At 62.2% G+C, this 52,897-nt stretch carries 53 protein-coding genes, 2 tRNA genes and 1 other annotated feature (1 of these 56 running past the window's edge); of the genes, 25 read left to right on the top strand and 30 right to left on the bottom strand.

All coding sequences use genetic code 11. The features are described 5' to 3' along the window. Positions 1-539: 539 nt before the first annotated feature. A tRNA-Ser gene (locus tag BN1143_RS03160) sits at positions 540-627 on the bottom strand. Between the two features lie 198 nt (positions 628-825). Between BN1143_RS03160 and BN1143_RS03155 the strand changes: the two genes are divergently transcribed. Continuing rightward, complete coding sequence (locus BN1143_RS03155; protein ID WP_042049645.1) at positions 826-1,575, top strand: DsbA family protein; 750 nt, start codon at positions 826-828, stop codon at positions 1,573-1,575. Positions 1,576-1,748: 173 nt separating this feature from the next. Here BN1143_RS03155 and galE read toward each other — a convergent pair whose 3' ends face one another. The 21 genes from galE to BN1143_RS03050 form a co-directional block, all read right to left on the bottom strand. Next, complete coding sequence (gene galE / locus BN1143_RS03150) at positions 1,749-2,774, bottom strand: UDP-glucose 4-epimerase GalE (RefSeq protein WP_019841041.1); 1,026 nt, start codon at positions 2,772-2,774, stop codon at positions 1,749-1,751. An 83-nt stretch (positions 2,775-2,857) separates the two neighbouring features. Then, a complete protein-coding gene (locus BN1143_RS03145; protein ID WP_042049642.1) occupies positions 2,858-3,865 on the bottom strand; it encodes an FAD-binding oxidoreductase in 1,008 nt (335 codons plus the stop codon). 111 nt (positions 3,866-3,976) lie between these two features. Continuing rightward, positions 3,977-5,626: a hydroxylamine reductase gene (gene hcp / locus BN1143_RS03140; protein ID WP_042049647.1), complete on the bottom strand. Its 1,650-nt coding sequence runs from the start codon at positions 5,624-5,626 to the stop codon at positions 3,977-3,979. A gap of 288 nt (positions 5,627-5,914) precedes the next feature. After that, positions 5,915-6,382 carry a Dps family protein gene (locus BN1143_RS03135; protein WP_017779811.1) on the bottom strand — a complete coding sequence of 156 codons (468 nt, stop codon included), beginning with the start codon at positions 6,380-6,382 and terminating at the stop codon, positions 5,915-5,917. A gap of 125 nt (positions 6,383-6,507) precedes the next feature. Beyond that, entirely contained in the window at positions 6,508-7,065 is a 558-nt protein-coding gene (locus BN1143_RS03130) for a DUF3833 domain-containing protein (protein ID WP_042049640.1), read from the bottom strand. Beyond that, entirely contained in the window at positions 7,065-7,556 is a 492-nt protein-coding gene (locus tag BN1143_RS03125; protein WP_082038414.1) for a chalcone isomerase family protein, read from the bottom strand. The genes BN1143_RS03130 and BN1143_RS03125 overlap by 1 nt, the downstream gene beginning before the upstream one ends. Before the next feature lie 16 nt (positions 7,557-7,572). Beyond that, complete coding sequence (locus tag BN1143_RS03120) at positions 7,573-7,791, bottom strand: TIGR02450 family Trp-rich protein (protein WP_005303669.1); 219 nt, start codon at positions 7,789-7,791, stop codon at positions 7,573-7,575. Further along, entirely contained in the window at positions 7,788-8,267 is a 480-nt protein-coding gene (locus BN1143_RS03115; RefSeq protein WP_042049638.1) for a DUF2878 domain-containing protein, read from the bottom strand. Before BN1143_RS03115 ends, BN1143_RS03120 begins: the two co-directional genes overlap by 4 nt. Positions 8,268-8,269: 2 nt before the next feature. Further along, complete coding sequence (locus BN1143_RS03110; RefSeq protein ID WP_042049637.1) at positions 8,270-9,526, bottom strand: SAM-dependent methyltransferase; 1,257 nt, start codon at positions 9,524-9,526, stop codon at positions 8,270-8,272. Beyond that, complete coding sequence (locus tag BN1143_RS03105) at positions 9,526-10,308, bottom strand: DUF1365 domain-containing protein (protein ID WP_042049635.1); 783 nt, start codon at positions 10,306-10,308, stop codon at positions 9,526-9,528. Before BN1143_RS03105 ends, BN1143_RS03110 begins: the two co-directional genes overlap by 1 nt. Further along, a complete protein-coding gene (locus BN1143_RS03100) occupies positions 10,305-11,564 on the bottom strand; it encodes an NAD(P)/FAD-dependent oxidoreductase (protein ID WP_042049633.1) in 1,260 nt (419 codons plus the stop codon). Before BN1143_RS03100 ends, BN1143_RS03105 begins: the two co-directional genes overlap by 4 nt. Continuing rightward, positions 11,561-12,295, bottom strand: coding sequence for an SDR family NAD(P)-dependent oxidoreductase (locus BN1143_RS03095; protein WP_042049632.1), 735 nt, complete (start codon positions 12,293-12,295; stop codon positions 11,561-11,563). The genes BN1143_RS03100 and BN1143_RS03095 overlap by 4 nt, the downstream gene beginning before the upstream one ends. Next, positions 12,292-12,720, bottom strand: a complete 429-nt coding sequence (locus BN1143_RS03090) for a nuclear transport factor 2 family protein (RefSeq protein ID WP_042049631.1) — start codon at positions 12,718-12,720, stop codon at positions 12,292-12,294. The genes BN1143_RS03095 and BN1143_RS03090 overlap by 4 nt, the downstream gene beginning before the upstream one ends. Position 12,721: 1 nt before the next feature. Further along, a complete protein-coding gene (phrB, locus tag BN1143_RS03085) occupies positions 12,722-14,143 on the bottom strand; it encodes a deoxyribodipyrimidine photo-lyase (protein WP_042049628.1) in 1,422 nt (473 codons plus the stop codon). After that, positions 14,140-15,027: a MerR family transcriptional regulator gene (locus BN1143_RS03080; protein WP_042049626.1), complete on the bottom strand. Its 888-nt coding sequence runs from the start codon at positions 15,025-15,027 to the stop codon at positions 14,140-14,142. Before BN1143_RS03080 ends, phrB begins: the two co-directional genes overlap by 4 nt. A 63-nt stretch (positions 15,028-15,090) precedes the next feature. Continuing rightward, positions 15,091-16,035 carry a YbgA family protein gene (locus tag BN1143_RS03075; protein WP_010634839.1) on the bottom strand — a complete coding sequence of 315 codons (945 nt, stop codon included), beginning with the start codon at positions 16,033-16,035 and terminating at the stop codon, positions 15,091-15,093. 172 nt (positions 16,036-16,207) lie between these two features. After that, positions 16,208-16,837 (bottom strand): outer membrane beta-barrel protein, encoded by a 630-nt coding sequence (locus BN1143_RS03070; RefSeq protein WP_005303698.1) that lies wholly within the window; start codon positions 16,835-16,837, stop codon positions 16,208-16,210. Between the two features lie 183 nt (positions 16,838-17,020). Further along, positions 17,021-17,569 (bottom strand): DUF3157 family protein, encoded by a 549-nt coding sequence (locus tag BN1143_RS03065; RefSeq protein ID WP_010634841.1) that lies wholly within the window; start codon positions 17,567-17,569, stop codon positions 17,021-17,023. A 94-nt stretch (positions 17,570-17,663) separates the two neighbouring features. Beyond that, entirely contained in the window at positions 17,664-18,536 is an 873-nt protein-coding gene (locus tag BN1143_RS03060) for an adenine nucleotide alpha-hydrolase family protein (protein WP_017784403.1), read from the bottom strand. 45 nt (positions 18,537-18,581) lie between these two features. Then, positions 18,582-18,860, bottom strand: coding sequence for a DUF6482 family protein (locus BN1143_RS03055; protein WP_005303707.1), 279 nt, complete (start codon positions 18,858-18,860; stop codon positions 18,582-18,584). Positions 18,861-18,884: 24 nt separating this feature from the next. Next, entirely contained in the window at positions 18,885-19,484 is a 600-nt protein-coding gene (locus BN1143_RS03050; RefSeq protein ID WP_042049625.1) for an HAD family hydrolase, read from the bottom strand. A gap of 169 nt (positions 19,485-19,653) precedes the next feature. After that, positions 19,654-19,788 (top strand) — a sequence feature (Phe leader region). A 38-nt stretch (positions 19,789-19,826) separates the two neighbouring features. Between BN1143_RS03050 and pheA the strand changes: the two genes are divergently transcribed. Further along, positions 19,827-20,999: a prephenate dehydratase gene (gene pheA / locus BN1143_RS03045; protein ID WP_017763932.1), complete on the top strand. Its 1,173-nt coding sequence runs from the start codon at positions 19,827-19,829 to the stop codon at positions 20,997-20,999. Positions 21,000-21,105: 106 nt separating this feature from the next. On the opposite strand, the gene BN1143_RS03040 is transcribed toward pheA, so the two are convergent. Together BN1143_RS03040 and BN1143_RS03035 are read right to left on the bottom strand one after the other, a co-directional pair. After that, positions 21,106-21,534, bottom strand: a complete 429-nt coding sequence (locus tag BN1143_RS03040; protein ID WP_005303718.1) for an LPP20 family lipoprotein — start codon at positions 21,532-21,534, stop codon at positions 21,106-21,108. 15 nt (positions 21,535-21,549) lie between these two features. After that, positions 21,550-22,170, bottom strand: a complete 621-nt coding sequence (locus BN1143_RS03035) for a FlgO family outer membrane protein (RefSeq protein WP_005303721.1) — start codon at positions 22,168-22,170, stop codon at positions 21,550-21,552. 195 nt (positions 22,171-22,365) lie between these two features. On the opposite strand from BN1143_RS03035, the gene BN1143_RS03030 reads away from it, so the two are divergent. From BN1143_RS03030 to BN1143_RS03000, 7 genes are all read left to right on the top strand, one after another. After that, complete coding sequence (locus tag BN1143_RS03030; protein WP_025202107.1) at positions 22,366-23,520, top strand: flagellar assembly protein FlgT; 1,155 nt, start codon at positions 22,366-22,368, stop codon at positions 23,518-23,520. A 50-nt stretch (positions 23,521-23,570) separates the two neighbouring features. Further along, positions 23,571-23,647 (top strand) — tRNA-Arg (locus BN1143_RS03025). 39 nt (positions 23,648-23,686) lie between these two features. Further along, the gene (locus tag BN1143_RS22720) at positions 23,687-23,929 is read left to right on the top strand and encodes a hypothetical protein (RefSeq protein ID WP_042049624.1); all 243 of its coding nucleotides are present in this window, start codon (positions 23,687-23,689) and stop codon (positions 23,927-23,929) included. Between the two features lie 93 nt (positions 23,930-24,022). After that, complete coding sequence (locus BN1143_RS03015) at positions 24,023-24,919, top strand: DMT family transporter (protein WP_042049622.1); 897 nt, start codon at positions 24,023-24,025, stop codon at positions 24,917-24,919. Between the two features lie 118 nt (positions 24,920-25,037). After that, positions 25,038-26,975, top strand: a complete 1,938-nt coding sequence (locus BN1143_RS03010) for a methyl-accepting chemotaxis protein (protein WP_042049621.1) — start codon at positions 25,038-25,040, stop codon at positions 26,973-26,975. Positions 26,976-27,483: 508 nt separating this feature from the next. After that, positions 27,484-28,929 (top strand): OprD family outer membrane porin, encoded by a 1,446-nt coding sequence (locus tag BN1143_RS03005; protein WP_017782051.1) that lies wholly within the window; start codon positions 27,484-27,486, stop codon positions 28,927-28,929. Between the two features lie 119 nt (positions 28,930-29,048). Next, a complete protein-coding gene (locus BN1143_RS03000) occupies positions 29,049-29,876 on the top strand; it encodes an SDR family oxidoreductase (RefSeq protein WP_042049620.1) in 828 nt (275 codons plus the stop codon). A 145-nt stretch (positions 29,877-30,021) separates the two neighbouring features. On the opposite strand, the gene BN1143_RS02995 is transcribed toward BN1143_RS03000, so the two are convergent. After that, the gene (locus tag BN1143_RS02995) at positions 30,022-30,354 is read right to left on the bottom strand and encodes a DUF1904 family protein (protein ID WP_005303745.1); all 333 of its coding nucleotides are present in this window, start codon (positions 30,352-30,354) and stop codon (positions 30,022-30,024) included. Positions 30,355-30,441: 87 nt separating this feature from the next. On the opposite strand from BN1143_RS02995, the gene BN1143_RS02990 reads away from it, so the two are divergent. The 4 genes from BN1143_RS02990 to BN1143_RS02980 all read left to right on the top strand — a co-directional run bounded on the left by BN1143_RS02990 (position 30,442) and on the right by BN1143_RS02980 (position 33,965). Beyond that, positions 30,442-31,335, top strand: coding sequence for a TraB/GumN family protein (locus tag BN1143_RS02990; protein ID WP_042049618.1), 894 nt, complete (start codon positions 30,442-30,444; stop codon positions 31,333-31,335). 167 nt (positions 31,336-31,502) lie between these two features. After that, entirely contained in the window at positions 31,503-31,652 is a 150-nt protein-coding gene (locus BN1143_RS21695; RefSeq protein WP_010634864.1) for a DUF3149 domain-containing protein, read from the top strand. Positions 31,653-31,805: 153 nt separating this feature from the next. Then, positions 31,806-32,384 (top strand): DNA endonuclease SmrA, encoded by a 579-nt coding sequence (gene smrA / locus BN1143_RS02985; RefSeq protein ID WP_082038412.1) that lies wholly within the window; start codon positions 31,806-31,808, stop codon positions 32,382-32,384. Between the two features lie 102 nt (positions 32,385-32,486). Further along, entirely contained in the window at positions 32,487-33,965 is a 1,479-nt protein-coding gene (locus BN1143_RS02980) for a carboxypeptidase M32 (RefSeq protein ID WP_042049616.1), read from the top strand. Between the two features lie 71 nt (positions 33,966-34,036). On the opposite strand, the gene BN1143_RS02975 is transcribed toward BN1143_RS02980, so the two are convergent. Then, positions 34,037-34,438, bottom strand: a complete 402-nt coding sequence (locus BN1143_RS02975) for a VOC family protein (RefSeq protein WP_017787743.1) — start codon at positions 34,436-34,438, stop codon at positions 34,037-34,039. Between the two features lie 201 nt (positions 34,439-34,639). Between BN1143_RS02975 and BN1143_RS02970 the strand changes: the two genes are divergently transcribed. From BN1143_RS02970 to BN1143_RS02960, 3 genes are all read left to right on the top strand, one after another. Beyond that, positions 34,640-36,214, top strand: a complete 1,575-nt coding sequence (locus BN1143_RS02970; protein WP_042049615.1) for an AlkA N-terminal domain-containing protein — start codon at positions 34,640-34,642, stop codon at positions 36,212-36,214. Further along, on the top strand, positions 36,211-36,690 hold the full coding sequence (locus BN1143_RS02965) for a methylated-DNA--[protein]-cysteine S-methyltransferase (RefSeq protein WP_042049614.1): 480 nt from the start codon (positions 36,211-36,213) through the stop codon (positions 36,688-36,690). Before BN1143_RS02970 ends, BN1143_RS02965 begins: the two co-directional genes overlap by 4 nt. A 125-nt stretch (positions 36,691-36,815) precedes the next feature. Then, on the top strand, positions 36,816-37,604 hold the full coding sequence (locus tag BN1143_RS02960) for an SIR2 family NAD-dependent protein deacylase (RefSeq protein WP_017784384.1): 789 nt from the start codon (positions 36,816-36,818) through the stop codon (positions 37,602-37,604). Positions 37,605-37,782: 178 nt separating this feature from the next. Here BN1143_RS02960 and BN1143_RS02955 read toward each other — a convergent pair whose 3' ends face one another. From BN1143_RS02955 to BN1143_RS02940, 4 genes are all read right to left on the bottom strand, one after another. Then, positions 37,783-38,154, bottom strand: a complete 372-nt coding sequence (locus BN1143_RS02955) for an ASCH domain-containing protein (protein WP_042049612.1) — start codon at positions 38,152-38,154, stop codon at positions 37,783-37,785. A gap of 104 nt (positions 38,155-38,258) precedes the next feature. After that, entirely contained in the window at positions 38,259-40,118 is a 1,860-nt protein-coding gene (locus BN1143_RS02950) for a peptidase U32 family protein (RefSeq protein WP_042049611.1), read from the bottom strand. 102 nt (positions 40,119-40,220) lie between these two features. After that, entirely contained in the window at positions 40,221-40,829 is a 609-nt protein-coding gene (locus BN1143_RS02945) for a LysE family translocator (RefSeq protein ID WP_042049610.1), read from the bottom strand. 128 nt (positions 40,830-40,957) lie between these two features. Then, entirely contained in the window at positions 40,958-41,899 is a 942-nt protein-coding gene (locus tag BN1143_RS02940; RefSeq protein ID WP_042049609.1) for a LysR family transcriptional regulator, read from the bottom strand. 202 nt (positions 41,900-42,101) lie between these two features. Here BN1143_RS02940 and BN1143_RS02935 point away from each other — a divergent pair, with 202 nt between their 5' ends. From BN1143_RS02935 to BN1143_RS02895, 9 genes are all read left to right on the top strand, one after another. Then, positions 42,102-43,190 carry a ketoacyl-ACP synthase III gene (locus tag BN1143_RS02935; protein ID WP_042049608.1) on the top strand — a complete coding sequence of 363 codons (1,089 nt, stop codon included), beginning with the start codon at positions 42,102-42,104 and terminating at the stop codon, positions 43,188-43,190. Positions 43,191-43,488: 298 nt separating this feature from the next. Further along, positions 43,489-44,703, top strand: a complete 1,215-nt coding sequence (locus BN1143_RS02930) for a methyl-accepting chemotaxis protein (RefSeq protein WP_042049607.1) — start codon at positions 43,489-43,491, stop codon at positions 44,701-44,703. Positions 44,704-44,712: 9 nt separating this feature from the next. After that, positions 44,713-45,081 (top strand): response regulator, encoded by a 369-nt coding sequence (locus BN1143_RS02925; protein WP_005303778.1) that lies wholly within the window; start codon positions 44,713-44,715, stop codon positions 45,079-45,081. Between the two features lie 14 nt (positions 45,082-45,095). After that, the gene (locus tag BN1143_RS02920) at positions 45,096-45,422 is read left to right on the top strand and encodes an STAS domain-containing protein (RefSeq protein WP_042049606.1); all 327 of its coding nucleotides are present in this window, start codon (positions 45,096-45,098) and stop codon (positions 45,420-45,422) included. Between the two features lie 26 nt (positions 45,423-45,448). Continuing rightward, a complete protein-coding gene (locus BN1143_RS02915) occupies positions 45,449-47,662 on the top strand; it encodes a chemotaxis protein CheA (RefSeq protein ID WP_042049605.1) in 2,214 nt (737 codons plus the stop codon). 15 nt (positions 47,663-47,677) lie between these two features. Further along, entirely contained in the window at positions 47,678-49,600 is a 1,923-nt protein-coding gene (locus BN1143_RS02910) for a HAMP domain-containing methyl-accepting chemotaxis protein (protein ID WP_042049604.1), read from the top strand. Between the two features lie 12 nt (positions 49,601-49,612). After that, positions 49,613-50,185, top strand: a complete 573-nt coding sequence (locus tag BN1143_RS02905) for a chemotaxis protein CheW (protein ID WP_017763910.1) — start codon at positions 49,613-49,615, stop codon at positions 50,183-50,185. Positions 50,186-50,250: 65 nt separating this feature from the next. Then, positions 50,251-52,422 carry a methyl-accepting chemotaxis protein gene (locus tag BN1143_RS02900; RefSeq protein ID WP_042049603.1) on the top strand — a complete coding sequence of 724 codons (2,172 nt, stop codon included), beginning with the start codon at positions 50,251-50,253 and terminating at the stop codon, positions 52,420-52,422. Positions 52,423-52,478: 56 nt separating this feature from the next. After that, positions 52,479-52,897 carry the 5' portion of a CheR family methyltransferase gene (locus BN1143_RS02895; protein WP_017779178.1) on the top strand. 385 nt of this gene lie beyond the right edge of the window, so only the first 419 of its 804 coding nucleotides appear in the window; it begins with the start codon at positions 52,479-52,481; its stop codon lies off the right edge, out of view.

Raw genomic sequence — 52,897 nt, 5'->3', positions numbered from 1 at the left:
TCTTCCAGCAAGCTACGCTGGCGCTGCTCGACATCATTCTGATCCAGCGGTGAGGACATTGGCCCAGCGGCATTAGCACACTGGATGCATAGCAAAAAAAAGACGGCAGTGCGCAAGCACCAACGCAGACGAAGGCAACAACCCATTATTATTGAATCTTTTAGTTATTTTTACTACTACCTTGCCGACCAACAACTGCATGCAACAGGGCAGCTTAAACAGCGGTGACAAGACCTGAACGGTCGCGAATTATACAGCAAAGGCCTCACGTGCGACACATATTGTCGCAAAAATGTGCACTGTACTGCGGAGAATAGGTGTATATCCATATTAATTATGAGGTTAGCTCTTCGATGAAGAGCCTTATCAGACTTTCAAGATGTCATTAATTAGCTCGTGAAAGGCCAGAAGCGCTGGATGACGGTTAGCAAGAGGGCTAAATAAAGAGAAAAGCTGTGGGCAATGAAGAGAAAAACAAGAAGTTGGAGTGTAGATAGCAAAAAGGCCATCCTTTCGGATGGCCTTTTTGGCTGAATAAATGGCGGAGGAGGTGGGATTTGAACCCACGGATGGTCGCCCATCGCCGGTTTTCAAGACCGGTGCATTCAGCCGCTCTGCCACCCCTCCGCGACAGTGCGGCGAATATTACCCATGGCGATCGCCCTTGTAAATCCCCTCACCGCTCGTTTGCCGATTTATTGGGCTAAATGACGTACAAAGCCGCCGATTTGAGCATAACCAGCGCTTTTTCAACCAGATAACTTGACTTGAAAACAGACTCACCCACTATAGTCAGCATCCCGAAATCCCCAGCAAGATGGACTTATGAAAATCAAACATGCCCTGCTTTGTGCCCTGACGGGTGCCACCCTGCTTGCGACGCCGGTTCAGGCGAGCGAACTGACCAAGAGCGACGTGGAACAGATAGTGCGCGACTATCTGGTCAAGAACCCGGAGATCCTGGTCGAGATGTCCAACGCCCTGCGCGCCAAGCAGGAGAGCCAGCAGGCCGAGAGCGACAAGACCTTGATCAAGGCACATGCCAAGCAGCTCTATAGCAACCAGGACCCGGAAACCGGCAATCCCAAGGGCAGCCTGACCGTGGTCGAATTCTTCGACTACAACTGCGGCTACTGCAAACGCGCCCACCCGCTGATCAAGCAGCTGCTGGCAGAAGACAAGGACATTCGCTACATCTACAAGCAGTTCCCGATCCTGAGCGAGACTTCCTACTTCGCCGCCCGTGCCGCCCTGGCGGTACAGCTGGGTCAGCCCGACAAGTACCAGGCCTTCCACGAGAAGCTGTACGCCCATCAGGGCCCGCTGGCCGACGAGGCACAGGTGAAGCAGCTGGCGGAAGCAGCTGGCGTCAACTGGAGCAAGGTTGAAGCCAAGATCAAGGATGGCAGCATCGATCAGAATCTAGGCACCAACCGGGCGCTGGCCGAAGCCATGAGCATCTCTGGCACCCCGGCCTTCATCATCGGCGATCAGATCCTGCGCGGTGCCCCCCGTGATCTGACCAGCCTGAAAGGCTTCATCAAGGATGTGCGCGCCGGCAAGAGCATTCAGTAATCCCGCTCAGGCACATAAAAAACGCCCCGGCATGCCGGGGCGTTTTGCTATTCAGGCTGCAAACCATCAGGTCTGATGGGCCGTCGCGAGAAGCTGTCAGCAAGGCGAAGAGCTGCGCAGGGACCCGAGTTTATATGAATAAATGAGGTTCCCGAGCAGCACATGACCCTTGATCACGGCTTCGCAGCAGGGCCATAACCGTTCGGGTTCTGGCTTTGCCAGCGCCAGGTATCCACCATCATCCGCTCCAGACCGCGCTCGGCCTGCCAGCCCAGCTCAGCACGGGCCTTGTGCGGCTCGGCCCAGCACTCGGCGATATCGCCGGGACGACGGGGCTTGATCTGGTAGGGAATGGTACGGCCGCTGGCCGCCTCAAACGCCTTGATCATCTCCAGCACCGAATAGCCCTGACCGGTCCCCAGGTTGTAGGTGAAGACCCCGTTATCCGACGCGATGCGCGCCAGCGCTTTGAGGTGACCAATGGCGAGATCCACCACATGGATATAATCGCGCACCCCAGTACCGTCCGGAGTCGGGTAGTCGTTGCCAAACACCCCCAGCTCCTTGAGCTTGCCCACCCCCACCTGGCTGATATAGGGCAGCAGGTTGTTGGGAATACCGTTGGGATCTTCCCCGATAAGGCCGCTCTCATGGGCGCCGACCGGGTTGAAGTAGCGCAGCAGCACGATGGCCCAGCGGGAATCGGATTTGGCGAGATCCCGCAGGATCTCCTCCACCATCAGCTTGGAGCGGCCATAAGGGTTGGTCGCGCTGGTGGGAAAATCTTCCCGCAGCGGCACAGACGCCGGATCGCCGTAGACGGTGGCCGAGGAGCTGAATACCAGCCGGAACACACCGGCTTTTGCCATCTCTTCGCACAACACCAGGGTGCCGGTGATGTTGTTCTGGTAGTAGGTGAGCGGGATCTGGCTCGACTCGCCGACCGCCTTGAGCCCGGCGAAATGGATCACCGACTCGATCTGGTGGGCGGCAAACAGCTGCTGCAGGCAGGCCCGGTCCAGCACATCCCCTTCGACGAAAATGACCGGCTTGCCGGTGATCCGCTCCACCCGCTTGAGAGACTCTGGGGAGGAGTTGGAGAGGTTGTCCAGCACCACGACCTGTTGCCCGGCGTTCAATAACTCAACCAGGGTATGGGAGCCGATATAGCCGGCGCCCCCTGTGACCAGAATTGTCATTTTTTATCCCGCGTTCGACTGAAACTGGGGGGAGTTTACCCGCCCAACCTCAGCAGGAAAAGCATGAGATACCAATGAAGCCATCAATAATCGATGCTGATATCCCCGCTGGCGGTGCAGGAGCAGGCCAATGCCACCCCACTCTCCAGATCCTGCGGACTGAGAGTCATCACGCTCTGGCGCTCGATCTCGCCCTCCGTGATGCAGCGACAGGCGCCGCACATCCCGGCGCGGCAGGCTGCCATCATGGTCTCCCCCTCCCCCTCCAGCGCCGCCAGCAGGGTCTGCCCCGGCAGTATCTTCACCTTCTTGCCGCTCTTTTTGAGGGTCAGCCAGAAGTGGTCGCTGCCGGCCGCAACTGGCGCCGTGCTCGATGTAGCCGCAGGCAGGCCGAACGACTCCTGGTGCAACTGCGCTGCCGGCAGTCCCAGCTCCGCCAGCATGGTGCAAACCGCTGTCATATAGGGAGCTGGCCCACACAGATAGACGTGGCGACTCAAGAGATCCGGTGCCAATTCCTTCAACATCTCCGGCGTGAGCCGGCCAACCCAGGGGTGTCCGGCCGGAGCCCCTTCCAATATCAGGGCATAGCGAACACCGGCATGGACTTCAGCCAGCGCAGCCAAGTCGTCTGCGAAGATCACATCCTCTGGCGAGCGGGCACTGTGAATAAAGCGGATATCGGCGTCCGGTCGCTTGGTCAGCTCGTCCCGCAGCATGGCCCACATGGGGGTGATGCCGGAACCGGCGCTCAAGAGCAGCGGCCGCTCGCAGGGCAAGGCCGTCAGGTTGAAGTCGCCGAAGGGGCCATCCACCCGGATCTCGTCCCCCACTTGCAGGGTTTGATGCAGATGATGGGAGACCAGTCCTACATCCTTGATGGTGACCTGCCAGCAGCCATCCTGCGGGCTGGAGGAGAGGGTATAGGCACGGTAGTGGGGCTTGCCGTCAATCTCGGTGTGCAGCGTCACGCACTGGCCGGCCAGCACGGCGGGCAGGCTGCCCGTCTGCGGCACGAACTGCCAGCTCGCTACATCGTGGGTATCCGCCCGGCGGCCGATGCACCTGAGGGTGAGAGAGGTAGAGGTCATCGCAAGGCTCCTCTTGTTGAAAAATGTTGGAAAGGGGTCGTTAAAAAAAGGCGAGCCATCAGGCTCGCCAAAGGCTTACAACATGCTGAGCGTGTAAGGCTGTCTCTTTGTTCAGGCCGCCAGGATCTCGGCGAGATCGGCTTCGGCCGTAGTGGTACCCTTGAGGCCAAACTGCTCCTCCAGCACCTTGAGCAGAGCCGGGGTGAGGAAGGCCGGGGCGGTCGGGCCGGTGCGGATGTCCTTCACGCCCAGCGCCAGCAGGGTGAGCAGAATGACGATGGCTTTTTGCTCGAACCAGGAGAGCACCAGGGTCAGCGGCAGATCGTTGACGCCGCACTCGAACGCTTCGGAGAGCGCCAGCGCCAGCTGGATGGCAGAGTAGGCATCATTGCACTGACCCACGTCCAGCAGACGGGGAATGCCGCCGATGTCGCCGAAATCGAGCTTGTTGAACTTGTACTTGCCGCAGCCCAGGGTTAGCAGCAGGCTGTCCTGCGGGATCGCCTTGGCAAACTCGGTGTAGTAGGCGCGCTCGGCACGGTCACCGTCACAGCCACCGACCAGGAAGAAGTGGCTGATTTCGCCGGCCTTGACCTTGTCGATCACCGCAGGGGCAGCCTGCATCAGGGCGTTGCGGGCAAAGCCGATGGTGATGAAGTGCTCCAGCTCAACGTGCTTGAAGCCTTCCAGCGCTTGCGCCTTGGCAACGACGGCGGAGAAATCTTCCCCTTCCAGATGGGTCACGCCCGGCCAGCCGACGATGGAGCGGGTGAAGATGCGATCCGAGTAGTTGCCCACGTTCGGGTCGATGATGCAGTTGGAGGTCATCACCACGGCGCCCGGGAAGTTGGCAAACTCCTTCTGCTGGTTCTGCCAGGCGGAGCCGTAGTTGCCCACCAGGTGCGGGTACTGCTTGAAGAAGGGGTAGGCCAGCGCCGGCAGCATCTCGCCATGGGTGTAGACGTTGATGCCGGTGCCCTTGGTCTGCTCCAGGATGAGCTTGAGATCCACCATGTCGTGACCGGAGACCAGGATGCACTTGCCCGGAACCGGAGTGACGCGAACCTGGGTAGGCTCGGGGTGGCCGAAGGCGGTGGTTTCACCGAGATCCAGCATCTCCATGATCTTGAAGTTCAGCAGGCCAATGTCCATGGCGCACTTGAACAGCGGATCCAGATCGCTCGGATCCGTACCGAGCCAGCTCATGATGCGATGAAATTCGGCGGCTACCCCGGCATCCTGCTGCTCCAGCACCCGGGCGTGCTCCATGTAGGCGGCGGCGCCCTTGAGGCCGTAGAGGCAGAGCAGGCGCAGCCCCATGATGTCTTCGTTGACCTCGTTCTTGCCGCGGTTGACCGCGGTCTGCGGTGCCTGGGCCAGCTGTTCCAGCAGCTCGCTACCCGGCTCGAAACGGGAGGCAGCAGGCAGTGTGTCGGCCTGCACCGCCAGCGGTGCCAGCTTGGCAGCCAGCTGCTGGCGATAGGCCAGCGCCTGATTGACATAGGCCACGATGCGGGCGGAATCGAAGTTGACGTTGGTGAGGGTGGCGAAGAAGGCCTTGGGCACGAAGGCGTCGATCTCGCTGTCGACGATGCCGTGCTCGCGAGCGGCCAGCGCCCAGGCACTGAGCCCTTGCAGGGTATAGATCAGCACATCCTGCAGATCCGAGGTTTCTGCCGTCTTGCCACACATACCTTGTGCATAGGCGCAGCCGTTGCCTGCCGGGGTACGAATTGTCTGTTCACATTGCACACAAAACATCATGCCTCTCCTAATTGGACATTTCAGTTGTTTGTTTTGTGGCGATTCTATTCCCCTCGTGGAAAACTTAATAGGCATTCAATTTGCCAATTCAATTTTCATTGATGCAGATCAAAAACAAAAAAGCCGCCCAAACAGGGCGGCAAGCGGGTGGATAAAAGGAGAGACAACTCAGGTTTGCAACAGAACACGGTAAGGGAACGGGTTGGGCTGGCGTCTGGTCTGGCAGATCCAGCCCTTCACTTCATCAAGCCGGCATACTTCGTATGCATCCGGCCTGGTTGGCTATCAGGCCAGGTAAGCTCGCAGCATCCAGACCAGTTTCTCCTGCTGCTGCACATAGTCGGAGAGAATGGACGCAGTCCCTTCATCACCGGCATCGGCGGCCTGCCCCAGGATACGGCGCTGGGCCACCAGCAGTTCGCGGAAACTCTCCAGCAGGGATTCGACGCAGGCACGACCGTCGTGCAGCCCCTTCTGCTCGGCAATGGCGGAAACGTTCAGGTAGTCGCTGAAGCTGTGTAGCGGCACGCCATCCAGGGTCAGGATGCGCTCGGCCAGCGCATCGACCTTCAGCAGCAGGTCGTTGTAAATCTCTTCGAACTTCAGGTGCAGCTCGAAAAACTGGTTGCCGCGGATGTTCCAGTGGAAGCCGCGAACGTTCATGTAAAGGATCTGGTAGCTGGCCAGCAACTTGTTCAGCTCAGCGGCCAACGCTTGTGATTGAACGGTATCAAGACCAATCGGACTCTTCATGTTTCACCTCCAGATTTGACGACCTGGTCATCTTAGAACTCATCAGACTCAAAAGGTAATAGTTAAGATCTAACTGATTGATAGCGAGCGACTATCGTCCGCGTTGCCGACCTAGCGGGGCGCACTCATTCAGGCTGCCGCTCGATGTAGAGGATCACCTCCCCCAGCTGGATGCCGAACTTGCTGATGGCGGCCCGGTTGAGCAGGCGATTTTCATCCAGCAGATACATCCAGTCATCAAAACTCACCCGCACCACGCTGCCGTCAGGCAGCGCCAGATCGAGCTGATAGCGCCAGTTGAGGGCAAAGCCGGCCGTCTTGCCTACCGCCTCCCCCACCACGTCGGCCGCCGTGCCGCGCCAGTGACCATCCGCCCCCTTGCTCAAAAACCAGGTGCGGGTCTGCTGGCGCCCGTCGTCAAAATAGAACTGCTCGAACAGCTCCCCCTTGCCCCCCTGCCAGTGCCCGCGCATCTCCACCCGAAAACGGCTGGTCACCTCGCCGCTGCGATCGGTCACCAGACCATGCGCCGTCAGCTTGCCATCGAAGAAGCGAGCGAGATCCCACTCGGGGCCCCGATCGCGATACTCCTCCAGACTGCTGCCACAGCCGGCCAGCAGCAGAAGAGGCAATAACAGCAGGTAGCGCCAGATGCAGATGTATTTCATGAATCCCTTTTGCATCAGAACTCTCCTCGCAGGCTACGGGTAAGCGCCGGATCACGGCTCCCTTCTGCCAGCCAGATGGCGAGGAAGGCCGCCGAAAACTGCGGATCGGCGAGGGTGCCGAGCGGCTTGTCCCGCCACCAGAAATGGCCCGCACCACCCTTGTCGACATAGAAGGTGAGCCGGTCACCCGCCTGGACATCGGGCCAGAGCGCGGCGAGCCTGCCAAGCCACTCCTGGCGCTGCTGCTGGCTGCCAAGCCCCAGTCGCTGCCACTCAGCGGCGGTGGCGCTCAAGAGATCTTGCCGTTCGATGGCTCTGGCGTAGGTGAGGCTGAGCGCCTGAGGATAGTGACCCGGCAGATAGCGGCCGTTCTCGCTGTAGAGGGTGGCGTCATAGAGCTTGAACCAGAGCCAACTCATCTCGCCGCGCCCGACCGGGTGCAGCTGCTGCCAGGGGGTGATCGGGGCTTGCCCGGTCTGGGCGAAAGGGGTCAGCGGTAGGCTCAAGCCTGCCAGCAGCAGGCTAATTCCACCCCATGTGCCAATGGGCAGGATCTTCGAGTTCATGCCAGTCCATCTCCTGTTCCAGCAGCGTGTTGATGTCCTGCATCACCACCTGCTGCAGCTGCCCCTGCGCATCGCGCTGACAGGCCACCACCAGATAGAAACGCTCGGTCAGCTCGTGCTGGCTCTCTTTGGTCCATTTGGAAAACAACAAGGTGTCGGTCGAAAAGGTGTTCATCTCGCTTCACCCTCCAGCTTGACCGTTACCCACAGGAGTACGGGTAACCACCACATCCAGATCACCGCCAGCAGTGCCGCACTGATCCCGATGCCCCAAGGTAAGTGTACTGCCCCCATGGCGGCGCCCGCCACATAGGAGGAGGCCCCCCCAACCATGCCGAACAGCCCCTGCTGCCAGCGCGGCAAGGGCCGCAGCCAGCGCAGACCGTGAGAGAGAGTCAGGGCAAAGCCGCACCAGAGCAGCACCAGCCAGAGCGGAAAACCGGCGTTGAAATCAAACAGCCCGAGCTGCCAGAGCAGGGCATCAAGCAGGCTGCCGGCCAGGGCAAGCGGGATGAGCCGCCAGTCGTGCCAGCGGCGCGGAGAGCAGAGAAAATGAAGCAGCAGCATTGCCAGCAGCGGGCCCGGCTGCTGCCACTTCACTGCCAGCAACCAGTAGAGGTTGAACCCCAGCAGATGGGCCCACTGCCACATGATCAGCGACCGCCGACGGGCAGATCCCCACTCCAGCCGAGTGGGCCAGGTTTGGCCGCTTCCAGCTGCACCAGGCTGATGGTGCGCTCCCAGAAGCCCCCTTCGCAGTAGGCGAAATAGAAGTGCCACAACCGAATGAAGTCCTGGCTGTAGCCGAGAGCGGGCAGCTCGGGGGCCAGCGCCAGGAAGCGCTCGCACCAATCAGCCAGCGTGCGGGCGTAGTGGTGGCCGTGATCGTGCAGCCGCACCAGTTGCATGTCGGTCTCGCGCGCCAGCAGCCCCGCCATCTGGGAGACGCTTGGCAGGCAGCCGCCGGGGAAGATGTAGCGCTGGATGAAATCAACCCCGCGCAGATACTGGGCGTGGCGCTGATCGGCGATGGTGATGGCCTGAATGAGCAGGCGGCCACCGGGTTTGAGCAGCCGCGACAGCTGGCGGAAATAATCGGGCAGGAAGGCGTGCCCCACCGCCTCGATCATCTCGATGGAGACCAGCTTGTCGTAAGTGCCCTCCAGCTTGCGGTAGTCCTCCAGCAGCAAGGTGATGCGATCCCCCAGCCCCTCCCGCGCAATCCACTCCTTGGCGTAGTCGTGCTGGGCCCGGGAGATGGTGGTGGTAGTCACCCGGCAGCCGTAGTGACGGGCCGCATAGACTGCGAGGCCACCCCAGCCGGTGCCGATCTCCAGCAGATGATCGTCTGGCTCCAGTGCCAGCCGCTCGCAGATGGTGCGCAGTTTGGCTTGCTGTCCCTCTTCGAGAGTGGCCTCGGCGCTCGGATAGATGGCGCTCGAGTACTGCATGTGGCTGTCGAGAAAACCCTCATAGAGGCTGTTGCCAAGATCGTAGTGGGCAGCGATGTTGGAGCGCGACCCGGTCAGGGTATTGCGGTTAAGCCAGTGACGCACCTTGTTGAACGGGAAGCTGAGCCAGCCGAGGCGCCGCTCCAGGCTGTCGAGTAGCGGCAGGTTGCGGGCCAGCAGCCGCACCAGCGCCACCGGATCCGGGCTGGTCCAGAGCCCCTCCACCCAGGTTTCTCCGGCAGCGATGCTGCCCCCCAGCAGCAGGCGGCGATAGAAGGCCGGATCCTGTACCACCAGCTCGGCGTGCAGATCGGTGCCCGCCACACCAAAGCTGTGGCGCTCGCCGCCATCCCGCAGCAGCAGCTGGCCATGTTCGAGGCGCCCCAGCAGATTGAGCAGCAGTTGCCTGGCCCCCTTGTCGATGAAAGAGGCAGAGAGGGTTGATTGCACAAGTTCCATTAGCGGCTCTCCGGATGGGTGAAAATGGGAGTTCGTTTGATAAAAAGACGCAGGGCCTGCCAGTAGATCCCGAGCAGCACCTTCATGGTCATCCAGGGCCAGCGGGCCAGCAGCGCCGCCAGCCCCTTGCGCGACAGCGGCGCCCGGCGCAGCGCCAGGGTGGCGTCAAACAGCTTGGCTTCACCGGATACGGGGTGGCTCTCGATGTGGATCAGTGTCTCCTGCGCGGGCGGGCGAATGCGCCAGTGGTAGCGCATCGCCAGCCCCATGAAGGGGGAAACGTGAAAATCCTTGTCGTGGGGGGCCAGCGCCGCCAGATCCAGCAGGTAGTAGTGACGTTCGTTCCAGGGGGTGTTCGACACCTCCGCCAACAGATAGCGCGCCTCTCCCTGCCGATAGCAGAAGTAGAAGTTGACCGGGCTGAAGTAGAAACCGAGGCAACGCACGTTGCCAAGCAGCAGCACCCGCCCCTCGGGTTCGGCATCGCCACCCAGTTCGCTCACCCTTTCCCACACCGCCTGCTTGAGAGGCCCATCGCTGCCGCGCAGGTAGTCGTCACGGCGAAACGAGAGCAACCCTGCTCGCTCCACCCCGAACCAGCGCCCGCGATCGAGTTGTGGCAGCTCGTCGAGATCCAGTCCCAGCATGAAGAGGTTGTAGGAGAAGGCATGGGCGCGCGGTGCGAAGCGACGATGGCGCACCGCCCCCTGCCAGATGGCGCTGAGGGTGCCGGTCATGGCCTCGGCACTCGCCTCCTGGCCTGCCAGAACTGCACCCTTCATAGCTCGGCCCCGAACCGTCTGGCTACGTCCAGGGCGCTGCGCACCCCGTCTTCGTGAAAGCCGTTGTACCAGTAGGCGCCGCAGAAGTGGGTGTGTTGCTGGCCGCAGATCTCGGCCCGCCGCTGCTGGGCGGCGATGGAGGCCTGATTGAACACCGGATGGTGATAGACGAAGCGGCGCAGCACCTTGCTCTCGTCTACCTTGCCTTGCGGATTGAGGCTGACACAGAAGGGCTCTGGCGAGCTCACCCCCTGCAAGATGTTCATGTTGTAGCTCACCAACGGCCGCGCCCCGTCATCCTCCCCCAGCTGATAGTTCCAGCTGGCCCATGCCTTGCGCCGCACCGGCAGGCAGGAGGCATCGGTGTGCAACCAGACATCGTTGGCCTGATAGGGCATGGCGCCGAGAATGGCCTGCTCCCGCTCGCCCGGGTCCGCCAGCAATGCCAGCGCCTGATCGCTGTGACAGGCGAGGATCACCTCGTCAAACCGCTCCTCGCCATGGCGGCTCTGGATCAGCACCCCGTCCGCCTGACGCCGGATCCCCTGCACCGGGCAGGCCAGGCGTATGTGTGCCTGCCAACCCGCCGTCAGCGGGCCTATGTATTCCCGCGAGCCACCCGGGATCACATACCACTGGGGGCGATTGGCCACCTCAAGCAAGCCGTGGTTGGCAAAAAAGCGCAGAAAGAAGCTCAAGGGGAAGGCGCGCATATCGGCCAGGGTTGATGACCAGATCGCCGCCCCCATCGGCAGGATATAGTGACGGGCGAAGTAGTCGCTGAACTCACCTACCTGCAGAAAATCCCCCAGGGTCAGCTCGAGGCCGGCCCCCTGCTGTTGCCCATCGGCCAGCCAGGCCCGCGCCTCCCGGTTGAAGCGCAGGATCTCGGCGACAAAGCCGTAAAAGCGCGGACTCAGCAGGTTGCTGCGCTGGGCGAACAGGGTATCCAGGTTGTGGCCGTTGTACTCCAGCCCCTGCGGGCTTTTCACCGAGAAGCTCATCTCGGCTGGCTGGCGCGCCACCCCGATCCGTTCAAGCAGCCTCAGGAAGTTGGGGTAGGTGCGATTGTTGAAGACGATGAAGCCGGTATCGATGGCATAGCGGCGCCCCGCCTGCTCCACATCGACCGTGGCGGTGTGGCCACCCAGGGTCGGCGCCGCCTCGAACAGGGTGATGTCGTGCAGCTTGTGGAGCAGGAAACCGGCGGTCAGGCCTGAAATACCGGAGCCGACGATGGCGATCTTTTTCTTCATGAAGGGCGTCCTTTCGATACGAATGTGCGGCCAAGGCGCAGCCAGAGCCCCGTCGGCAGCGCACCGAGCAGGCGCAGCGACCAGATGAAGCGGCGGGGAAAGTGGATCTGGTGGCGACCGGCGGCAAGCCCCGCCATGATGGCGCGGGAAGCCTCTTCCACCGTCACCAGGCAGGGCATGGGAAAATCATTTTTGGCGGTGAGCGGGGTCTGGACAAAGCCGGGGCGGATCAGGGTCACCCCAATCCCTTTGCCGGCCAAATCGAGGCGCAGGGTATCCGCCAGATAGTCGAGGGCCGCCTTGGAGGCGCCATAGGCTTCGGCCCTGGGCAGCGGCAGCCAGCTCACCGAGGAGCTGACGATGGCAAGGCGCCCGCCCGCACCCAGCAGCGGCAAGAAAGCGGCCAGGGCGTGGCCGGTGGCAATGAGGTTGGTCTCGATGACCCGGGCAAACAGGGCGCCGTCAAACCCCTCGTCCACCGCCATGTACTCGCAGTTGCCGGCATTGAGGATCACCAGGTCAACCCGCGGCAAGCCGGCGGCCGCCTCGCTCACGGCGTTTGTATCGCGCCCGTCAAACTGCAGCGGCGTGATGCCGTGGCGCCCCAGTGCCAGCAGCCGCTCGCCATCGCGCCCGCAACCCCACACCTGCCAGCCTGCGCGCCGATAATCGAGCGCCAGCTGAAAGCCGATGCCGGAGGTGGCGCCGGTGATCAGCACCCGGCCGCTCATGCGCCCAGCCTCATCTTGATGGTGCGCACCACGGACCCAAGCAGCGGCAACTGCTCGTAGAGCATGGCGCCCATATCGAAGTAGTCGCGATGCAGGCACACCTTGCCCGTCTCGTCGAACTCGAGGCGAGTGGCCCCCTCCACCGTCACCGGGGCGCCGCCGCGCAGCCTGGGATGGGAGAAGGTCATGGTCCAGCCGAGCCAGGCCTGGCGCCCCTGCAGTAGCTGGCTGGTGATGACAAAACGGCAGTAGGCGAGGCGCTGATAGAGGGCGGCAAAATAGTCGGTGAGCGCCGCCAACCCCTCGATGCGGTGAGCAGGGTCGGTAAAGACCACCTCGTTTGCGTAGACCTCGGGCAAACGGTGCAGCTCGTCTCTGCTTAGCTGCTGATAGAGGGCCACAAAGCGGGCCAGCGACTCATCCATGCTATTTCTCCAGGGCGCGAAACATCTCGATGGCTCTCACCCGGGCAACGGCGTGATCCACCATGGGGGCCGGATAATCGTGCCGCCCCTTGAGCCGCAACCAGTCGTGGGGCTGGTGCAGATAGGCGGCAGGCAGATCAGCCAGCTCAGAGACCCAGATACGAATGAACTCCCCTTGCGGATCAAACCGTTGTCCCTGGGTGGTGGGGTTGAAGACCCGGAAATAGGGCGCCGCATCGGCGCCGGTGCCCGCCGCCCACTGCCAGCCGCCGTTGTTGGCCGCCAGGTCGCCGTCGATGAGCTGACTCATGAAGTAATCCTCCCCGAGCCGCCAGTGAATGTGCAGATCCTTGGTGAGAAAGCTCGCCACTATCATCCGCAGCCGGTTGTGCATCCAGCCGGTGGCGTTGAGGCAGCGCATCGCCGCATCGACGATGGGGTAGCCGGTACGTCCCTCACACCAGGCGGCGAAGGCGTCCGGATCCCAGCTCCATGGCAGGGCCGATGTTTCCGGCTTGAAGGGCCGATTCATGGAGAGGGTCGGGATCAGCACCAGCAGGTGGCGATAGAACTCGCGCCAGATGAGCTCATTGAGCCAGACAAAACCGGGCTGGGCCTTGGACTGGGGCCGGTAGCCAAGCCTCTGCTGGAGCGCCGCCACACACTGGCGCGGGCTGATGATGCCGGCCGCCAGATAGGGGGAAAGCACGGAGGTACCCGCGATGGCAGGGAAATCCCGGGTCTCGCCATAATCGAGCACCGCCTGCTCCAGAAAGTCATTCAGACGGCGGCTGGCCTCGGCCTCCCCCACCGGCCAGCGGGGGTCTGCCGTCAGCTCGCCAAGATCGGCATCGACGAAGTCCCGCTCGGCCAACGGCTGCCACGGCAGCGGCTCGCCACGAGCAGTGGGCGCGCGATGAATGACGAAACCATCCTCGTCGAGAGCCTTGAGCCAAGCACGGCTGAAGGGGGTGAAAACCTTGAACATCTCGCCAGAGCCGGTCAACACCCGACCGGGCGGCAATACGCAGCAGCCGTTGAACCAGTGACAATCAATCCCCTGTTCTGCCAGCGCGGTAGTGACGGCCTGATCCCGGCGCAGCTCGTCGATCTCGATGGCCTGATTGGCGTAGAGCTGGGTTACCCCCAGCTCGCGGCAAAGATCTGCCAGCACCGCCGGCACCTCGGCAAAAGTCTCCACTCGCAGCAGATGCAGCGGGATGCTGAGCGCAGCCAGCTCGCGGCCCAGCGCATCGACCTGGGCCAGTAGAAAACGCTGACGGACGGGGGCCAGCTTGTGCTGCCGCCACTGGGTGGGGGAGAGGATATAGAGCGCGGCGACCGGTTCATCATTGGCGCAACCGTGACGCAAGGCCGGGTTGTCGGCCAGGCGCAGATCATTGCGAAACCAGACCAGCTTCATGATTTTTTCCTCCCGCGTCCGCTGGCACCTGCCGCCGCAGGCATGTCTGCCATCACCTCGGCAAGGTTCGCCTGCCAGCCGTGAGCTTGCAGCCACTCACCATCGTAGAGGCGTCCCAGCTCGCCAAAGAAACGGGTAGCGGCGGGCCAGCCGGCAGCCAGAACCGGCTTGCCAAGGCCGGCCCCCAGCAGCACCAGCCAGGGGGTCACGGCACGCCCCTCCAGCAGGCTGGCATGGCGCGGCTCCACCGCCCCCAGCAGTTGCACCTCATGGCCCTGACCGATCAGCTCGTAGGCGGCCCAGACCAGGTCGAGCGGGCCCACCTGTCCCCAGCTCGCCAGGGTGACCGGCACGCCCTTCTCCTGCTCGATGAGGTGGCGGGCGAAGCGGGTATGGAGCCAGCCCAGCCACACCTGTTGCAGCAGCTCGCCATCGGGCCGCTCGCGCCACAGCCCGAGCAGCCGTTCCACCAAGGGTTGCAGTACCCGGCTGCGCACCAGTTCGAACGGGTAGCTCGCCAGCAGATCGTTGAGCTCAGCCTCCGCCTTGCGCTGGTTGAAGGAGAGCAGCGCCTGACTGAACTGCTCCAGGGTCTGCTGCCAGTGCTCGCTCACCGGCTGGGCCTGGGGTTCGCTCAGGAGCCCCTTCACCTGCCCGATACTCACCCCCCGCTCCAGCCAGCTCAGGATCTCGCCGATCTGGCGAATGTCCTGTTCGCTGTAGAGGCGGTGGCCCTTGTCGGTGCGGGCCGGTTGCACCAGCCCGTAGCGACGCTGCCAGGCGCGCAGGGTCACGGCGTTGACGCCGGTGAGGCGAGAAACCTCGCGAATGGGGTAGATCCCCTCCTCCGGCGAAGGAGAAGCGGCGTGCGGTAAATCAGACATAACGGCATCCAGCAAAGGTTGAGGGAGAGGCCCCGGCCATCAGTCGGGACCTGCACAGGATATTCAGAGCCCGTAGCGCAGTTTCAGCGTGTCGGGGTGCGGATTGAGGTACACCTGCTCGGCGAGATAGGGGTTGGGGTATTCGCGCAGGTAGTGGCGGATCAGGGTGAGCGGCACCAGCAGCGGAAAGACGCCGGTACGGTACTTGTCGATGGTGTCGCACAGCTCCTGCTTCTGGGCCGGGGTCAGCACCCGCTTGAAGTAGCCCTGCAGGTGCATCAGCACATTGGTGTGGCTGCGCCGGTTGGCCCGCAGGGTCAGCGCCGCCATCAGCCCCTTGATGTAGCTGTCGGCCACCTGCTGCAGGTCGGCCCTGGCCAGGTTGCCGAGCAGCTTGCCGAGCGCACGGTAGTGGGTGGTGGCGTGGGAGAGCACCAGGTACTTGTAGCGGGAGTGGAAGCGGATCAGCGCAGAGGCGGTGATGCCGCGCGCGCAGAGCTGCTGCCAGTCGTGGTAGGCGAAGACCCGCAGCACGAAGTTTTCCCGCAGGATGGGATCGCACAGGCGGCCATCCTCCTCCACCGGCAGCAGGGGATTGGCCTCCATCAGCGCCTTGGCAAACAGGCCGACCCCCTCCTTGGCACTCCCCTCGTTGTTGGCGCCATAGATCCGCACCCGCTCCATGCCGCAGCTGGGGGATTTGGCGCAGAGGATATAGCCGGAGATGAAGTCGAGCTGGCGCGCCTTCTGCTCGCTGAAGGCGATGAGCTGGTCAGTGACGTCGAAGCTGCCGTTGCTCGCCTCGGCACGGATCTCGCCGTGGCGCTTCACCAGCCGGATGGCGGCGCGGGGCGCCCCGAGGCCAATAGCCATCTCGGGACAGACAGGGTGATAGTCAAAGTGGGCACCGAGATCCCGCTCGCAGAAGCTGGAACGCTTGTGACCCCCGTCGAACCGAACCTCCTGCCCCAGCAGGCAGGCGCTGATACCAACCTTGATCTTGTACATATCATCACTCCTTGTATAAGTCTGAATCAGTTATAGCAGTTATACAAAAAAACGGAAGTTGTATAACTATTGCGGACTGATACGGCGCAAGGGTGAAGGGTGGATCAACCGGAAATGAAAAAACCCATGACCGAAGTCATGGGTAAAAATGAAGACACTACAGGAAGGATGATTAGAAGCTGTACTTCACACCCAGGCTGGTGATGGAACCCTGTTGCAGATCCCACTTGCGATAGGTGTAGTCGGCGGTGAGGGCCAGGTTCTGGCTCACCTTGTAGGCGGCGCCCACTTTGAAATCGTGCATGTCGTCGGTCATGTTGGCGTAGCGGTAAGCGGTGGAGAGCTCGACGGCGCCGATGTCGTAGCGCAGGCCGGCCTCACCGTACATGCTGCCGCTGTTCTTGCGGGTGATGACGTCCCAACCGCTGTCTTTGACGTTGGCAGCCACCTGACGCTCCATGGTGTAGCCCATCAGGCCCGCTTCCCCATACAGGTTCAGACCTGTGCTGAGCGGGGTGTAGACACCCAGACCCAGGCTGGAGATGCCCATGCTGTCGTTGCCATCGTTGCGGGAGGTGTACTCGCTGCCCAGACGACCGTAGAAGTTGGAGCCGAAGCTCTTGGAGAGATCCAGGTTCAGACCGCCGAAGTCGCGGTTATTGCTATCTTTGCCGCCAATGTAGTCGGACTTGGTGTGCGCCCAGGTCAGGCCACCTTTGGCGTAGCTGAAGGCATCCTCAGCCAGAGCGGAAGTAGAAGCGAAACCGGCCAGAACCAGAACAGAAAGTGCAACTTTTTTCATTTTGATGACTCCATCGTTGAGCTAGTTGAGACCTAGCTGGAATGGGGTCATTGTGCAGAGGACGGGGAGAAATGCCGAGCGGCAAGCTGTTGCCAAACCATGTCAGATGTAAGCAACTGTTGCTGGCGGTTACCGGGTTAACAATCAAGACAGGCTCCACAAAGGAGCCTGTTGCATGAGGGATCAGCGGAACTCCACTTCCTCAATCTCGACCCGCACCAGAGGTTTGCCGGTGAGACCGGCCGGGCGCGGCACCTCCAGCACCATGGAGGGGCGCTGCTGCCCCTTGCGCAGATAGGACTCCGGCAGACGGTTCTCGCCGACCCAGAAGCGGGCCTCCTGCTTGACCAGCTGGGCCCCCTGCTCGCTGAACAGGGTGATGCTGCCGCGCACCCGCACCACGTTGCGGGTGCCTGTGTTGCTCACCATGAATTGCAGTTGCAGGGGATCCGAGCCTTCCAGCTTGGCGAGCTTGACGCCGATCCCGTCCTTGACGGCCTGGGCCAGCAGATCCGGGTTGTTCATCGCCTGCTCGGTCAGCACCGGCACGGCTACCGTGCCCTGCACCGCGCTGCCGTCGGCGGCGGGCTTGAGCAGCAGGTATTCCCAGGTGAAGTCATCGTTGAGCTGCACTTGGCGACCATCCGGCAGGGTCACCTGGGTGAGCGGGGCGGCCTGTGCCAGCAGGGGCGACAAGCAGAGGGCAACCAGCAGACGGGACAAGGGTTTCATAGGGTGGTGACTCGCGTCGATGGAAAAGGGCGTCAGTATAAAGAGTCCGCCGCACCTTGCCTATGACCGCTCTCACGTTCCTGCCCTCGGCTGCCTAGACCACCAGCTCCTGCCGCTCCTCCGCCGGCATCATGTCCAGGGTCACCAGATCGAACGCCGTGCTCTTGAGGGCGGTGAGGATATCCGGCTGCAGATCGAACGCCCGGGCCCGCAACCGGGCCGGCAGCCGTACCCGGGCCAGGGTGGTGGCCCGATCGCCCAGGGTATGGAAAAACACCTGTGCCTCCTCCAGCCCCATGTCGGCCAGCATCTGCTCCGCCATGTCCACCATCCGCAGATGACGGCGATCCACCAGCTCGGGATCGGAGAAGCGGTGGCTCAGGCAGCCATGGGCGCTCTTGCCCCAGCGTCCCAGCTGACGCTTGTTGAAGCCGTAGCGAAAGTCCCTGTGGGTCATGCCCTGTTTGGCGAACAGCCAGAGGGTGTTGTCCGGCAGGCTGCCGAAGCGACGCAGATACTCCCGCAGCTCCTCGACCGGCGCGGGCAGCAGCATGGGCAGGTGGCTCCAGTCGGTTTCCAGCGCGGTGAGGTGACAGATGTAACGCACCGGATCGATCACCTCGTTGAGGTGGCGCAGGTGATCGCAGAAGATCATCTCATCGGTCTTGATGACCCGCTGCTCGATGCCGTAACGCTGGCAGTAACGCTTGGCGCGGGCCACTTCCTTGCGGCTGCGGGTCGGGCTGTCCAGAGTGATGGCGCGGATCCGGATGCCGCTGGCGCGGCACAGATCCATGCTGTAGCAGGACTCCAGTCGACCGGAGAAGGAGACCGCCAGTTCGCCGTAGCCAGCCAGGGTCTCGATAAGTGACTGCTCCCTGGTCTGAAAGGTCTGATCGTATCCTCGATTCAGCACAACGATATTGGCATCCATAACAACGGCACCGGATGATGAATTGGGCGCCATTGTGCAGCAATAATCCTGAATAAACCCTTAAAGAGTGCGGATAAACTAGAATTTAATGATTATTTCATACCAATTATCATCATATTCATCCAGTTGCGTGTCATAAATCCGCAGTTTCGCCTGATGAACCTGGTGCATGCGCAGAAAACCCTCGGCCTGCTCGAGGGAGGCGAACGTCAGCCTGCCCCCCTCGCTGTCGGTGAGGCACTGCATCTCCCCATCCACCTCGACACAGAGCTGATAACCGCTGCCATCCAGACAGGCGATCAGCAGCCCCGCATCCGGATAGTGACTGAGCCAATTGCGAAACCTGCCGTGTTCCATAACTTACCCCGCGTTCCCGCCCGCTCAGGCCGGCAGGTAACCCTGTGCCACCAGCTGCTGGCGACAACTGTATGCATCGGTAAACACCAGGCCACCGATCCCCTGCGTCTGTGCAGCGACCACGTTGGCCGGGCTGTCATCGATGAACAGGCACTGCTCAGCCCGCAGATCGAACGACACCAGCAGATAGCGGTAGATATCCGGCTCCGGCTTCATCATCCGTACCCTTGCCGACACCACCTTGCCGCTGAAGAAGCGCCAGAAATCCTGATGTTGCTCCAGCCAGTCGATGCTGGCGTGGCCCATGTTGGAGAGTGCGTAGAGGGTGTGCCCCTCCCCGTGCAGTGCCTCTATCAGGCTCAGCATAGCGGGATCCGGCACAAGGGATGGCGGCACCGCCTGCAAAATGGCCAGATTCTCCGCCGTCGACAGGCCGGTTCGCGCCTGCGCCTGACGGGCCATGGTGTGTAGCGACAGGGTCCCCCGGTCCACTTCCAGCCAGTCGCCATGGTTGAACAGTTGCTCCGCCAGCTGCTCCGCCCCGTGCGGCCCCCGTACCGAGCGCACGATACCGACCGGATCCCAGCTCACCACCACTCGTCCCAGATCGAAAATAATCGCCATTCTCACCTCCAGATCTCTGCTTCATTACGACGGCAAGCGGGTCCATTCGACACACACCTGCCTCCGCAGGCTCACGCCCCTACCCTGCCCCGTTCGCCACCCACGGGCAAGTTTTACTTGCATCGCACGGTCAAATCCCTTAATGCTTATGGCGTTACCTCAAGGACACACTCATGCACGCACCATTCTTTTTTGCTTTCTCGTTTATCCGGCCCTCATGAGGGAAGGCCAGTCGTCACGTGAAGCACTCGCGTAAACAGAAAGCAAAGACGAATCGAGCCTCCCCTAGCGGAGGTTTTTTTTTGCAGCCACCACAATCGATTACTTGGATAGGGAACCATCATGGCAACGCTCGACGAGATCAGACAAGACATCACCCAGTTGGATCAGGAGCTGCTCGCCCTGCTGGCCAAACGCAAGACCCTCAGCATCGAGGTCGCCCGCGCCAAGCAGGCCAACCCGCGCCCGATCCGCGATCCCCAGCGCGAGCAGGATCTGCTGGTCGCCCTGATCCAGAAAGGGCGCGGACTGGGGCTGGATGCCCAGTACATCACCCGCATCTATCACACCATCATCGAAGACTCGGTGCTCTCCCAGCAGGCCTATCTGCAGAGCCTGCTCAACCCGGAGCAGCAGGAGCCGATGACCAGCGTCGCCTATCTGGGGCCGCGCGGTTCCTACTCCAGCCTCGCCGCCCGCAAGTACCTGGCCCGCTACAAGGATCAGGTGATCGAGGTGAACTGCCAGAATTTCCGCGAGGTGCTGGATGCGGTGGAGTCGGGCCGTGCCGCCTTCGGCGTGCTGCCCATAGAGAACACCAGCTCGGGCTCCATCAACGAAGTCTATGACGTGATGCAGCACACCAGCCTCTCCATCGTCGGTGAGCTCACCTACCCCATCGAGCACTGCATCCTCACCGCCGTGCCCACCGAGCTGTCCCGCATCAAGACCTTCTACGCCCACCCGCAGGTGTTCCAGCAGTGCTCCCACTATCTGAGCAAGCTGGAAGGGGCGCGCCACGAGATCTGCGACTCCTCCTCCAGCGCCATGATGAAGGTGAAGGAACTGGCAAGCCCGGAGGCGGCGGCCATCGGCAGCGCGGCCGGCGGCGAGCTGTATGGGCTGGACGTGCTGGCCGAACAGCTGGCCAACCAGAAGGAGAACTACAGCCGCTTCATCGTGGTGGCGCGCAAGCCCATCGACGTGGCGCCGCAGATCCCGGCCAAGACCACCCTCATCATGTCCACCTCCCAGAAGCCGGGCTCGCTGGTGGAGGCACTGCTGGTGCTGCGCAACAACGAGATCAACATGACCAAGCTGGAATCCCGGCCGGTGCAGGGCAACCCGTGGGAGGAGATGTTCTACCTGGATGTCTCCGCCAACCTCAACACCCCGTCCATGCAGGCCGCGCTGATGGAGCTGACCAAGATCACCCGCTACATCAAGGTGCTGGGCTGCTACCCGAGCGAAGACGTCAAGCCGACCACTGTGCCGCCGGTGCTGATGGGCGGCTGATCCGCCAAGGTTGGGTCGGCCCGGGTATCTGCCGGCCGACACCGCCCATGAAAAAGGCGACCTTGCGGGGTCGCCTTTTTGTCGTCCATTCGCCGTGGGCACGCCGTCAGAACTGGCCTGCCATCAGCTGGTTGATGTTGTAGAGGGCGCGAGTATCGAGCTCCATCTCGGTGGCATAGGTGTTGCCGCGGGGATAGGAGGCCACCACCCTGGCGCCGCGCACCATGCCCGCCACCGACACGTCCAGCGAGTTGGAGGTCTGGGTCAGGTCCTTGTAGCTGCTCTGGCCGCGCACCTGCTGGCCGTTGAGCTGCTCGGCCAGCTCGCGGTAGGCATCCATCTTGGAGGCGCGGATGGCCTGCAGCATCTTCTCGGACTGGGAGGGGCCGGGCTGGATGTCGATCACCGCGTAGCCGACCGCCTTGAGCACCGGGAAATCATCCGGCTTGTTGTTGCCGCCGTAGTTGACCACCCGATTGCCGCCGCTGCACGCCGTCAGCAGCAGGGCCAGCAGGCATCCGAACAGGATTCTCATTGCGTCTACTCCTTGTCAGGGCGTCAGGTTGACCAGATGGCCGCCGGGGCGTGCCTGGCTGTCACGCATCAGGTAACCGCGGTTGATCGAGGCCCGGCCAAACGAATTGTTGGCACCGAACAGGTATTTCTGCGGGATCATGCTCTGGGCCGTGGTCTCCACCATCTTGGTACGCAGGTCGATGATGCGGGCGTTGACCAGGATCCCCTTGCTGTTGCGGCTGAAGGTGCCGACCAGGATGCGGGAGATGGGCAGTCGGGGGGAGAGATCCTTGTAGTTGCGGCTCAGCACGAAATCCCCCTGCGGCGTCACCTTGATGCTGCCGGTCAGCTTGAAGTCCACCACCACTTCCCCGCGCCGGTTCAGCTCGTAGATGAAACTCTCCTCAATCTGCTGGCCCATCCAGTTGGTGTCCTGCAGGGTATCGAGATCGACGAAAGAGGCGACCGCGATGGGCTCGGTCAGGGTAGTGAGCGACTTGCGCTCCATCAGCTGATCGGTCATGCGCGCCACCAGCCAGTTGAGTTCCATCCCCTGCGCCGCCTGGCGCGGATCACCCAGATCCCGGTTGATGGGGTCGGTGCCGCAACCGGCCAATGCCAGAGCGAGCGCCAACGCCGTAATGAGTTTGTTCATGGATACCTTTCCTGTATCTGCACCTGATTTGTTATCGGTTCGACCGGCCAAAGCTTGAGCCGGGAATGAGGCATGGATCTTGCTAAATATTCGCAGTGTACTGTGCAACCGGCACGGCTCTGTGATCTGTATCGGCCGGCGACCTCACTTCGACAGGGGTGAATCGCGCCGACCCGCATATTCAAGGTGTTTGTCATGAAATTACCGCTGCTGTTAACCCTGCTGCTGGCCAGTCTGTCGGCCCGGGCCGAGATCATCGAGGCGCAGGGCAGTGCCGCCATCCTGGGTGGGGACGAGGTCTACGCCCGCGAGCAGGCGACCCGCGATGCCCTGCGGCAGGCCCTGCTGGCGAGCGGCGCCGCCGTCTCCAGCATCCAGCGCCTGGAAAACGGCAGCCTGCGCTCCGAGCAGATCCAGATCCGCTCCGGTGGCGACATTCGCCAGTACCGGCTCAAGCGGGAAGAGGTGCGCAACGGCCGCATGTACATCACAGTGATGGCCGACATCCAGGCCGAGCGCCAGATCTGCCAGACCCAGCACTACGCCAAGGATTTGACGCTGGTGCGACTGCGGCTGCGCTACCCCGAGCAGGCGAGCTACGGCGCCCTCGACGACATGCCCGCCAACCTGTCACGCCGCATGTTCGAGGCGCTGGCCAGCGCGCCGCAAGGGGTGGCCGTGCGCCAGTGGCTGGACGAAAACCTGCGCATCGACCCGCTCCACCTGCAACAGGGGGATCGCAGCGCCCTCGAGGAGATCAAGGCGCTGAGCCTGCGCACCGACAGCCAGTACCTGGTGCTCGGCAGCATCGACGATCTCTCCCTCGAGCCGCAGGGCAACCAGCTGACCAGCTGGTATGAAGACCCCATCCGCAACTTTCGCATGCAGCTCTATCTGTTCGACGGCATCAACGGCAGCCTGCTCGGCCGCAAGGAGTATCAAGGCCGGGCCAACTGGACCTTCGCCAAGCGGGATCAGGTGGGCAGCAGCAGCGGCCAGTTCTGGCAGTCTAGCTACGGCCAGGAGGTTAACTACCAGTTGCAGGAGGCGGTGCAGGATCTGGTGGCCCAGCTCAGCTGCGCCCCGGTTACCGCCCGGGTGGTCAGCCAGAACGAGCGCGGTCCCTACATCAATCTCGGCCGCCGCAACGGCGTCCGGCTCGGGGATCAGTTCCGCATCCAGCACGATGCCGATTTCATCGACCCCTACGGCAAGGCACGCATGCTGCGCAACCCAGCCGACGGCCTGTTCGAAGTAGTGCAGGTATTCGAGGATGGCGCCATCATCAGCAGCCAGAACAAATATTCGCCGTTTAACATCCAGATCGGCGATTTGGCCGTATTGGAATAAAAATCAAGGGTTTAAAAGGGAGCCGCTTCTTGTATAATGCCGGCCACAAGGTTCCCGTAGCTCAGCAGGATAGAGCGGTCCCCTCCTAAGGGACAGGCCACTGGTTCGACTCCAGTCGGGAACGCCATACAAAACAAGGGGTTGGCATCGTCATGGTGCCAACCCCTTGCTCGTTTTTGGCCCAGGCCGCCGTTCGGCCGATGGCGGTTGCGTCGGCAGCCCGCCGCAACCTAACCTGCCCGAACTAACCTGCCAGCCCCATGGCGTGGCCCTACTGAACCTGCTGTTTGGTTCTGGCGGCACCTGGCTGGATCCCTTGCTGCCCCTGCTGGTGCTGGCGCTCATCATCTGGGGCGTGCGTCGCCAGCAGCTGCCCGCCATCAGCAGCGCGGTGACCGACAGCAAATAATCGCACTCCATACCACCGAGGTATGGCCACCAGGGAGGGCCGGTCTGCTAGACTGACCCTCTTTTTGTTCATTCATCTGCAAAGGAGTGTCGGATGTCTGCTGCTTCGAGGTGGGACAAGTCCACCGGGCTGGCGCTGCTGACCATAGTGCTGTGGGCCTCGCTGGCGGCGCTCACCTCCCGGGTCACCAGCGTGTCGCCGCTGGTGCTGGTGGGGCTGGTGCTGTTTTTCTGCGGGGCGGGCGCCCTGCCGTTCTGGCGTCAGTGGCGGGCTCGTCCGGTCAACTGGCTGGTGACCATCAGCGCCCTGCTGCTCTACCACCTGCTGCTGTTCATGAGCTTTCGCCACGCCCCCGTGCTGGAGGCGAACCTCATCAACTACCTCTGGCCGCTGTTCATCATTCTGTTCACCCCATTGCTGCTGCCGGGTCACCCGCTGCACGGCCGTCACCTGCTGGCCGGCGCCCTGGGTCTGGCCGGCTCGGTACTGGTGATGGTGAACGGCGAGCTGCAGCTGCAACAGTCCTATCTGCCGGGCTATCTGCTGGCGCTAGGGGCCGCCATCGTCTGGGGTGCCTACTCGGTGCTCTCGCGCCGGCTGCCGCCGGCCCCGGCGGTGATGACGGCGGCGGCCTGCCTGCCCGCCGGGTTGCTGGCGCTGCTGCTGGCCTGGCTGCTGGAGGGACCGCTGCCGGTGGCTCAAATTCCGGCCGGTGACTGGGGCCTCATCATCGGGTTGGCACTCGGCCCCATGGGGGCGGCGTTCGTCACCTGGTATCTGGCGCTGCGGGACGGGGATCCGCGCCGGATCGGAGCGCTGGCCTATCTGACGCCGCTGCTGAGCACCCTGCTGCTGGTACTGCTCAACGGCGAGCAGCTGACCCCCCGCCACCTGCTGGCCGGCGCCCTTATCATGGGCGGCGCCCTGCTAGGCATGCTGGGCAAACCCCCGGCCCGCCACCAGCAGGAGGCCCCCGCCCTGCGGCCGTAAGCCAGCCCTCTCGACAGTCAGTCCGGGCCGCCGGGTTGACTGTCATAAAAGCGCCATCTCTGCTGCTTAAGCTCACGCCGACGCCCATCGCCGTGGTTCAACAAGCAGGAATGCTGCCGTGAAAATTGCCCATTACGCCTCCCTCTCTTCTCTCGCTCTGCTGCTGGTCGCCGCCGTGCAGGTCGCTGCCCTCTGGCACGGCTGGCAACAGCTCAACCAGGCCGAGCTGGCCCAGCACCAGCACGAACGGCTGCAGCAGCGGCTCACCGGTACCCTGCAGGGCACCCTGCGCGACTACCTCGCCAGCGGCGATCCGCTGCGGCTGACCGAGGCCGAAGGGGTGCGCAAACAGGCGCTCGCCCAGCTCTCCCAACAGGATGAGGCGCTCACCACCTCGCTGCGCACCCTGCTCGAGCAGATGGGAGCGCGCATCGACAGCGACTATCTGGCGGCGGGCAAGCTCTCCGGCAACAGCCAGTGGCTGCTGCAAAATGCCGAGAACGAGCTGACCGATCAGGCCAGGGCGCTGCTGCGATACGGTCAGCAAGGGGCGACGGGGAGCGATCCGGCCAGCGCCGAGCACTATCGCCAGCTGGCCGGCGACCTGCTGGCGGCCCTGCCCGGGCTCGCTCACCTGCGCCAGAACTACATGGAGCAGGCCAGCCCCAAGCTGCTGGAAGGATTGCGGTTCGAGCTGGCGGCCCTGCAAAAACAGGCCGAGCAGCTGGCGGCTCTGCCGAGCCTGGCGCTTTTCGAGGCGCCTCCCGCCGACGAGTTCCCCCTGGGGGAGCCGGAGCGCAAGGAGCTGGGGGATCTTCCCAAGGCCGAGCTGATCTCCCTGCTCAAGCGCTACCCGCAGGAGCTGGAAAACAGCCGCAAGGCGCTGCAACAACAGCAGCAGGCGCGCCAGGCGGTGCAGCAGGACATTGACCAGATGCTGCAGGCCACCGGCCAGATGGGCAGCGAACTGGCCGCCGCCCGCCAGGCGGTGAACCAGCGGCTGGCCGTCATCCTCGGCAGCCTGGCACTCTGTCTGGTGCTGGTGGCCCTGCTGTTTGCGCTGGTGCAGCGCCGCTGGCTGGTCAGGCCGCTGCTGCGCCTGCGCGCGGCCTTTCTGCAGCTCGACGAGACCGGGCAGGCCGAGACCCTGCCAGAGGGGCGCGAGCGCAACGAGCTGACCGACATCGTCGCCAGCTACAACCGCCTCATCCTGCGCCTGCAACAGGATCAGCAGCAGAAAGAGGGCCAGCTGTCGGCGGTGTCGCAAAGCCTGCAGGGGATGGTCAACCAGGTGCAGGAGATCCATCACAGCACCCGCACCACGGAGCAGGCGGTGGACGAGAGCGATCTGATGATGAGCGAGCTGAACCAGCTGGCCGGCGAGGTACACCAGGTGGCCGCCGAGATAGCGCAGCACGCCCAGCACAACGAGCACTCCATGAGCCAGAGCGAGCAGCTGGTGGGGGGCATGTTGCAGGCCACCGCCCAGACCGGGCTCGCCATCGACGAGAGCGGTGGCGCCCTGGCTCAGCTCAAGCGTTCGGTGGAAGATGTGACCGCCATCGTCGACGTGATTGGCCACATCTCCCAGCAGACCAATCTGCTTGCGCTCAACGCGGCCATCGAGGCGGCCCGGGCCGGGGAACAGGGGCGCGGTTTTGCGGTGGTGGCCGACGAGGTGCGCCACCTCTCCGCCGATACCCAGCGCTCCCTTGGCCAGATCACCGAGATCCTGACCAGACTGACCCAGGCGGGGGATCAGCTCGGCACCGTGCTGGCGCGGATCACCGCAGAGGCCGCCGCCCAGCGTCAACAGGCGGAGCAGCTGCGCCAGACCACCCAGGCGGTGCGGGAGATGGCGCGCAGTACGGCGGTCATCGCCCTGCAGGGGGCCGACAACGCCAAGAGCCAGGAGCACAAGCTGGCCAGTTTTGCCGATCTCATCGGCCGCATCAGCCAGCACGCCCGCCAGGGCAGCCGTCTCTCGGTGCAGGTGTCGGAGCACATTCACCACCAGGCCAGCCAGATCCCGCGCATCCTCGGCCACCAGGCCTGAGCCGTGCCGGTTCAGCCGGCGCCCCCAACCCGGCCCCTGCCATCGCGCAGGGGTTTATCTTTTTTTGTGGCACAAAATTATCTGTTATCCGCAGGTTAACGAGGAAAGATCCCTCTGCACAGTGCGATCCGTCCGGATCGGCCGGCAATTTCATCTGAAAACGTTGTCATCGCCGTTATGAGCGGGCTGGGAGTGTCCACAACGAGCGTCATGATTATTTGCACTCGGTCATATTTTTGAAACTTGGTGGGAACTTTCCATTGATATTTCGCACCGCGAACGTACTCTTGAGCTGTCCGATAGCCAAGTATCGGAACACAAAAAAACAAAATATGTGATGAACAGAACTGCACCCACCGCAGATGTGCCAAGACGTCGCGGCCGCAGCCGACATACTCGAACTTTTTGCCCTTCGGGGTCTTGATTGCAATGCCAATACCGAGCGGCGGGCACCTGCCTGACTGCCGGACAAAAAAAGCTAAGTCCATAAAATCAGGAGCAATACAAAATGGAAAAAGTGATCTTCAAACGTGCCGCATTGAGCGCAGCCGTCGTTGCTGCCATGCTCGCCCCCGGTATGGTGTTGGCTGCCGACGAAGCAGGTCCCACCTATGCAGCCGCCGCCAGCAAATTCTATGAAGAAGGCAAACTCAACGGTGGTCTCTTCTACTTCCAGCGTGATCGTCAGCGTATCGACGGCGACCCCACTGCCAAGAACAAAGAAGGCAAGTACCAGTCCAACCTGAGCCACGCCACCACCCAGGCCTCCCTAAACTTCAACTCCGGCTACGCTTGGGACGTGGTGGGTATCGATGTGGGCGGTTTCGGTGCCTATGACCTGGCCGTGACCGAGAACCACCCGGTCAACCAGGAGAACGAATTCTCCTTCGCCGGCAACAAATGGGGCGAAAACTACAAGGACGGTTCCCCGGAAGGCGGCTTCAGCCTGGCCAACGCCTCGCTGAAATTCAAGGCGCTGGACGGTGCCCTCACCGCCAAGGGCGGTCTGACCCAGCTCTACGTACCGGGCGTGATCGGCGTGAACTGGTCCTATCAGCCGGGTACCTACCGTGGTGGCCAGATTGAAGGCAACTTCGGCGGCCTCTACCTGACCTACGCCATCGCCGACGAGTACAAATCCCCCTGGTACAAGGAGACCCAGAAGTTCTCCCGCGCCAAGGCATGGATGGATCCGTTCGCCGATGAAAACGTCATCGACTACATCCAGGGCGTAGCGGCGCGTTACACCTTCGAAAACGGCACCTCCATTACCGGTTCTTACGGTAACTCCGAAAACTACATGGACAGCTACCACTTCAAGCTGGCCCACAAGTTTGACGTGCTGGGCGGTCTCTCCACCAGCTACCAGTTCTACGGCTCCGACACCGAGACCTATCAGAAGGGCGGTGCCGACATAGAGACTTACGACGGCCTGGCATGGCAGCAAGCGCTGACCGCCGCCTGGGGCATGGGCCCGTACGGCTTCCGTCTGGAAGGTCTGTGGACCAAGGCCGAGGGTAACGAAGGCAACTACCTGCCCCGTCTGACCCGTGGCTACGGCAACTCCCAGGGCGCGAACGAAATCTGGTGGGATTCCCGCTCCGACTGGAACGCCAACAACGAAAAAGCGCTGTTCTTCGGCGTGACCCGCTCCCTGGATGACCTGGTGGGTGCACCTGGCTGGTCCGTCGGTGTCTCCGGTGCCTACGGCTGGGATATCCAGAAAGGCGACGGTACCAAGGCCACCAACGGTGAAGATACCGAATGGGCAGCCAACTTCGACGTCATGTACACAGTGCAGGATGGCAAGCTGAAGGGCACCCTGTTCAAGCTGCACTACACCGATTACAACAACGACATCAGCCAGAGCGGCGGTTGGACCGAATACCCCAACATCTTCGCCTCCGAGAAAGACGTCAAGTTCCACATCATCATGCCGTTCACCATCCTGTAAGCAGGTGGTTGAAGTTAGCAAACCGGGCCGATTGGCCCGGTTTTCTTTTTTCTGATCAGCGGGTTAACATGCAAGGCCGCAGGCGCTTCTGCCTGCCCCGTCACCACAAGGATGCGCCCATGTCCCGCTTCGTTCTGATCACCGGCTGCTCCAGCGGCATCGGCCTGGCCGCCGCCAAGGCGCTCGGCCAGCACGGCTACACCGTCATCGCCTCCGCCCGCAAGGCCGAGGACGTGACGCAGCTGCGCCAGCTGGGTTTGCTGGCCGTCGAGCTGGATCTGGCCAACGAGGCCAGCATAGAGCGAGGCGCGGCCGAGGCACAGGCACTGGCCGGTGGCCGCCTGTATGGCCTGTTCAACAACGGCGCCTACGGCCAGCCCGGCGCGCTGGAGGATCTGCCCACCCAGGCGCTGCGCGAGCAGTTCGACACCAACCTGTTCGGTTGGCACCACCTCATTCGCCAGCTGCTGCCGGCCATGCTGGCGGCCGGCGAGGGGCGCATCGTGCAGAACAGCTCGGTGCTGGGACTGGTGGCCATGAAGTATCGCGGCGCCTACAACGCCAGCAAGTTCGCGCTGGAAGGATATACCGATACCCTGCGCCTGGAGCTGGCCGGCAGCGGCGTGCAGATCAGCCTGATCGAGCCCGGCCCTATCGATACCCGCTTTCGAGCCAATGCCCGCGCCGCCTTCCTGCGCCACATAGATCCCGCCACCAGCCGCCATCAGGCCGCCTACCAGCAGACCCTGAGCCGGCTGGAGCGCGAAGGGGGGGCCCGCGGTTTTACCCTGCCAAGCGAAGCCTGCATCGCACCGCTGCTGCACGCACTCGGCAGCCCGCGCCCCAAACACCGCTACCCGGTCACCTTCTCGACCCGGCTGTTCGGGGTGCTGCGCCGCCTGTTGCCAAGCCGCCTGCTCGACCGGATCCTCGCCAAGTCGGCCTGACGGCAACCGCTTCGCCCCCCCGGCACGCCCGCACACTACTGGCAACCAGAGGCGACGACGAGCATCGTCGCCTCTCGTCTCATCTCCACCAACCGGCATCAGAGTGGCTTGAATCAGCCAAGCCGCCATCCCTGGCCGTCTCCGCTCAGTAGTGCTGGCCGTTGCTGTAATAGCAGCTCTTGACGATGGGCAGCACCTGCACCACCACATAGGTCTGCTCCCCCAGCACAGCTTTCAGGTGGCGGGTGATCAGCGCCGCGGCCGCGTCCTGCAACTCCTGCGGGCGTTCGAACCAGACCAGCTCGACAAACGGAAAGCCGGCCTCGCGCTCCCCCTCGCGCACCCAGTGACTGTCGATGCACTCCAGGGTGACGAACTCAGGTTTGCCCCCGGTGAGGGCGCAGAGATCCGCCAGCAGAGGGGTGCTTATCTGCTTGAGGGTGTCGACGGAGACGGCCCGAAAACGAAGGTGGGGCATGGGAAAACCTCTTGGCTGTGACAAATGAGGACTTATCATAGGGGTTATTGTAACGAAGAGAAGCCATCCGCTGACATAAGGTGCCCAATGAGACTCTATCGCCTGCTGCTCCCCTTCCTGCTCTGCTTGCTGCTGCCGCTGAGCGCCTTTGCCGACCCCGCCTTCTATAAGGTCAGCAAGGGCGATCAGCAGCACTGGCTGCTGGGCTCCATCCACGCGGGCAAACCCTCGCTCTATCCGCTGCCCGACCCCATCGAGCGGGCCTGGCTGCAGAGCCGCGCCCTGGTGCTGGAGGTCGACCTGACCCACATCAGCCAGCAGCAGTGGCAGGAGATGGGGGCCATCACCCGGCTGGTGGACGGCAAGACCCTCAAGGAGCACATACCGCTCGACCTCTACCGGCGCACCATCATCGCCGCCGGCCAGAACGGCCTGACCGAGAACATGCTGGCCCCGCTGCGCCCCTGGTTCGCCGCCATCACCCTCACCCAGGCGGCACTGGAGCGCACCGATTTTCGCAGCGCACTCGGGGTGGATCAGCACTTCGCCAAACAGGCCACCGACGGCGGCAAGCCCATCATCGGCTTCGAGACCCTGCTCGAGCAGCTCGGCTACCTCGCCAGCGTCGGTGACAACCAGACCCTGATGCTGGAGAGCACCCTGGACGAGCTGCCCGAGCTCGAGCGCGGCTTTCGCGAGGTGATGAAGGCGTGGGAAGAGGGGGACGAGGCGACCCTCATCAACCTGCTCAAGTCGGAGATGGCGCCGCCCAAGCTGCAGGCCTGGCTGGAGCAGACCCTGCTGGCGGAGCGCAACCACAACTGGCTGAAGAAGTGGTCCACCCTGCCGAACGAGAGTTTCATCGTGGTAGGGGCGCTGCATCTTTACGGCGACCAGGGGCTGCTCGCCCTGCTGGAACAGCAGGGCTGGCGCATCACCCCGCTCACCGAGCCAGGCCCGCGCAAGCCTGCCCGCCAATAGGCGCCGACGGGGCCACACCGGCCCCGTCAGGGTCTTGAACTGGGAGGAGGCTCACAGATCCGCCTGCCGATTAAATAACCACAAGGGGACTTGATCGAGATCATCTCTTTGCTCCCAAAGAGGTATCTATCATGCCTGTCATCAATGGGATGACAGGAGTGCACGAGATGGATTTTTGGATGAACCTGATGTTCGGCAACAGCGTGGGACTGATGTCCATGTTGGTGATTATCGGTACCTTCCTGCTGATCAGTTCCTACGCGGCCTATTTCATCTACAAGGTGATGAACGCCAAGCCGCCGAAAGAGGGCCAATAAGCCTGCGTCAGGCGATCCCCGATCGCCTGATCCCGCCCTCGCCTCCCCTTTGCTCAGGGTCTGAGCAGACCCGCGCCACTGCCGCGCCCGCCACTTTCAGATCCGCCCCCGCCCGCTATAATGGCCGCTCATTCCACCTGCGGGGAGCCTGCCGTGTCTCAAAACGACGAACTCTCACTGTTTCGCAATGAAGTGGCCGATGTGCGCCCCATTCGCAACGACCATGTCCGCCTCCAGACGGCCAGCAGCCCGACCGACGCCCAGCTGGCGCGGCGCCAGGCCGCCACCGCCGAACAACTCGCCCTGGATCACCTCAGCATGGAGGCGGTCGAGATACTCGACCCCCACGCCATCGTCGGCTTCAAGCGCGACGGGGTGCAGGAGGGGGTCTACAAGAAGCTGCGACTCGGCAAATACGAGCTGCAGGCGAGCCTGGATCTGCACCAGAAGACCCTGAACGAAGCGCGCCAGAGCCTGGTGCAGTTCATTGCGGATTGCGAACTGCGCGACATCCGCTGCCTGCTGATCCTGCACGGCAAGGGGGAGCGCAGTACGCCGCGCGCCCTGCTCAAAAGCTATGTCAGCGCCTGGCTGCCGCAACTGCCGGCGGTGATGGCCATGCACAGCGCCGAGCGTCGCCACGGCGGCGGCGGTGCCCTCTACGTGCTGCTGCGCAAGAGCGAGCGCAAGAAGGCGGAGAACCGCGAACGCCACCAGAAGCGGCTCGGCTGAGCGGCGGCTCGCACCGGCCGGTAAGCGGTGGTAGCATCGAACGGCCCCGAGCACGCCAGGTACGGGGTGTACGCCATCAGGGACGATAACAAGGACAATCCCATGTCATATCAGAAACTTGAACAACATCAGCAACAGCTGCACCGGCTCTCCCACCTCTCGGCCATCTGTGGCTGGGATCAGGCCGCCATGATGCCGGAGGGGGGCAACGAAGCCCGCGCCGAGGCCATGGCCGAACTGGGACTGCTGATCCACCACAAGCGCACCGCCCCCGAGCTGGGCGACTGGATTGCCAAGGCCGAGAGCGAGCCGCTGGACGAGATCCAGCGCGCCAACCTGCGCGAAATCAAGCGCCACTGGCAGGATGCGAGCCTGCTGCCCGGGGATCTCGTGGAGGCGCTGTCGCTCGCCGGCAGCAAGTGCGAGCACGCCTGGCGCCGCCAGCGCAAGGAGAACGACTGGGCCGGCTTTGCCCCGAACCTCGCAGAAGTGGTGAAACTGTCGCGGGAGGTCGCCTCCTTGCGTGCCGAGGCGCTCGGGGTGCGCCCCTACGACGCCATGCTGGCGCTCTATGAGCCGGGCATGACTAGCGCCCGGCTCGACGAGATCTTCGGCGATCTGACCGGCTGGCTGCCCTCCCTCATCCAACAAGTGAGTGAGCAGCAAAAGAGCGAAACCATCCTGATCCCGCAAGGCCCCTTCCCCATCGCCGCCCAGCAGGCGCTCGGCCAACAGGTGATGGGGCTGCTCGGCTTCGATTTTGCCCATGGCAGGCTCGATGTGAGCAGCCACCCGTTCTGCGGCGGGGTGCCGACCGACGTGCGCATCACCACCCGCTACAACGAGCAGGAGTTCGTCTCCAGCCTGATGGGTATCGTCCATGAAACCGGTCACGCCCGTTACGAGCAAGGCTTGCCGCGCCAGTTGCTGGGCCAGCCGGTGGCCGAGGCGCGCTCCATGGGCATTCACGAGAGCCAGAGCCTGTTCTGCGAGATGCAGCTCGGCCATGATCCCGCCTTCCTCACGCTGCTGGCGCCGCACATTCGCGCCCACTTCGGCGAGCAAGCGGCGTTGGCGCCGGCGAACCTGGTCAAGCTCTACAATCGGGTCGAGCCCGGCTTTATCCGGGTCGATGCGGACGAGGTGACCTACCCGGCCCACGTCATCCTGCGCTACGAGCTGGAGCGCGATCTGATGGAAGGTCGCATCGAGGTGGCAGACATTCCCGCGCTGTGGGACGCCAAGATGCAGCAGTGGCTGGGGCTCTCCACAAAGGGCAACTACCAGAATGGCTGCATGCAGGACATTCACTGGACCGACGGCTCGTTCGGCTACTTCCCGAGCTACACGCTCGGCGCCATGTACGCGGCACAGCTGCGCTTCGCGCTCGAGCGAGAGCTCGGCAACATGGGCGAGCTGATCGCGGCGGGCCGCCTGCCGGAGATCTTCGCCTGGCTGGGTCGCCACATCTGGTCCCTGGGCAGCCGCTACAGCACCGACGAGCTGGTCAGCCGCGCCACTGGCGAGGCGCTGAATCCGCACTGGCTGCGCCGCCATCTGGAACAGCGCTATCTGAAATAAGGGGCCGGCGCGCCCGCCAGCAGATAACAAACGGGGCCTCGCGGCCCCGTTTTTCATGGCGGCGTGGCGCGTCAGCGCCCGTCCGGCACGCCGGTGAACTCGCGCAGTTGCAGGATGTTGCCCTCGGGGTCAAACGCATTGCGCACCACGAAGCCTGGGCCTGACCACTGCTGCGGCAGCAGGCCGCCACCGAGATCGGCCGCCTTTGCCTCCGCCCAGGCGAGGCTCGGCACGGTAAAGAACAGCTTGATGGCGCCCTGCTCGCGCAGCTGCGGCGGCGTGGTGATGACCACCTGCTCGGCATAGGGAGCGGGGATTGCGTGCAGCAACAGCTGGATGTCAGCATTTTCCTGCACGATCAGCTCGTCACTCTGGCTGCGGATCTCCATCTGCAGCAGGGTGCGATAAAAGTGGCTCAGCAGGCCGGGATCCCTGGCATAGATCAGGGCGCCGGCACGTGCGGGTCCTGGCATGGCTCTCTCCTCCTTGGATGTTGTCACCCCAGATTCGCACACTTGCCCCCTCAAACCGATCTGTTTTTCATACCGTGCACGCGGCATCGGCTTTATTTCAATTGCTGTCCGTTTCTGGCTAGTCATCGCCTTCGTTCCTGCTTAGTCTCTCACTCATCCGGGCCGCCGTGCCCACCCCGTTTTCGGCGCAAGGAGCCACCGATGCCAACAGATCACGTCATGACGATGCCGCCGGCCCCAGAGGATGAGTCAGGCCTGCCGCTCAGCGCCGAGCAGTGCCATGCCGCCCGCCTGGCCCGCGATGCACGTTTCGACGGTCGCTTCTTTACCGGCGTGCTCTCCACCGGCATCTACTGCCGGCCTGTCTGTCCGGCGCGGCCACCGCACGAGCACAACGTGCGCTACTTCCAAAGCGCCGCCGCAGCGGAGCAGCACGGCCTGCGCCCCTGCCTGCGCTGCCGGCCTGAGCTCGCACCCGCCGCCCCCGGCGATCTGCCGCCGACACTGGCGCGCCTGCTGGCCCGGATCGATCGCGGTGAGCTGGCGGAAGGCTCGCTCACCATCCTGGCGGAACAGGCCGGCATCAGTGAGCGCACGCTGCGCCGCCAGTTCGAGCAGCACCTCGGCGCTTCGCCAAAACAGGTGGAGCAGACGCGCCGGCTGCTGCTCGCCAAGCGGCTGTTGACCGAAACCCGGCTGCCCATCACCGACATCGCGTTTGCGGCGGGCTTTGCCAGCATTCGCCGCTTCAACGACGCCTGGCAGCAGGCATACGGGCTGGCGCCGCGGGCGCTGCGGGCGCTGCGTCGTCAGAGCGAGCCAACCGGCGACGCCGCCGCCCTGACGCAGGCTGCGCCACAGAGCGAGGAGGGGGCGATGCTCACGCTGCAACTGCCCTACCGCCCCCCGTACGACGTGGCGGCCATGCTGGCGTTCTACCGGCTGCGCGCCATTCCGGGGCTGGAACGGGTAGATGGCGAGGTGTATGAACGCCTGCACCGGGTCGGCGATCGGCTCGCACGGGTGCGCATCAGCCAGGGCAAGGGGCACAGCCTGCAGCTCAGCGTCCATGATCTGCCGCCCGCCGCGCTGCCTGATCTGCTGTATCGGGTGCGCCGGATGTGGGATCTCGATGCCGACATGCAGCGCATCGGTGCGCGGCTCGGGCAGGATCCGCTGCTGGCACGCCTGCAGGCACGCTGGCCGGGGGTTCGGCTGCCCGCCGGCTGGGACGAGTACGAGGTGATGCTGCGCGCCATCGTCGGCCAGCAGGTGTCGGTCAAGGGGGCCATCACCATACTGGGGCGGCTGGTGGCACGCACCGAGGCGCAATTCGGGGTGGCGCAGTTGCCCACCCCTGCCCAGCTGTGCGAGCTGAACCTGGACGGTATCGGCATGCCCGGCAGCCGGATCAGAACGCTGCAGGGGCTGGCACAGGCGCTGGCCAGCGGCGAGTTGAACTTGACCTGCGCCAGCGATGAACAACTGCTGGCACTACCCGGCATCGGCCCCTGGACGGTGGCTTACTGGCGGCTGCGCTGTGGGCTGGACCCGGATGCCTTCCCCGCCTCGGATCTGGTGCTACTGAAGGCGCTGGGGGGCGGCACCAAGTTGCCGGTGAAAGCGGTATTGGCCCACAGCGAAAGGTGGCGGCCCTGGCGCGGCTACGCGGCGAGCTGGCTGTGGCATGCCATGAGCGAGCAGCCAGCACTGTTGACCGAGTCAGCACCAGGCCGCACAGCAAGCGACAACCAAGCAGAGGAGACAACCCCATGATCCGCTATGACATCTTGCCCAGCCGCTGCGGCGATCTGCTGGTGGCCATCGACGAGCACGGCCTGTTGCATGTGGACTTTGTGGCGGGGCTGCGCGCACTGCCCGACATGCACGACTGGCAACAGGACAAGACAGCGCTGGCCCCTTTTCTCGCGCAATTTGAGGCCTATTTTGCCGGCAGCCTGCAACGCTTCACCCTGCCGCTAGCACCAAGAGGCACGGCGTTTCAGCAAGCGGTCTGGCAGGCGCTGTGCGACATCCCCTACGGCGAGACCCGCAGCTACAGCGACATCGCCCGCGCCATCGGCAAGCCCAATGCGGTGCGGGCGGTGGGGGCCGCCAACGGCCGCAACCCGCTCTCGATCATCATTCCGTGCCATCGGGTGATCGGCCAGAACGGCAGCCTGACCGGCTATGCGGGGGGACTGGAGATTAAAAAGACGTTGCTGCAACTGGAGAATATCAGTGAAAGATAATGTAATGCCTATAAGCCATAGACACTATCTATCATAAAATAATATCCACCGCAGATTTACGATTTCATCGATTTTTCTAACCCGAGTATAGTGGCAGAACCATATTTATTAAGGGGAGATTAAATATGGAGCAGCTACTATCGGCCTTTAGACAAGGCAATGTCATTCTTTTTGTAGGGGCCGGGGTATCGATGAACCTTGGTCTTCCATCATGGTCAACCCTGCTCGACAAAATAGCCAAGGATCTGGGCTATGAGCCTGAAATATACAAGTCTTTTGGCGATCACTATGCGCTGGCAGAATATTATCGTTTACAAAAAGGCAGCATAGGCCCTTTAAGAAGCTGGATGGACAGAGTTTGGCATTCGCCTGACATTGATATTTCAACGTCCAAAGTCCATGAATACATTGCCAAAGCTAACTTTCCGATAATATACACCACCAACTATGACCGCTGGATAGAGCATGCCCTCGCATATTATGGCAAGTCATTTACCAAAATCGCATCGGTATCAGACTTTACCAGGATCAAAAGTGACAAGGTACAAGTTGTAAAATTCCATGGTGATTTTGATGATGACAAATCCATTGTCATTGATGAGACCAGCTATTTTGAGCGGCTTGAATTCGAAACGCCACTGGATATAAAACTGCGTTCGGATGTGCTGGGTAAATCAGTGTTGTTTATCGGATATAGCTTGGCCGATATCAACCTGAGGCTTTTATTTTACAAGCTTTCCAAATTATGGAAAGCCAACCGGGCGGGTGATGCCCAGCCGAAATCGTATATTTTCTCGGCCAGGTCGAATCCGGTACAAGAGGCCGTCCTTGAGCAATGGGGGATCAGCATGATCTCATCTGAAAAAGAGAATCCAGGAGAGGCATTAGAGGCGTTTCTGAATAAATTCCAATAATTGAAAATCTTGAAGGCACCTCCCTGCACTGGCAATCCAGTAAGGGGCGCCATCCCTGTACATGCCGCTCGCACTGCGCAGCATCGAAGGGGCTGTGCGGCCACCTCACCACCTCCGATAACACTCTCCATGGGGATCAACCCACAAGCCGATGCCTGTTCCTCTGACCAGCCCTGTTTTAGCCGCAATGTGCGCCCAGAACGCCCGAGCCGTCTACCTCATACAACTTCCTCTGCGCCGGCACCACGGGCCCATCGACCACAGGACGCACGTTGGACAGCCGCCATGCAAAGTAACCCGGCTCCCAGCCCCCCGAGCAGGCGGCCAACACCTCATCGGGTTGCCACTCATGGGCCTCCTCGACGTCAACCAGGGCGACCGCTCGACCAGCCGGATCCACAAGATGATCGGCGCTGAGGTATCGGCCATTTTCAACGATCAGCAGGTCGCGAATGGGCAGTGAGGGAGGCAACCACGAGCGAACCTCGAGCGTCTTCTTGCCCGAAGCAATATTGGCGCCATGGGGCGCCACGATGGAGAGTGCGAGCATAGGTCCTTCCTTGCAGCTTGCTGGGGATCCCTGGCACAGGATGATAACTCAATCCCAAATGGGCCACACTGCCCGAGCCATGGAACCTGGCGGCATCGTGCTCCTCAGCGTTTCAAACTCCCCATCACATGCATTTCACAGCGGTGACAATCAAAGCGCAGGCGGAAGGTCTCCTTGCCCATCTTGAGTTCCAGCGGCTCGGCCTTGAGGCCGGGCACCTCGTTCGGGCAGAGGTTCTGGCTGTAACGGATGCAGTGTTTGGTGATCATCAGCACCACTTCCCGCTCCTCCTTGTTCGCCTCATAGGCGGGGGCGATGCGCTCCACCCCGTGCTCGCGGAAGAACTGCTCGGCCGCGCTGTTCAGCACGTTGCCAAGGTAGGAGAGACGGTGCTGGGGATAGTGGATATCCCGCAGCGCGATGCGCCGCTCGGGACGCTGGTAGCCGGCCAGACGGGCAGCCTCCAGCGCGGCGATGCCATCCCGGCGCAAGCCGTTGAGCATAGATGCGGCTATGAATAGCGGGTGAGTAAACGCCAACTCAACCTTGCGCGCCACGAACAGGGTATTGCCGAGTTTGCCAAGCTGATCGCGCGCCTGTTGCAGCGCCCGCTCCGGGTTGTCGGCTGGCTGTTTGTCACAGGGGAGCGTGACGGCGGCGCTGATGCCCTGCTCATCGGTAAGCGTGAGGCGCATTCCCTCATCACACTCTGCCAGCACCATATCGACCCGGATGCGGCGATCGGCGCTCGCCTTCTCCAGCACCTTGCTGAATGCCTGATCGTGGTTGCGGTAGATTTCCGTGCCTACCTTCAGCCCCGGCATGCGCTCTGACAGGAGTAACTGCTTACCTTCGACTTTGTTCAGGCGCATCCCCACCAGCTCGTTGTTCGGCTTGAAGAAGCCGAGACCATCGCCGTTGTTGAGGGTGACCTGCTTGCCGTCGATCTCGATGCCATCCCTGGTGATACTGGTGACCCGGCCCAGCGGCTCGCCCACATATTTCGGGCTCTTGGTGGAGTCGATCCCGGGTTGGCGACCATGGAGGAAGTAATCGGTGCTGCCGCGGTTGAAGCTCTTCTTCGGATCCGGCGTGAAGCTGTAGCTGCAACGGCCGGCCGAGGAGGCCACCAGATCGCTGCGGCGCTCCAGAATGGCGTCGAGCTTCTGGCGATACCAGGCGGTGACGTTCTTGACGTAATCGAGCCCCTTGAGACGCCCCTCAATCTTGAAGGAGCGGATCCCCACCTCGATCAGCGCCTCCAGGTTGTCGGTCTGATCCATGTCTTTGAGGGAGAGCAGGTGGCTGTCAGCCACCAGCACTTCACCGTCCGGCTTTTGCAACGAGCAGGGCAGGCGGCAGAGCTGGGCACATTCGCCACGGTTGGCGCTGCGGCCGGTGCGGGCATGGCTGATGTTGCACTGACCGCTGTAGGAGACGCAGAGCGCGCCGTGGATAAAGAACTCCAGCTGCACATTGGTGGCCGCACTGATCTCGCGGATCTGCGCAAGGGACAGCTCGCGCGCCAGCACCACCTGGGAGAAGCCCACATCCTGCAGAAACTTCACCTTCTCCGGGGTGCGGTTATCGGTCTGGGTACTGGCATGCAGCGCGATGGGGGGCAGGTCGAGCGCCAGCAGCCCCATGTCCTGCACGATCAGCGCATCGGCCCCCGCTTCATAGATTTGGTGGGTCAGCCGCCGGGCCTGCTCCAGCTCGTGATCGTGCAGCAGGGTGTTGAAGGCAACGAAGACCTGGGCGCCGAAGCGGTGGGCATGGCGCGCCAGCGCTTCGATATCCTCTATGCTGTTGCCCGCCGCACTGCGGGCGCCAAAGGCGGGGCCGCCCATGTAGACGGCGTCGGCACCGTGATTGATGGCTTCGATGCCGTAGGCGAGGTTCTTGGCCGGAGCCAGCAGCTCCAACCGGTTGTGGTGGCTTAACGGGTGCTTGTTCTGGTGCATGGTCTCGGAGTCAGGGCGGACAGCAAATGGGCGCCACTCTAGGGCATTGCCACCCTCCCCGCCTTGATCCCGCTTAAGATCACCGCAAAATACAGGATTGGATCAGAGCACCACCTTCAGGGCCAGCCCCAGCAGCACCAGACCGCTCACCTTGTCGATGACGAAGGACTTGGCCTTGAGCCAGGCCAGCACGGGACCACGAGAGAGCACCAGCGCCACCAGCACGTACCAGACGGCGTCGATCCCGCCGGCGGTGAGCATCATGATGCCCCCCTCGCGCCAGCCGGTATCGGCATGCACAAACTGGCTGAACAGGGCGATGAAGAAGACCGCGAGCTGGGGATTTAGAAAGGCCACCATAAAGCCTTCGAAGGCGCCTTGCCGACCGCGCAGCTGGTGTACCTCTTCACTCGCCTCCTCCTTGGCGGGCTTGGCCAGCAGCGCCTTGACCCCGAGCCAGGCGAGAAACGCCGCACCGCCGTAGCGAATAACGTCAAACAGCAGCGGAGTCTGGGTGATCAGGATGGCGAGGCCCAAAGCCGTTATCAGCGCATAGATGCCGACTCCGAAGCCGTGGCCAAGGGCGGTGGCCACGCCGTGCCCCTGCCCTCCCTGCACCGTGTTGCGGATGATCAGTGCCAGGCTCGGCCCCGGGCTGATGGCGCCCATCACGCAGATTGCGGCCAGAGCTAGCCAACTCGTCAGTTCCATGGTGTTCCTTGTCTCAAGCGGAATATGAATGTCTGCGCTCAGGGTAAAGGGCCCCTGGTTATGCCAGAAGTGAAAGTTGGGAATAGAACCCATAGCCAATGGCTATAGGCCAACACAAGCGTCTGTTGCTAGCGGGGCGGGTTCAACACCTTGCGGCTCGCCGCCACCGTGCGCTGCAGGTGCTCGCGCAGGAAGGGATAGGCCAGTTCGCGAAACCACTTGTGGGCCGGATCCTGATGGTGGCGCTGGTGCCACAGCAGATGATACTGCTGGGTGCGGCTGGCAAACGGCAGATCACAAAAGTGCAGGGCGTGCTCGCAGGAGAGCTGCCAGGCGATGTGGGCCGGGGTGGTCAGCAGGCAGTCGGTACGCAGCAACACCTCCACCGCAGCCTGAAAGAAGGGCACCCGGGCAAACCAGCGCCGACTCAGCCCCTGGGGTGCCAGCACCTGTTCCACCGGGCTGTCCTTGTCGCCCCCGCCGCTCACCTGCAAATGGGGCCAGGCGAGATAGTCATCGAGACTGAGCGAGCGCCCCGCCAACGGATGGTGGCTACCCATCAACACCACCAGCCGATCTTCCCCCTGATGCAGGCCGCGGATCTGATCCGGCACCAGTTCGGTGATGGTGGAGACCATGTCCAGCTCGGATTGCCACAGCTGCGGCAGCAGACGCTTGTCCCACAGGCTGTACTCCAGCGCCGCCAGCGGCGCCTCCCTGGCCAGCGCCGCGCAGATGTCCGGCAGGATATGCTGGGCCACGTAATCGGAAGAGGCGAGCCGGAACACCCGCTCGCAGCGGCTCGGGTCAAAACCGGGAGCCTCGTAGAGTCGCTCCAGCGCACCTAGGGAGTCCGCCAGCTGGGCGGCCAGCGCCTCGGCCCGTGGTGTCAGCAGCCAGCGCTGCCCCTCCCGCACCAACAGCTCGTCGCCAAACTCGCTGCGCAGCTGGCCAAGCTGCTTGCTGATGGAAGGCTGGCTCAGGTGCAGCAGCTCAGCCGCCCGGCTGATGTTGCGGGTCTCCAGCAGCACCTTGAGGGTCGGCAGCAGGTTGAGATTGGCTTTATGCAAAGGGGCGGTTCCATCCAGTGGCAAAGCCCTATCTTAGGGCAGCCAAGCCCTGTGGTTTAAGCGAAATTTCCCGCCTGCCCCCGCAACCAGGCGTGACCCTGCTGCCAGATAACCATGACCACAAGATGACAGTGGTTGCCCCGTGCGGCATAATTGCGCGATTTTCCGCCCGCGGGCGATCCACTTGAGAAGCGGTAACAAGATGAAATACGCCAATATCACAGGCTGGGGCAAATGCTTGCCTCCCTCCGTACTGACCAACGACGACCTCAGCACCATCATGGATACGTCGGATGAGTGGATCTACCCGCGCACCGGCATCAAGGCTCGCCGCATCTCCCACGTCAGCACCTCCGATCTGGCCACCCTGGCCGGGCGTCGTGCGCTGGCCTGCGCCGGGCTGGAAGCCTGCGACCTCGACGGCATCATCCTGGCCACCGCCACGCCGGACAACCTGCTGCCGAGCGCAGCCTCCGCGGTGCAGAAGAAGCTGGGCGCCACCAATGCCGCCGTGTTCGACCTCAACGCCGCCTGCACCGGTTTCGTCTACTCCCTCTCGGTCGCCACCTCGCTGGTACAAACCGGCATGATGAAGAAAGTGCTGGTGATCGGCGCCGAGCGACTCACCTATCTGCTGGACTGGGCCCGTCGCGATACCGCCGTGCTGTTTGGCGACGGCGCCGGCGCCGTGGTGATCGAGGCGAGCGAGCAGGAGAGCGGTCTCATCGCCAACAAGCTGGGCTGTGACAGCGAGGCCCGCGAGATCCTGCACGTGCCGAACTTCGGTACCGACCGGGTGCGTTTTGCCGACATCGACGGCCTCTTCACCTTCAACTTCGAAGGCCAGGAGATCTTCAAGCGGGCCGTACGCGGCATGGGCGAAGCCACCAACACGGTACTGGCACAGGCCGGCATCGCACCGGAGCAGATCGATCTGATCGTGCCGCACCAGGCCAACATCCGCATCATCGAGACCCTCGCCAAGCGCATGAACGCGCCGATGGAGAAGGTGATGGTCAACATCGAGCACTATGGCAACACCTCCGCCGCCACCGTGCCCATCGCCCTGTGCGAGGCACTGGAGCAAGGCCGCGTCCAGCCGAACAGCTATCTGCTGACCGCCGCCTTCGGTGCCGGCCTGACCTGGGGCGCCGCCATCATCAAGTGGGGCGATCGCGTTACCCCCATCAAGGCGTGCGAGGCCGAACTGCCACCGTGCGACAAGAGCGCGCTCGAACTCATCGCCCATGCCGTGGAAGGGTGCCAAAAAGCCCACGCCAACGAGGCATAAGCCGCCCGCACAACGCCGAGAGCCTGCCATATGCAGGCTCTTTTTCGTTCTCCCCTCCTTCCTTATTGTGCAGATACGCCATTCCCCGCCAGCAAGGGGCTGCAAGCCGCCAAACGCCCCCTCCATATTCCATTTTTCTCAGTAACACCAAGCAAGAAAGAGCAATTTGTAACCAGGCGATTTTTTTGCGCTAACCTTACTGAGTTATTGATAATTAGCGGGTTGCGCTTGGCTCATTCGGTCTGACTGAAATGGCGGCTCACCCTCTTCACATTCAAGAGCAGGGGCGAGTTTGCGTATGACAGACAACACACGGGCACACACCTTAGCCTTCTGGGAGCCGGTCAGCTGGGCTTGCGGCCTTGGCCTGGGCCTGTTCAGCACCCTGCTGTTGCTGCTCGCGGGCAGCCCCATCCCTTACCTGCTGGCCAACCTGGCGGCTGCACTGGCCGCCACCCTTTGGATCGCCCGCCACTACCACGCCAAACCCGCCGACAAAGAGAGTGAGGCGAAGCAGACCCACCCATTTGCCGATAACGGACTCAACCACTCCATCATCGGGCTCGAGCAGGTATGTGAAAAAGCGGTGCCTATCTGGTCGCAACAGATTGAAAACTCTCGCCAGCAAACCGAAGGAGCCATGATCGACCTCACCCAGCGCTTCGCCGGCCTGACCACCAAACTGGAAGAGGCGGTCGCCGCCTCCCACAATGCCGCCGGTGATCTGGGTGGTGAACAATCGGCCGGCATGGCCGCCGTGCTGGCCCAGAGTCAGGCCCAGCTCAATCAGGTCATTACCATCATGCACTCCACCCAGGCCAACCGCGATGCCATGCTGGCTGAGATCAAGACGCTCACCGCCTACACCATAGAGCTCAATACCATGGCGCTCGACGTGGCCAAGATAGCCTCCCAGACCAACCTGCTGGCCCTCAACGCCGCCATCGAAGCGGCCCGGGCCGGTGAGGCTGGTCGTGGCTTCGCCGTGGTGGCTGACGAGGTGCGCACCCTGTCGCGCCTCTCCAGCGAGACCGCCCAGAAAATGACCGACAAGGTCGACACAATCAATGCCGGTATCGGCCGCGCCTTCCAGATTGCCGAGAGCGCGGCCGGGCGCGACCAGGTTGCCGTCAGCGATGCCGAGCACGCCATCGAGCAGGTACTGGAACGCTTTCGGATGGCCACCACCAGCCTGGCAGAATCTGCAGCCCTGTTGCAGAGCGAGAGCAGCGGGATCCATCGCGAGATCTCCGATGTCATCGTTTCGTTACAGTTCCAGGATAGGGTCAGTCAAATCCTCAGCCATGTGCGTCAAAACATGGACAGCCTCAACGACCACCTGGTCTCGTCACGCAACAGAACACACCAGTCAGGCCCTATCCGGATCGATGCGGAGAGCTGGTTGGCGGACATGGAGCTCTCATACGCCACCGATGAACAACGCAACATTCATCATGGTCGCCAGCACCAGGCGGCAACCCCATCCAGCAATGCTGATGTCACTTTTTTCTAGGAGAGAGATATGCCCAAAACAGTCCTGATCGTGGATGACTCGGCCACCATACGCCAGGTCGTCGGCATGACGCTCAAGGGAGCCGGTTACGAGGTGATGGAGGCAAGTGACGGCAAGGATGCCCTCAAAAAGCTCGACGGCAAGAAGATCAACCTCATCATCAGTGACGTCAACATGCCGAACATGGACGGCATCAGTTTCGTCAAGGAGGCCAAGAAGCTGGCCAGCTACAAGTTCACTCCGGTGATCATGCTGACGACAGAGTCCCAGGACAGCAAGAAGCAGGAGGGACAGGCCGCGGGAGCCAAGGCCTGGGTGGTCAAGCCGTTCCAGCCGGATCAGATGCTGGCTGCCGTGGCCAAGCTCATCATGCCCTGAGCCGGGAGGCGTTCATGCCGCTGCAAATCGAAACGGGTGAGCACAAGAGTGTCGTGACCATCTCGGGCGAGATGACCATCTACACGGCAGCCGAGCTGAAACAGGCGCTCACACCCCTACTCTATCGCCAGCAGGAGCTGGAACTGGATCTCTCCCAGATCAGCGAAATGGACAGCGCCGGTTTGCAGCTGCTGCTGGCAGCCAAGAAGACGGCGCAGCAGGGAGGCTATCCACTGCATCTGGTCATGCACAGCCATGCCGTGCTTGATGCCCTTGAGTTGTGCCAGCTGGCGGCCTTTTTCGGTGATCCCACCCTCATTCCCCACGCCGATCACGCCTAACCGGTTCTGCGGACAAGGAGTCATTCGTGAGCATCAATCTTGATCAGGCCCTGCAAACCTATATCGCCGAGGCGCGCGAGCTGCTGGAGGAGATGGAGTCCGCGCTGCTAACCCTGGAGAACGACCCGGACAATGGCGAGCTCATCGGTGCCATCTTCCGGGCGGCGCACACCATCAAGGGTTCCGCCGGCCTGTTCGGCCTGCAACCCATCGTCAGTTTCACGCACATCGTCGAGGATCTGCTCGATCAGGTGCGCAACCAGCAACTGGCGATAAGTGCCCCCCTCATCAGGGATCTGCTGGAGAGTCGGGATCACATCGAACGCCTGGTCAGCCTGGTGGCTGAACAGGGGGAAGCCCTTGGTGCGGATGAACAGGCTCAGGATGAGCAGTTACGGCGCAATCTGGCCCGTCACCAAAGCGGCAACCAGACCACGCTGCCGGAGCGGACCCAGCCTGCCGATGCCGATCCGGTCAGCAAGGAGGAGGGTCATGTCAGCGCTACCTCCCTGTGGCACATCTCCCTGCGCTTTGGTCCTGACGTGCTGCGCAACGGCATGGATCCCACCTCTTTCCTGCGCTACCTCGGTACCATGGGTACCCTCTGCGCCATCGAGACCATTCACCATGCCCTGCCGGAGTGGGAACAGTTCGATCCGGAGAGCTGTTACCTCGGCTACGAGATCGATCTGGACTCCCAGGCCGACAAGAGTGCCCTGAGCGACGTGTTCGAATTCGTGCGAGACGACTGTCTCATCAGCATCTTGCCGCCCCACAGCAAGATCGCCGAGTACATAGCGCTCATCAACGCCCTGCCGGAAGACAACGAGATGCTGGGGCAACTGCTGGTCAAAACAGGCGCACTGACGGCCAGCGAGCTTGCGCTCGGCCTGCAAGCCCAGCATGAGCAGCCGCAGGCCGACACCAACAAGCTGGGGGAGATCCTGATCGCCCAAGGTGCCGTCAATGAAGTGGTGGTGGACGCCGCGCTCAAGAAACAGAATCAGAGCAAGGAGAACAAGAACAAGGAAGGGCGTTATGTCCGGGTCCACGCCGACAAGCTGGATGAGTTGATCAATCTGGTGGGAGAACTGGTCGTGGCCAGCTCCGGCGCCAACCTGCTGGCCCAGCGTTCACGGGACAGCCTGCTGCAGGAGGCCAATTCCACCATTGCCATGCTGGTCGAGGAGATCCGCGATGGTGCCCTGCGCCTGCGCATGGTGCCCATCGGCGATACCTTCAACCGCTTCCAGCGGGTGGTGCGGGATGTCAGCCACGAGCTGAACAAGGACATAGCGCTGGTGATCACCGGCGGCGACACCGAGCTGGACAAGTCTGTGGTGGAGAAGATCGGCGATCCCTTGATGCATCTGGTGCGCAATGCCATGGATCACGGCATAGAAGCGGCCGAGAAACGGCTGGCGGCCGGCAAGCCGGCACGGGGCACCCTGACCCTCAACGCCTATCACGACTCCGGCAGCATTGTCATCGAGATCCAGGACGATGGTGCCGGCCTCAACAAGGCCAGGATCCTGCAAAAAGCGCAGGAGCGGGGGCTGGCAGCAGCCAATGCCACCCTGTCGGATCAGGAGATCTACCAGCTCATCTTCGAGCCCGGCTTCTCCACCGCGGAGGCCATCACCAATCTCTCCGGACGCGGTGTGGGCATGGATGTGGTCAAACGCAACATCCAGGCCCTGCGTGGCAGCGTCGAGCTGGACAGCAAGCCCGGACTCGGCACCCGGGTACAGATCCGGCTGCCGCTGACCCTGGCCATCATCGATGGCTTTCTGGTGCGCGTCAGCACCACTTACTACGTCATTCCCCTCGACATGGTGATCGAATGCGTGGAGCTGACCCAGAGCGCGCTGGACGATACCCAGGGGCGCAACTACATCAATCTGCGTGGTGAAGTGCTGCCATTCGTCCGGTTGCAGCACTACTTCGATGTCGAGGGAACCCGTGGCCGCCGGGAAAATATCGTGGTCGTCAGCCATGGCGGCAAGAAGTCAGGATTGGTGGTCGACGAGCTGCTGGGGGAGTTCCAGACCGTCATCAAACCGCTCGGCAAGCTGTTCCAGCGCCTGCAGGGGATCAGCGGCTCCACCATTCTGGGTGGCGGCGAGGTAGCCCTCATTCTGGATATTCCCTCTCTGATCCAGCATGCCATCGACCAGGAGCTGGGCCAGCTGAGCCAGTACGCCATTCCACGTCTGCAATCCCAACCAAGAGTCAATTAACATCAGGAGCCTGACATGTTCAAAAACTCCACCATCAAGATACGACTCACCATACTGCTCTGCCTGCTCTGTGTGCTGCTGTTTGGCGTAGGTGTGCTCGGGCTCTACAACATGCATAGCAGCAACAAGGGGCTGCAACGGGTCTACAACGACCGGGTGGTGCCGCTCAAGCAGCTCAAAACCATCTCGGACAACTACGCCGTCGCCATCATAGACAATGTCAACAAGGCCAATGCCGGTCTCGTCAGCGCCGAGGAGGCGTTGCAGCAGATCCAGCATGCCCAGCAGCAGATAAAACTGGAGTGGCAACACTATCAGGCCACCAAGCTGACCGCAGCCGAACAGAAGCTGTCGGCAGAGGCCAACAGCCTGTTTAATACCGCGGATCGAGACATCACCAGGCTGGAGGCCTTTCTCTCAAATCAGCATGGTGTCATTGCGGATACGCTCAATGAGTTTGACGGCAAGCTATATAGCTCCATCGACCCCATCGGCAGCAAGATAACCGAGCTGGTCAGCCTGCAGCTCGACGTTGCCAAATCAGAATACGAACAGGCCCAGGCCTGGTATGACGTCATGCTGCTTACCATGATGGCTGTGGTCGCCGCCGGCATGGTGGCTGCAGCCTGGTTTGGCATCGTCCTCATTCGCAGCATCATCTCCCCCATCAACCAGGCCCTGCAGGTTGCCAACCACCTGGCGGACGGCAATCTCGACGTCACCATCGACATCGGAGCCCACGATGAAGCCGGCCAGCTGTTGCTGGCCATGCAGAACATGGTCAACAAGCTGACGTCCCTCATTATCGACATAGAAACGCTGGTGACCGCCGCCGTCGAACAGGGGGATTTCAGCTACAAGATTGAACTGGACGGACGGCAGGGTTACATCAAGCGCCTCTCCGAACTGCTCAATCGTCTCTCCAACGTGACCGACACCAGCCTCAACGACGTGATGCGCATTGCCACCGCCCTGTCGCAGGGTGACCTCACCCAGAAGATTGAGCAGCCCTATCCGGGAATTTTCGGTCAGACCAAGGATGGTCTCAACAGCACCATCGCCGCACTGACCGCCATCATCGAGGAAGTACGCAACGCCGCCGACAACCTGACCAACGCCTCCAATCAGGTCAGCACCACGGCCCAGTCCCTCAGCCAGGCCACCAGTGAGCAAGCGGCCAGCGTGGAAGAGACCAGCGCCTCCATCGAACAGATGAGCGCCAGCATCAACCAGAACACGGACAACGCCAAGGTGACCGACAACATGGCGAGCAGCGCCGTACTGGAGGCCACCGAAGGGGGCCGTTCGGTACAACAGACGGTTGCCGCGATGCAGCAGATCGCCCGCAAGGTCAGCATCATCGACGACATTGCCTACCAGACCAATCTGCTGGCGCTCAATGCCGCCATTGAGGCGGCCAGGGCCGGTGAACATGGCAAAGGCTTTGCTGTGGTCGCCGCCGAGGTCCGCAAGCTGGCCGAACGCAGCCAGATCGCGGCGCAGGAGATAGGCGAACTCTCGTCAAGCAGCGTCGATACCGCCGAGAAGGCGGGCAGTCTGCTCGACAAGATAGTGCCCTCCATTCGCAAGACCTCGGATCTGGTGCAGGAGATCAACGCCGCCTCCGGGGAACAGGCCAGCGCCGCCAACCAGATAAGCCTGGCCATGAGCCAGCTCAATCAGGTGACCCAGCAAAATGCTGCCAGCAGCGAGGAGCTGGCCGCCACCGCGGAGGAGATGAGCTCCCAGGCCAACGAGCTGCAGCAGACCATGGACTTTTTCTCCCTGCAAGGCAGCGGCCGCTCACCCAGACAGGTCGAAAATCTGCACAAGGGGGTGCCTCCCAGAGGCAAGTTTGTGATGCCGGCCCAGCCCCCGTTGCATGGCAATGTGGCTGCGCAACCGCAGGTTGACGAAACCGATTTTGTCCGCTTTTAACCGGAGAGCCTCATGAGCATGTCTACCGAAGTGGTCGCCCAGCCTGGCACGCTGGTACATGACAATCAGGGTGATGCCCAGTACCTGACTTTTCTCATCAACGGCGAGATGTTTGCCATCAACATTCTCGGGGTCAAGGAGATCATCGAATACGGCAACATCACCCCCATCCCCATGATGCCGAGTTTTATCCGGGGTGTGATCAACCTGAGGGGAGCCGTCGTCTCTGTGGTGGATCTCAACGCCCGTTTTGGCAATGCCCCCTCCAGCATCACTCGCCGCAGTTGCATCGTGATCATCGAGAACGTGCACCCGGACGACCCGGAACACGGCAATCAGGACATAGGCGTGGTGGTGGACTCCGTCTCCGAGGTACTGACCATCCCCTGCAACGAGATTGAGCCGCCACCAAGCTTCGGGGCCCGTATCCGGGCCGACTTCATCAGCGGCATGGGCAAGGTCAACGGCAAGTTCGTCATTCTCATCAATACCGAGAAGGTGCTCTCCATCGACGAGATGGCCCAGCTCAGCGAGCTGACTCAACAGCAGGAACGGCTGCTGGAACAAAAACCACAAACGCCATGACAACAACATAAATCAGCGTTTCGCTCCACCACACAGCAATGACATGTCGCACAAGGATAAGGCCCATGACTCAATCACTCTTTGGCAATCTGTTTGGCAACGGCAATGCTCATGCCTTGCTGCAGGAACAACTGCGCCAGTTGACTGGTGCAACCCGCACCCTGGCTCAGGGGCTCCAGCAAGGCAAACAGTCCGCCCAGCTAGAGCTGGACACGCTCACCGGCCCTCTCAAGGAGCTCTGCCAGGAGTTCAATGCCGTACTGGGGCTGCTGGGAGATCGCCTTGGCAGTGCGCTCGCCGCCCGCGAGGCCAACCAGGCGCTCTACGAAGAAAACCTGCGAGTGCGCAAGGCGCTGGATGGTGCCTCGACCAATGTGATGATCGCCGATACCAATTTGAACATCGTCTACATGAATGAAGCCGTGCTGGCCATGCTGGGACTGGCAGAGTCGGATATTCGCAAGGATCTGCCGAGCTTCGACGTCAGGCACCTGATGGGCAAGAACATCGATACTTTCCACAAGGAGCCCTCCCACCAGCGCAACATGCTGGCCAAGCTGGACAAGACCTACCGCACCCAGATCACGGTCGGAGGTCGCACCTTCTCCCTGATCGCCAACCCCGTTTTCAATGACGGTGGCGAGCGGCTCGGCTCCGTGGTGGAGTGGGCCGACCGCACCAAGGAGATCGCCATCGAGAATGAAGTGAAAGCCGCCAATGCCGCCGCCAAGCAGGCGGCCGCCGAAAGTCTGCGAGTCAAGAAGGCGCTCGACGGGGCCAGCACCAACGTGATGATCGCCGATACCGATCTCAACATCATCTACATGAACGAAGCGGTCAGGGAAATGCTGGGCCAGGCCGAAACCGACATCCGCAAGGAGCTGCACCACTTCAACTCGGCCAATCTGATGGGCGCCAACATCGACAGCTTTCACAAGAATCCGGGCCATCAACGCAGCATGCTGGCCAAGCTGAACAACACTTATCGTACCCAGATCATGCTGGGGGGACGCACTTTCGCCCTCATCGCCAACCCGGTATTCGGCGACGATGGCGAGCGGCTGGGCTCCGTGGTCGAGTGGTCGGATCGCACCAAGGAGGTCGCCATCGAGCGGGAGATGTCGGAAATCGTCCAGTCCGTCATCAATGGCGAACTGCACCGCCGCATGGATCTCACCGGCAAGAGCGGCTTCTTCCAGAACCTTGGGGAGGGGATAAACCGTATCGCCGAGGTGATCGACACCAGTCTCAACGACGTGATCAGGGTGGTTCAATCACTGGCGCGCGGGGATCTGACCCAACACATAGAGGCCGATTATCCCGGTGTATTCGGCACGACCAAGGACTCCCTCAACCAGACCATCGTCTCGCTTACCAACATTGTAACCGAAGTGCTGGGGGCATCCGACAACCTCTCCAGCGCCGCCGAGCAGGTCAGCGCCACCGCCCAGTCCATCAGCCAGTCCAGCAGCGAGCAGGCTTCCAGCATGGAGGAGACCAGCGCCTCCATCGAGCAGATGAGCGCCAGCATCAACCAGAACACCGACAACGCCCAGGTTACCGATGGCATGGCCAGCAAGGCGGCCAAGGAGGCGGTGGAAGGCGGCGAGGCGGTCAAGCTCACGGTCGATGCCATGAAGCAGATTGCCAAGCGCATCGGCATCATAGATGACATCGCCTACCAGACCAATCTGCTGGCCCTCAACGCCGCCATCGAGGCGGCCCGGGCTGGCGATCACGGCAAGGGTTTCGCCGTGGTGGCCGCCGAGGTTCGCAAGCTGGCGGAGCGCAGCCAGGTAGCGGCCCAGGAGATTGGCGAGCTGGCCTCAAGCAGCGTCGACATGGCGGAGAAAGCGGGACGCCTGCTCGATCAGATGGTGCCCTCCATCAACAAGACCTCGGATCTGGTGCAGGAGATCAGCGCCGCCTCCGCCGAGCAGTCAACCGGCGTCAGCCAGATCAACATCGCCATGAACCAGTTGAGCCAGGTGACCCAGCAGAACGCATCCTGCAGCGAAGAGCTGGCCGCCACTGCCGAGGAGATGAGCAGCCAGGCCGAACAGCTGCAACTGGCGATGGAGTTCTTCACCCTCGAGCGGCACAAGCTCAATGCCGGCCAGAAGGTGGCAGCCACCCGTACCGGCCCCCGTGGCCGCTTCATGCTCGAGAACAGTGCCGCAGAGGGTAATGGCAACCTGCCCCGGCCCCACAATGACGGCGACTTTGTTCGCTTCTAACCCGGATGCGGGTGAGTGGAACTCACCCGCATCCCGTTTGTTTCGGGAGTCCTTCCTTGTATCAGACCCAGTTGCATGATGATGAATTTGCGCAGTTTCAACGCTGGATCCACCAGACGGCGGGGATCGATCTGTCACCGGCCAAGAAGGCCCTGGTCGCCAGCCGATTGTCAAAACGGCTCTGTTACTATGAGCTGGAGAGCTATGGCGACTATTTCAGCCTGATCATGCACAACCGCGGCAGTGAACTGCAGATTGCGCTCGATCTGCTCACCACCAACGAGACCTACTTTTTTCGCGAACCCAAGCACTTCGAATTTCTCGGTAACAAGGTACTGCGCCAGTTGCCAAAAGAGCGGATGGTTCGGATCTGGAGCGCAGCCAGCTCTTCCGGCGAAGAGCCCTACAGCCTGGCCATGACCCTGGCCGACCATCTGGAGCTGGGTAACTGGGAAGTGATCGCCTCGGATATCTC

This window comes from Aeromonas dhakensis (assembly GCF_000820305.1).
GTDB classification, from domain to species: Bacteria; Pseudomonadota; Gammaproteobacteria; order Enterobacterales; family Aeromonadaceae; genus Aeromonas; species Aeromonas dhakensis.
This window is presented reverse-complemented; position numbering and strand designations above follow the sequence as displayed.

What these genes read in the sequence shown, in the direction of transcription:
- BN1143_RS03155 (WP_042049645.1), top strand. Translation starts at nt 826, where the DNA reads ATGAAAATCAAACATGCCCTGCTTTGTGCCCTGACGGGTGCCACCCTG.
- galE (WP_019841041.1), bottom strand. Translation starts at nt 2,774, where the DNA reads ATGACAATTCTGGTCACAGGGGGCGCCGGCTATATCGGCTCCCATACC.
- BN1143_RS03145 (WP_042049642.1), bottom strand. Translation starts at nt 3,865, where the DNA reads ATGACCTCTACCTCTCTCACCCTCAGGTGCATCGGCCGCCGGGCGGAT.
- hcp (WP_042049647.1), bottom strand. Translation starts at nt 5,626, where the DNA reads ATGTTTTGTGTGCAATGTGAACAGACAATTCGTACCCCGGCAGGCAAC.
- BN1143_RS03135 (WP_017779811.1), bottom strand. Translation starts at nt 6,382, where the DNA reads ATGAAGAGTCCGATTGGTCTTGATACCGTTCAATCACAAGCGTTGGCC.
- BN1143_RS03130 (WP_042049640.1), bottom strand. Translation starts at nt 7,065, where the DNA reads ATGCAAAAGGGATTCATGAAATACATCTGCATCTGGCGCTACCTGCTG.
- BN1143_RS03120 (WP_005303669.1), bottom strand. Translation starts at nt 7,791, where the DNA reads ATGAACACCTTTTCGACCGACACCTTGTTGTTTTCCAAATGGACCAAA.
- BN1143_RS03115 (WP_042049638.1), bottom strand. Translation starts at nt 8,267, where the DNA reads ATGTGGCAGTGGGCCCATCTGCTGGGGTTCAACCTCTACTGGTTGCTG.
- BN1143_RS03110 (WP_042049637.1), bottom strand. Translation starts at nt 9,526, where the DNA reads ATGGAACTTGTGCAATCAACCCTCTCTGCCTCTTTCATCGACAAGGGG.
- BN1143_RS03105 (WP_042049635.1), bottom strand. Translation starts at nt 10,308, where the DNA reads ATGAAGGGTGCAGTTCTGGCAGGCCAGGAGGCGAGTGCCGAGGCCATG.
- BN1143_RS03100 (WP_042049633.1), bottom strand. Translation starts at nt 11,564, where the DNA reads ATGAAGAAAAAGATCGCCATCGTCGGCTCCGGTATTTCAGGCCTGACC.
- BN1143_RS03095 (WP_042049632.1), bottom strand. Translation starts at nt 12,295, where the DNA reads ATGAGCGGCCGGGTGCTGATCACCGGCGCCACCTCCGGCATCGGCTTT.
- BN1143_RS03090 (WP_042049631.1), bottom strand. Translation starts at nt 12,720, where the DNA reads ATGGATGAGTCGCTGGCCCGCTTTGTGGCCCTCTATCAGCAGCTAAGC.
- phrB (WP_042049628.1), bottom strand. Translation starts at nt 14,143, where the DNA reads ATGAAGCTGGTCTGGTTTCGCAATGATCTGCGCCTGGCCGACAACCCG.
- BN1143_RS03080 (WP_042049626.1), bottom strand. Translation starts at nt 15,027, where the DNA reads ATGTCTGATTTACCGCACGCCGCTTCTCCTTCGCCGGAGGAGGGGATC.
- BN1143_RS03075 (WP_010634839.1), bottom strand. Translation starts at nt 16,035, where the DNA reads ATGTACAAGATCAAGGTTGGTATCAGCGCCTGCCTGCTGGGGCAGGAG.
- BN1143_RS03070 (WP_005303698.1), bottom strand. Translation starts at nt 16,837, where the DNA reads ATGAAAAAAGTTGCACTTTCTGTTCTGGTTCTGGCCGGTTTCGCTTCT.
- BN1143_RS03065 (WP_010634841.1), bottom strand. Translation starts at nt 17,569, where the DNA reads ATGAAACCCTTGTCCCGTCTGCTGGTTGCCCTCTGCTTGTCGCCCCTG.
- BN1143_RS03060 (WP_017784403.1), bottom strand. Translation starts at nt 18,536, where the DNA reads ATGGCGCCCAATTCATCATCCGGTGCCGTTGTTATGGATGCCAATATC.
- BN1143_RS03055 (WP_005303707.1), bottom strand. Translation starts at nt 18,860, where the DNA reads ATGGAACACGGCAGGTTTCGCAATTGGCTCAGTCACTATCCGGATGCG.
- BN1143_RS03050 (WP_042049625.1), bottom strand. Translation starts at nt 19,484, where the DNA reads ATGGCGATTATTTTCGATCTGGGACGAGTGGTGGTGAGCTGGGATCCG.
- pheA (WP_017763932.1), top strand. Translation starts at nt 19,827, where the DNA reads ATGGCAACGCTCGACGAGATCAGACAAGACATCACCCAGTTGGATCAG.
- BN1143_RS03040 (WP_005303718.1), bottom strand. Translation starts at nt 21,534, where the DNA reads ATGAGAATCCTGTTCGGATGCCTGCTGGCCCTGCTGCTGACGGCGTGC.
- BN1143_RS03035 (WP_005303721.1), bottom strand. Translation starts at nt 22,170, where the DNA reads ATGAACAAACTCATTACGGCGTTGGCGCTCGCTCTGGCATTGGCCGGT.
- BN1143_RS03030 (WP_025202107.1), top strand. Translation starts at nt 22,366, where the DNA reads ATGAAATTACCGCTGCTGTTAACCCTGCTGCTGGCCAGTCTGTCGGCC.
- BN1143_RS03015 (WP_042049622.1), top strand. Translation starts at nt 24,023, where the DNA reads ATGTCTGCTGCTTCGAGGTGGGACAAGTCCACCGGGCTGGCGCTGCTG.
- BN1143_RS03005 (WP_017782051.1), top strand. Translation starts at nt 27,484, where the DNA reads ATGGAAAAAGTGATCTTCAAACGTGCCGCATTGAGCGCAGCCGTCGTT.
- BN1143_RS03000 (WP_042049620.1), top strand. Translation starts at nt 29,049, where the DNA reads ATGTCCCGCTTCGTTCTGATCACCGGCTGCTCCAGCGGCATCGGCCTG.
- BN1143_RS02995 (WP_005303745.1), bottom strand. Translation starts at nt 30,354, where the DNA reads ATGCCCCACCTTCGTTTTCGGGCCGTCTCCGTCGACACCCTCAAGCAG.
- BN1143_RS02990 (WP_042049618.1), top strand. Translation starts at nt 30,442, where the DNA reads ATGAGACTCTATCGCCTGCTGCTCCCCTTCCTGCTCTGCTTGCTGCTG.
- BN1143_RS21695 (WP_010634864.1), top strand. Translation starts at nt 31,503, where the DNA reads ATGGATTTTTGGATGAACCTGATGTTCGGCAACAGCGTGGGACTGATG.
- BN1143_RS02980 (WP_042049616.1), top strand. Translation starts at nt 32,487, where the DNA reads ATGTCATATCAGAAACTTGAACAACATCAGCAACAGCTGCACCGGCTC.
- BN1143_RS02975 (WP_017787743.1), bottom strand. Translation starts at nt 34,438, where the DNA reads ATGCCAGGACCCGCACGTGCCGGCGCCCTGATCTATGCCAGGGATCCC.
- BN1143_RS02970 (WP_042049615.1), top strand. Translation starts at nt 34,640, where the DNA reads ATGCCAACAGATCACGTCATGACGATGCCGCCGGCCCCAGAGGATGAG.
- BN1143_RS02965 (WP_042049614.1), top strand. Translation starts at nt 36,211, where the DNA reads ATGATCCGCTATGACATCTTGCCCAGCCGCTGCGGCGATCTGCTGGTG.
- BN1143_RS02960 (WP_017784384.1), top strand. Translation starts at nt 36,816, where the DNA reads ATGGAGCAGCTACTATCGGCCTTTAGACAAGGCAATGTCATTCTTTTT.
- BN1143_RS02955 (WP_042049612.1), bottom strand. Translation starts at nt 38,154, where the DNA reads ATGCTCGCACTCTCCATCGTGGCGCCCCATGGCGCCAATATTGCTTCG.
- BN1143_RS02950 (WP_042049611.1), bottom strand. Translation starts at nt 40,118, where the DNA reads ATGCACCAGAACAAGCACCCGTTAAGCCACCACAACCGGTTGGAGCTG.
- BN1143_RS02945 (WP_042049610.1), bottom strand. Translation starts at nt 40,829, where the DNA reads ATGGAACTGACGAGTTGGCTAGCTCTGGCCGCAATCTGCGTGATGGGC.
- BN1143_RS02935 (WP_042049608.1), top strand. Translation starts at nt 42,102, where the DNA reads ATGAAATACGCCAATATCACAGGCTGGGGCAAATGCTTGCCTCCCTCC.
- BN1143_RS02930 (WP_042049607.1), top strand. Translation starts at nt 43,489, where the DNA reads ATGACAGACAACACACGGGCACACACCTTAGCCTTCTGGGAGCCGGTC.
- BN1143_RS02925 (WP_005303778.1), top strand. Translation starts at nt 44,713, where the DNA reads ATGCCCAAAACAGTCCTGATCGTGGATGACTCGGCCACCATACGCCAG.
- BN1143_RS02920 (WP_042049606.1), top strand. Translation starts at nt 45,096, where the DNA reads ATGCCGCTGCAAATCGAAACGGGTGAGCACAAGAGTGTCGTGACCATC.
- BN1143_RS02910 (WP_042049604.1), top strand. Translation starts at nt 47,678, where the DNA reads ATGTTCAAAAACTCCACCATCAAGATACGACTCACCATACTGCTCTGC.
- BN1143_RS02905 (WP_017763910.1), top strand. Translation starts at nt 49,613, where the DNA reads ATGAGCATGTCTACCGAAGTGGTCGCCCAGCCTGGCACGCTGGTACAT.
- BN1143_RS02900 (WP_042049603.1), top strand. Translation starts at nt 50,251, where the DNA reads ATGACTCAATCACTCTTTGGCAATCTGTTTGGCAACGGCAATGCTCAT.